This window comes from Bradyrhizobium sp. I1.14.4 (assembly GCF_050435825.1).
Classification (GTDB): domain Bacteria; phylum Pseudomonadota; class Alphaproteobacteria; order Rhizobiales; family Xanthobacteraceae; genus Bradyrhizobium.
The window spans coordinates 1-55,433 of record NZ_JBNDLA010000033.1 but is presented as its reverse complement, the minus strand read 5'-3'; the positions used below and the strand labels follow the sequence as shown (position 1 = coordinate 55,433).

Annotated in this window: 55 protein-coding genes, 1 tRNA gene and 1 pseudogene (1 of these 57 running past the window's edge); 38 read left to right on the top strand and 19 right to left on the bottom strand. The window is 64.3% G+C overall.

What is annotated here, in order from left to right:
- Positions 1-583: the 3' portion of a peptide-methionine (S)-S-oxide reductase MsrA gene (gene msrA / locus ABIB78_RS35085; RefSeq protein WP_429033264.1), read on the top strand. 77 nt of this gene lie to the left of the window's left edge; only the last 583 of its 660 coding nucleotides appear in the window; its start codon lies beyond the left edge, outside the window; its stop codon occupies positions 581-583.
- Positions 584-710: 127 nt separating this feature from the next.
- The gene (locus ABIB78_RS35080; protein ID WP_429033261.1) at positions 711-1,457 is read left to right on the top strand and encodes a polysaccharide biosynthesis/export family protein; all 747 of its coding nucleotides are present in this window, start codon (positions 711-713) and stop codon (positions 1,455-1,457) included.
- Between the two features lie 125 nt (positions 1,458-1,582).
- Here ABIB78_RS35080 and ABIB78_RS35075 read toward each other — a convergent pair whose 3' ends face one another.
- From ABIB78_RS35075 to ABIB78_RS35065, 3 genes are all read right to left on the bottom strand, one after another.
- On the bottom strand, positions 1,583-2,254 hold the full coding sequence (locus tag ABIB78_RS35075) for a dienelactone hydrolase family protein (protein ID WP_429033259.1): 672 nt from the start codon (positions 2,252-2,254) through the stop codon (positions 1,583-1,585).
- Positions 2,255-2,333: 79 nt separating this feature from the next.
- Positions 2,334-2,672 carry a hypothetical protein gene (locus ABIB78_RS35070; RefSeq protein WP_429033258.1) on the bottom strand — a complete coding sequence of 113 codons (339 nt, stop codon included), beginning with the start codon at positions 2,670-2,672 and terminating at the stop codon, positions 2,334-2,336.
- Positions 2,673-2,682: 10 nt separating this feature from the next.
- A complete protein-coding gene (locus ABIB78_RS35065) occupies positions 2,683-3,462 on the bottom strand; it encodes an alpha/beta fold hydrolase (protein WP_429033255.1) in 780 nt (259 codons plus the stop codon).
- 287 nt (positions 3,463-3,749) lie between these two features.
- On the opposite strand from ABIB78_RS35065, the gene ABIB78_RS35060 reads away from it, so the two are divergent.
- The 4 genes from ABIB78_RS35060 to ABIB78_RS35045 all read left to right on the top strand — a co-directional run bounded on the left by ABIB78_RS35060 (position 3,750) and on the right by ABIB78_RS35045 (position 9,447).
- On the top strand, positions 3,750-4,241 hold the full coding sequence (locus ABIB78_RS35060; protein WP_106321534.1) for a (2Fe-2S)-binding protein: 492 nt from the start codon (positions 3,750-3,752) through the stop codon (positions 4,239-4,241).
- Complete coding sequence (locus ABIB78_RS35055) at positions 4,238-6,523, top strand: molybdopterin cofactor-binding domain-containing protein (RefSeq protein ID WP_429033252.1); 2,286 nt, start codon at positions 4,238-4,240, stop codon at positions 6,521-6,523. Before ABIB78_RS35060 ends, ABIB78_RS35055 begins: the two co-directional genes overlap by 4 nt.
- A 293-nt stretch (positions 6,524-6,816) precedes the next feature.
- A complete protein-coding gene (locus ABIB78_RS35050; protein WP_429033249.1) occupies positions 6,817-7,914 on the top strand; it encodes an HD-GYP domain-containing protein in 1,098 nt (365 codons plus the stop codon).
- A 243-nt stretch (positions 7,915-8,157) separates the two neighbouring features.
- On the top strand, positions 8,158-9,447 hold the full coding sequence (locus tag ABIB78_RS35045) for a cytochrome P450 (protein WP_429033247.1): 1,290 nt from the start codon (positions 8,158-8,160) through the stop codon (positions 9,445-9,447).
- 167 nt (positions 9,448-9,614) lie between these two features.
- On the opposite strand, the gene ABIB78_RS35040 is transcribed toward ABIB78_RS35045, so the two are convergent.
- A complete protein-coding gene (locus ABIB78_RS35040; RefSeq protein WP_429033244.1) occupies positions 9,615-11,195 on the bottom strand; it encodes an AMP-binding protein in 1,581 nt (526 codons plus the stop codon).
- Positions 11,196-11,463: 268 nt separating this feature from the next.
- Positions 11,464-11,874 (bottom strand): VOC family protein, encoded by a 411-nt coding sequence (locus ABIB78_RS35035; protein WP_429033242.1) that lies wholly within the window; start codon positions 11,872-11,874, stop codon positions 11,464-11,466.
- Between the two features lie 272 nt (positions 11,875-12,146).
- Between ABIB78_RS35035 and ABIB78_RS35030 the strand changes: the two genes are divergently transcribed.
- The 6 genes and pseudogenes from ABIB78_RS35030 (at position 12,147) to ABIB78_RS35005 (ending at position 15,775) form a co-directional block, all read left to right on the top strand.
- Positions 12,147-13,118, top strand: coding sequence for a Bug family tripartite tricarboxylate transporter substrate binding protein (locus ABIB78_RS35030; protein WP_429033241.1), 972 nt, complete (start codon positions 12,147-12,149; stop codon positions 13,116-13,118).
- A gap of 118 nt (positions 13,119-13,236) precedes the next feature.
- Complete coding sequence (locus ABIB78_RS35025) at positions 13,237-13,569, top strand: DUF3551 domain-containing protein (RefSeq protein WP_429033239.1); 333 nt, start codon at positions 13,237-13,239, stop codon at positions 13,567-13,569.
- A 139-nt stretch (positions 13,570-13,708) separates the two neighbouring features.
- On the top strand, positions 13,709-14,164 hold the full coding sequence (locus tag ABIB78_RS35020) for an ArsR/SmtB family transcription factor (protein ID WP_429033237.1): 456 nt from the start codon (positions 13,709-13,711) through the stop codon (positions 14,162-14,164).
- Positions 14,149-14,511: pseudogene (locus ABIB78_RS35015) on the top strand (SRPBCC family protein); the annotation flags it as partial. The gene ABIB78_RS35020 and the pseudogene ABIB78_RS35015, both read left to right, overlap by 16 nt.
- 18 nt (positions 14,512-14,529) lie before the next feature.
- A complete protein-coding gene (locus ABIB78_RS35010; RefSeq protein ID WP_429033235.1) occupies positions 14,530-15,267 on the top strand; it encodes a DUF899 domain-containing protein in 738 nt (245 codons plus the stop codon).
- A 151-nt stretch (positions 15,268-15,418) separates the two neighbouring features.
- On the top strand, positions 15,419-15,775 hold the full coding sequence (locus ABIB78_RS35005) for a DUF1428 domain-containing protein (RefSeq protein ID WP_429033233.1): 357 nt from the start codon (positions 15,419-15,421) through the stop codon (positions 15,773-15,775).
- 9 nt (positions 15,776-15,784) lie between these two features.
- Here the strand turns inward: ABIB78_RS35005 and ABIB78_RS35000 are convergent, their stop codons facing one another.
- Together ABIB78_RS35000 and ABIB78_RS34995 are read right to left on the bottom strand one after the other, a co-directional pair.
- Positions 15,785-17,563 carry a patatin-like phospholipase family protein gene (locus ABIB78_RS35000; RefSeq protein WP_429033231.1) on the bottom strand — a complete coding sequence of 593 codons (1,779 nt, stop codon included), beginning with the start codon at positions 17,561-17,563 and terminating at the stop codon, positions 15,785-15,787.
- Positions 17,560-17,997, bottom strand: coding sequence for a hypothetical protein (locus tag ABIB78_RS34995; RefSeq protein WP_429033230.1), 438 nt, complete (start codon positions 17,995-17,997; stop codon positions 17,560-17,562). The genes ABIB78_RS35000 and ABIB78_RS34995 overlap by 4 nt, the downstream gene beginning before the upstream one ends.
- A gap of 226 nt (positions 17,998-18,223) precedes the next feature.
- Here ABIB78_RS34995 and ABIB78_RS34990 point away from each other — a divergent pair, with 226 nt between their 5' ends.
- From ABIB78_RS34990 to ABIB78_RS34970, 5 genes are all read left to right on the top strand, one after another.
- Entirely contained in the window at positions 18,224-18,841 is a 618-nt protein-coding gene (locus ABIB78_RS34990) for a hypothetical protein (protein ID WP_429033227.1), read from the top strand.
- Complete coding sequence (locus ABIB78_RS34985; protein WP_429033224.1) at positions 18,828-19,250, top strand: transcriptional regulator; 423 nt, start codon at positions 18,828-18,830, stop codon at positions 19,248-19,250. The genes ABIB78_RS34990 and ABIB78_RS34985 overlap by 14 nt, the downstream gene beginning before the upstream one ends.
- A 29-nt stretch (positions 19,251-19,279) precedes the next feature.
- The gene (locus ABIB78_RS34980; protein ID WP_429033221.1) at positions 19,280-20,020 is read left to right on the top strand and encodes a di-trans,poly-cis-decaprenylcistransferase; all 741 of its coding nucleotides are present in this window, start codon (positions 19,280-19,282) and stop codon (positions 20,018-20,020) included.
- Between the two features lie 154 nt (positions 20,021-20,174).
- Positions 20,175-20,330 carry a response regulator gene (locus ABIB78_RS34975; RefSeq protein ID WP_429033218.1) on the top strand — a complete coding sequence of 52 codons (156 nt, stop codon included), beginning with the start codon at positions 20,175-20,177 and terminating at the stop codon, positions 20,328-20,330.
- Between the two features lie 121 nt (positions 20,331-20,451).
- Positions 20,452-21,690, top strand: a complete 1,239-nt coding sequence (locus tag ABIB78_RS34970) for a threonine ammonia-lyase (RefSeq protein ID WP_429033216.1) — start codon at positions 20,452-20,454, stop codon at positions 21,688-21,690.
- 162 nt (positions 21,691-21,852) lie between these two features.
- Here ABIB78_RS34970 and ABIB78_RS34965 read toward each other — a convergent pair whose 3' ends face one another.
- The 3 genes from ABIB78_RS34965 to ABIB78_RS34955 all read right to left on the bottom strand — a co-directional run bounded on the left by ABIB78_RS34965 (position 21,853) and on the right by ABIB78_RS34955 (position 23,465).
- Positions 21,853-22,383, bottom strand: a complete 531-nt coding sequence (locus ABIB78_RS34965; protein ID WP_429033215.1) for a DUF1697 domain-containing protein — start codon at positions 22,381-22,383, stop codon at positions 21,853-21,855.
- A 7-nt stretch (positions 22,384-22,390) separates the two neighbouring features.
- The gene (locus ABIB78_RS34960) at positions 22,391-23,032 is read right to left on the bottom strand and encodes a glutathione S-transferase family protein (RefSeq protein WP_429033213.1); all 642 of its coding nucleotides are present in this window, start codon (positions 23,030-23,032) and stop codon (positions 22,391-22,393) included.
- Positions 23,033-23,147: 115 nt separating this feature from the next.
- Positions 23,148-23,465: a hypothetical protein gene (locus tag ABIB78_RS34955; RefSeq protein WP_429033211.1), complete on the bottom strand. Its 318-nt coding sequence runs from the start codon at positions 23,463-23,465 to the stop codon at positions 23,148-23,150.
- 268 nt (positions 23,466-23,733) lie between these two features.
- Between ABIB78_RS34955 and ABIB78_RS34950 the strand changes: the two genes are divergently transcribed.
- Complete coding sequence (locus ABIB78_RS34950; RefSeq protein ID WP_429033208.1) at positions 23,734-24,405, top strand: dienelactone hydrolase family protein; 672 nt, start codon at positions 23,734-23,736, stop codon at positions 24,403-24,405.
- Positions 24,406-24,469: 64 nt separating this feature from the next.
- Here ABIB78_RS34950 and ABIB78_RS34945 read toward each other — a convergent pair whose 3' ends face one another.
- Positions 24,470-25,582, bottom strand: coding sequence for a helix-turn-helix transcriptional regulator (locus ABIB78_RS34945; protein WP_429033206.1), 1,113 nt, complete (start codon positions 25,580-25,582; stop codon positions 24,470-24,472).
- 496 nt (positions 25,583-26,078) lie between these two features.
- Here ABIB78_RS34945 and ABIB78_RS34940 point away from each other — a divergent pair, with 496 nt between their 5' ends.
- From ABIB78_RS34940 to greA, 4 genes are all read left to right on the top strand, one after another.
- A complete protein-coding gene (locus tag ABIB78_RS34940) occupies positions 26,079-27,212 on the top strand; it encodes a hypothetical protein (protein WP_429033204.1) in 1,134 nt (377 codons plus the stop codon).
- Between the two features lie 482 nt (positions 27,213-27,694).
- Positions 27,695-28,813: an efflux RND transporter periplasmic adaptor subunit gene (locus ABIB78_RS34935; RefSeq protein ID WP_429033203.1), complete on the top strand. Its 1,119-nt coding sequence runs from the start codon at positions 27,695-27,697 to the stop codon at positions 28,811-28,813.
- Positions 28,810-31,956 carry an efflux RND transporter permease subunit gene (locus ABIB78_RS34930; RefSeq protein WP_429033201.1) on the top strand — a complete coding sequence of 1,049 codons (3,147 nt, stop codon included), beginning with the start codon at positions 28,810-28,812 and terminating at the stop codon, positions 31,954-31,956. Before ABIB78_RS34935 ends, ABIB78_RS34930 begins: the two co-directional genes overlap by 4 nt.
- Positions 31,957-32,008: 52 nt before the next feature.
- A complete protein-coding gene (gene greA, locus ABIB78_RS34925) occupies positions 32,009-32,491 on the top strand; it encodes a transcription elongation factor GreA (protein ID WP_429033199.1) in 483 nt (160 codons plus the stop codon).
- 16 nt (positions 32,492-32,507) lie between these two features.
- Here the strand turns inward: greA and ABIB78_RS34920 are convergent, their stop codons facing one another.
- Entirely contained in the window at positions 32,508-33,146 is a 639-nt protein-coding gene (locus ABIB78_RS34920) for a GntR family transcriptional regulator (RefSeq protein WP_429033197.1), read from the bottom strand.
- A 122-nt stretch (positions 33,147-33,268) separates the two neighbouring features.
- Between ABIB78_RS34920 and bioB the strand changes: the two genes are divergently transcribed.
- The 4 genes from bioB (at position 33,269) to ABIB78_RS34900 (ending at position 37,370) form a co-directional block, all read left to right on the top strand.
- Positions 33,269-34,264, top strand: coding sequence for a biotin synthase BioB (gene bioB / locus ABIB78_RS34915; RefSeq protein ID WP_429033195.1), 996 nt, complete (start codon positions 33,269-33,271; stop codon positions 34,262-34,264).
- Positions 34,265-34,327: 63 nt separating this feature from the next.
- Positions 34,328-35,482: an 8-amino-7-oxononanoate synthase gene (locus ABIB78_RS34910; protein ID WP_429033193.1), complete on the top strand. Its 1,155-nt coding sequence runs from the start codon at positions 34,328-34,330 to the stop codon at positions 35,480-35,482.
- On the top strand, positions 35,479-36,111 hold the full coding sequence (bioD, locus tag ABIB78_RS34905) for a dethiobiotin synthase (RefSeq protein ID WP_429033191.1): 633 nt from the start codon (positions 35,479-35,481) through the stop codon (positions 36,109-36,111). The genes ABIB78_RS34910 and bioD overlap by 4 nt, the downstream gene beginning before the upstream one ends.
- Positions 36,108-37,370, top strand: a complete 1,263-nt coding sequence (locus ABIB78_RS34900) for an adenosylmethionine--8-amino-7-oxononanoate transaminase (RefSeq protein WP_429033188.1) — start codon at positions 36,108-36,110, stop codon at positions 37,368-37,370. The genes bioD and ABIB78_RS34900 overlap by 4 nt, the downstream gene beginning before the upstream one ends.
- A gap of 80 nt (positions 37,371-37,450) precedes the next feature.
- On the opposite strand, the gene ABIB78_RS34895 is transcribed toward ABIB78_RS34900, so the two are convergent.
- Complete coding sequence (locus tag ABIB78_RS34895) at positions 37,451-38,668, bottom strand: hypothetical protein (protein WP_429033186.1); 1,218 nt, start codon at positions 38,666-38,668, stop codon at positions 37,451-37,453.
- 299 nt (positions 38,669-38,967) lie between these two features.
- On the opposite strand from ABIB78_RS34895, the gene ABIB78_RS34890 reads away from it, so the two are divergent.
- Positions 38,968-40,377, top strand: coding sequence for an MFS transporter (locus ABIB78_RS34890; protein ID WP_429033183.1), 1,410 nt, complete (start codon positions 38,968-38,970; stop codon positions 40,375-40,377).
- On the opposite strand, the gene ABIB78_RS34885 is transcribed toward ABIB78_RS34890, so the two are convergent.
- Positions 40,374-41,276: a LysR family transcriptional regulator gene (locus ABIB78_RS34885; protein WP_429033180.1), complete on the bottom strand. Its 903-nt coding sequence runs from the start codon at positions 41,274-41,276 to the stop codon at positions 40,374-40,376. The genes ABIB78_RS34890 and ABIB78_RS34885 overlap by 4 nt on opposite strands.
- A gap of 97 nt (positions 41,277-41,373) precedes the next feature.
- Between ABIB78_RS34885 and ABIB78_RS34880 the strand changes: the two genes are divergently transcribed.
- The 5 genes from ABIB78_RS34880 (at position 41,374) to ABIB78_RS34860 (ending at position 44,804) form a co-directional block, all read left to right on the top strand.
- Entirely contained in the window at positions 41,374-42,075 is a 702-nt protein-coding gene (locus tag ABIB78_RS34880) for a haloacid dehalogenase type II (protein WP_429033177.1), read from the top strand.
- Positions 42,062-43,300: a CaiB/BaiF CoA transferase family protein gene (locus tag ABIB78_RS34875; RefSeq protein WP_429033174.1), complete on the top strand. Its 1,239-nt coding sequence runs from the start codon at positions 42,062-42,064 to the stop codon at positions 43,298-43,300. The genes ABIB78_RS34880 and ABIB78_RS34875 overlap by 14 nt, the downstream gene beginning before the upstream one ends.
- A 141-nt stretch (positions 43,301-43,441) precedes the next feature.
- A complete protein-coding gene (locus ABIB78_RS34870) occupies positions 43,442-43,714 on the top strand; it encodes a pentapeptide repeat-containing protein (RefSeq protein ID WP_429033171.1) in 273 nt (90 codons plus the stop codon).
- A 75-nt stretch (positions 43,715-43,789) separates the two neighbouring features.
- Positions 43,790-44,260, top strand: a complete 471-nt coding sequence (locus ABIB78_RS34865; protein WP_429033168.1) for an aminoacyl-tRNA deacylase — start codon at positions 43,790-43,792, stop codon at positions 44,258-44,260.
- A 124-nt stretch (positions 44,261-44,384) separates the two neighbouring features.
- The gene (locus ABIB78_RS34860) at positions 44,385-44,804 is read left to right on the top strand and encodes a CBS domain-containing protein (RefSeq protein ID WP_429033165.1); all 420 of its coding nucleotides are present in this window, start codon (positions 44,385-44,387) and stop codon (positions 44,802-44,804) included.
- A gap of 77 nt (positions 44,805-44,881) precedes the next feature.
- Here the strand turns inward: ABIB78_RS34860 and ABIB78_RS34855 are convergent.
- Positions 44,882-44,958 (bottom strand) — tRNA-Arg (locus ABIB78_RS34855).
- A gap of 235 nt (positions 44,959-45,193) precedes the next feature.
- Here ABIB78_RS34855 and ABIB78_RS34850 point away from each other — a divergent pair.
- From ABIB78_RS34850 to ABIB78_RS34840, 3 genes are all read left to right on the top strand, one after another.
- Positions 45,194-45,541 carry a hypothetical protein gene (locus ABIB78_RS34850; RefSeq protein ID WP_429033162.1) on the top strand — a complete coding sequence of 116 codons (348 nt, stop codon included), beginning with the start codon at positions 45,194-45,196 and terminating at the stop codon, positions 45,539-45,541.
- Positions 45,542-45,722: 181 nt separating this feature from the next.
- On the top strand, positions 45,723-46,760 hold the full coding sequence (locus ABIB78_RS34845) for an alpha/beta hydrolase (RefSeq protein WP_429033159.1): 1,038 nt from the start codon (positions 45,723-45,725) through the stop codon (positions 46,758-46,760).
- A 109-nt stretch (positions 46,761-46,869) separates the two neighbouring features.
- Positions 46,870-47,127, top strand: a complete 258-nt coding sequence (locus ABIB78_RS34840) for a GCG_CRPN prefix-to-repeats domain-containing protein (protein ID WP_429033298.1) — start codon at positions 46,870-46,872, stop codon at positions 47,125-47,127.
- Between the two features lie 20 nt (positions 47,128-47,147).
- On the opposite strand, the gene ABIB78_RS34835 is transcribed toward ABIB78_RS34840, so the two are convergent.
- Complete coding sequence (locus tag ABIB78_RS34835) at positions 47,148-47,552, bottom strand: YccF domain-containing protein (protein ID WP_429033157.1); 405 nt, start codon at positions 47,550-47,552, stop codon at positions 47,148-47,150.
- A gap of 202 nt (positions 47,553-47,754) precedes the next feature.
- Between ABIB78_RS34835 and ABIB78_RS34830 the strand changes: the two genes are divergently transcribed.
- Positions 47,755-48,366: a carboxymuconolactone decarboxylase family protein gene (locus tag ABIB78_RS34830; RefSeq protein ID WP_429033154.1), complete on the top strand. Its 612-nt coding sequence runs from the start codon at positions 47,755-47,757 to the stop codon at positions 48,364-48,366.
- Positions 48,367-48,595: 229 nt separating this feature from the next.
- On the opposite strand, the gene ABIB78_RS34825 is transcribed toward ABIB78_RS34830, so the two are convergent.
- Together ABIB78_RS34825 and ABIB78_RS34820 are read right to left on the bottom strand one after the other, a co-directional pair.
- The gene (locus ABIB78_RS34825; RefSeq protein ID WP_429033152.1) at positions 48,596-50,368 is read right to left on the bottom strand and encodes a putative bifunctional diguanylate cyclase/phosphodiesterase; all 1,773 of its coding nucleotides are present in this window, start codon (positions 50,366-50,368) and stop codon (positions 48,596-48,598) included.
- Positions 50,369-50,572: 204 nt separating this feature from the next.
- Positions 50,573-51,535 (bottom strand): sensor histidine kinase, encoded by a 963-nt coding sequence (locus tag ABIB78_RS34820; RefSeq protein WP_429033149.1) that lies wholly within the window; start codon positions 51,533-51,535, stop codon positions 50,573-50,575.
- Between the two features lie 178 nt (positions 51,536-51,713).
- On the opposite strand from ABIB78_RS34820, the gene ABIB78_RS34815 reads away from it, so the two are divergent.
- Both ABIB78_RS34815 and ABIB78_RS34810 read left to right on the top strand, forming a co-directional pair.
- On the top strand, positions 51,714-52,556 hold the full coding sequence (locus tag ABIB78_RS34815; protein WP_429033146.1) for an SDR family NAD(P)-dependent oxidoreductase: 843 nt from the start codon (positions 51,714-51,716) through the stop codon (positions 52,554-52,556).
- A gap of 25 nt (positions 52,557-52,581) precedes the next feature.
- On the top strand, positions 52,582-53,601 hold the full coding sequence (locus ABIB78_RS34810) for an adenylate/guanylate cyclase domain-containing protein (protein ID WP_429033143.1): 1,020 nt from the start codon (positions 52,582-52,584) through the stop codon (positions 53,599-53,601).
- Between the two features lie 220 nt (positions 53,602-53,821).
- Here ABIB78_RS34810 and ABIB78_RS34805 read toward each other — a convergent pair whose 3' ends face one another.
- Positions 53,822-54,757: a c-type cytochrome gene (locus ABIB78_RS34805; protein ID WP_429033141.1), complete on the bottom strand. Its 936-nt coding sequence runs from the start codon at positions 54,755-54,757 to the stop codon at positions 53,822-53,824.
- Between the last annotated feature and the right edge of the window lie 676 nt (positions 54,758-55,433).

Below are 55,433 nucleotides of genomic sequence, written 5' to 3'. Positions count from 1 at the left end.
GGCGACCACCCATTTCGTCAACGGCAGCAAGTTGACGCCGCCTTATCCGCAAGGTCTCGAGCAGGCGGTGTTCGGGCTCGGCTGCTTCTGGGGCGCGGAGCGCAAGTTCTGGGAACTCGGCGACGGGATCTACACCACCGCGGTCGGCTACGCTGGCGGCCACACGCCGAACCCGACCTATGAGGAGGTGTGCTCGGGACGCACCGGCCACACCGAAGTGGTGTTGGTCGTGTTCGACCCGAAGAAGATCTCCTACGAGAAACTCCTGAAGACGTTCTGGGAGAACCACAACCCGACGCAGGGCATGCGCCAGGGCAACGACATCGGTACGCAGTATCGCTCAGCGATCTACACCTTCAGCGACGCGCAGCGCAAAGCCGCGGACGAGTCGCAGGCGATGTATCAAAAGGCGCTTGCCGCCAAGGGCCTCGGCGCGATCACGACGGAGATCGCATCGGCCGGCGAATTCTACTTCGCCGAGGACTACCACCAGCAGTATCTCGCCAAGAATCCGGCGGGCTATTGCGGGCTCGGCGGCACCGGCGTGTCCTGCCCGATCGGCGTCGGCGCCAGCGCCGCCTGATCGTCCCGTCATGCTCTGAATCGAGGGGGAGGCGGGCTTTCCGGCTCCCCGCTCGGTCCTCGAAAACCCTTTGTTAACCATAAGTGGTGCAAGACTGGGCCTGTCTCGCCGTTGAGGGATAAGTCCGGTGCCGGTTGCACGCGCGTTACGATTGCCGATCACTGCCGTTGTGGCCGCGCTCGCGCTGTCTGGCTGCATGAGCACGTCCGGTCCGGTTGCCGTCGGCCCGCAAGGTGTCGATGCCGTCACCTACGGCCCGGCCTACGCAGCCGCTCCGGTTGCCGATGCAGGCGGCGGTGCGATCAGCGCATTGCGCTCCGCCTTCGCCAGCGCTCCCCCTACCTATGGTTATGCCGCGCCGGCCGCCGCCCCGGTCGTCTATGCCGCTGCGCCGGGTGGACCCGCCGGTTACGACAATGGCTATCATCTCGGCCCGGGCGACAAGCTCCGCGTCGTGGTCTATGGCCAGGAAGGCCTGACCAACTCCTATGCGATCGACGCCGCGGGCGCGATCACCATGCCGCTGATCGGTTCGGTGCCGGCACGCGGCCGCACGCCGGCCGGGCTGGCCGGAGAAATCTCGGCGCGGCTGCGCAACGGCTTCATCCGCGACCCTTCGGTGGCGGTTGAGATCGAATCCTACCGTCCGTTCTTCATCCTCGGTGAAGTCGCCGCCCCCGGCCAATATCCCTACGTGCCGAACATGACCGTCGAAAGCGCGGTTGCGATTGCCGGCGGCTTCTCGCCGCGCGCTCGCCGCGACAGCGTCACGCTGACCCATACGGACGCGTCCGGCTCCGGCCGCTTCGTGGTGCCGCTCGGCACACCGATGAGCCCGGGCGATACGGTGTTCATCGGCGAGCGCTGGTTCTGACCACCACTCGTCGCGCGCGGGCTTGACCCGCGCATCCATCCTCAAAGAAATTCGCTTGATGGATTGCCGGCATAGGCGAGCGGAAGCGACGCCGTCCTTCGGACGGCTATGCCCGGCAATGACCGTCAGCGCAGATGCTTTCCAAAAAATTCCATGCTGCGCGGCCAGGCGATGTCAGCGCTTGTTTTGTCGTAGCTTGCGCGCTCATCGCAATGGAAGCCGTGCTGCGCGCCGGGGTAGATGAAGACCTCGACCTCGGGCCGCTTCGACTTGATGGTCTCGACATCGCCCAAGGGAATGCCGGCATCCTTCTCGCCGAAATGCAGTTGCGTCGGGACGGCCGGCTTGTCGTCGGCGAAGCGAACCACGGCGCCGCCGTAATAGCAGATCGCGGCCGAGAGCCCGGTCAGCTTGGTGGCGGCCGCATAGGCGACGCTGCCGCCGAGGCAGAAGCCGATGATGCCGACCGGTCCGACCGACTTCACCGCGTCGATCGCCGCCTCGCTGTCGCGCAGCATCGCGGCGAAGTCCGGATTGGCGACGAACTTCCGCGCTTCGGCGACTTCGTCGGGGGAGTAGCCGCTCTGGAAGTTCGGCGTGATGCGGTCGAAGATCGAGGGCGCAACCGCGACATAGCCTTCCCTGGCCAACCGGTCGCAGACCGAGCGGATGTGGTGATTGACGCCGAAGATCTCCTGGATCACGACCACCGCGCCCTTCGGCGCGCCGGCAGGATCGGCACGATAGGCACCGAGTTCAAATCCGTCCGACGCCTTGAGTCTGATGTCTTGTCCCATGGTCCATCCTTGTCATGTTGGGGGTTGCATGAAGCGTCTTGATGATCCCTGCGAAAGCCGATCATGCATCGAGCATGAGCTAACGCCACATCCAGTTCTCGCCCCAGTCGGCCTTCCAGCCGGTCAGCCGGTGCTTGCGAAATTGCAGGAAGAGGCGGTCATGATGCGGGAACAGCCCGCTGCCGCCGAGGTCGCGGAAGGTCAGGAAGATCTCGTTGCCGGGCCGCCCGTTGACATAGGTGAAGGGGGTGCCGAGCGCGCGTTGCGCATCCGCGACGCCCATGCCGAACACCAGCGGGGTGCTGTTCGACAGCGTCGCGGTGAAAGCGGATGCGGGCCCGCCGAACGGTGGCCGCCTCTCGGCGCTCGCTTCTGTCGCCGCCACGGTCAGCAACAGGACGACGGCAATCGTCTTCATGGCTTGTCCTTCACTTTCCCGGCGCGCCGGCTTCAAGGCCATCCAGGAACGGCAGCACGGCGGCGATGAAGGCCTGCGGCTGGTCGATGTTGACGGCGTGCCCGGCGTTCGGGATCACCGCCTTCTGTGCGCCCGGGATCTTCGCCGCCATGTAGTCGGACGCCGCCAGGAACGGCGTGTCGTCGGCGCCAACCACAACCAGCGCTGGCACATTGATCTCGGGTAGTGACTCGATCACCCGCGCATCGCGCTGGGCGAGCATGCCGCGCGCGGCAAGCGCGAGGCCCCTGGCGTTGCGATGCGCGACCGACGCGCGCTCGGCGCTCAGGGATTTCAGCACCTCGAGCCCTTCACGATCGAAGCGGTCGCCGGTGTCGCGCGCGCGCCTGTTCCAGGCCTCGCGGGCGTCGTCCTTCTTGAAACCCGGGCCGGTGTCGATGATCAGCAGCGCGCGCACCCGCTCCGGATGCGCGCGATGAAAGGCCAGCGACATGTAGCCGCCGAGCGACAGGCCGCCGACGATCGCCTTGTCGGCGCCGGCGGCGTCGAGCAGGGCGGCGATGTCGCCGACCGTCAGGGCTTCGCTGTAGGCATCCGGATTGTCGGGGTAGTCGGACTGGCCGTGTCCGCGCATGTCCCAGAGAACAAGCTTGTGTTGTTTCGACAGCGCCTCGATCTGCCCCTGCCACATCGCCGAGGTCGACGAATAGCCGTGGGTGAGGATCAAAGGCGGGCCGCTGCCGTGAATCTCATAATAGATATCGACGCCGCTGCGGTTGAGCTTGGCCATTGACGGGCTCCTTCTGTTGTCGCTGTCAGGTCCGGCAGCGCACCCGACCTTGGTAGGAGCTATCGATACGGCATCAATACTGGCATTTCAAAAGCTTCATGCCGTTGCCGCATCGCACAACCAACAGTCTCCGAAATTTATTCTCTTCGAGCAATTCCAAATTGGATTGCCTCCAGCCGGGAACCGGATCATTGTTTCGGCAACTGTCGCTTACCCGGTGGGCGTCAGGCGTGACCCAACAGTGAGTTGCCGCCGTAAGCGGCTTCCGACACCGGAAGGGGAGAGAGATGCCAAATCTCAATATCAACGGACGGAATATGTCCGTCGAGGCGGCCAATGACACGCCGCTGCTTTGGGTCATCCGCGAGCAATTGCAGATGACGGGCACCAAATTCGGTTGCGGCGCCGGTCTCTGTGGCGCCTGCACGGTTCACCTCAACGGCGAAGCGGTGCGGTCCTGCCAGACCTCGGTCGCCGACGCCGTCGGCAAGAAGATCACCACCATCGAAGGCCTCTCCGCCAAGGGCGATCATCCCCTGCAGAAGGCCTGGGTCGCCGAGCAGGTGCCGCAATGCGGCTACTGCCAGTCAGGCCAGATCATGCAGGCTGCGGCGCTGCTGTCGAAGAACACCAATCCGACGAAAGAGGAAGTCGTTGCGCATATGGACGGCAATCTCTGCCGTTGCATGACTTATTCACGAATCCAGAAGGCGATCATGCGCGCTGCGTCCGACATGCGCACCGCATCGGCCACCGGATCCGAGCGGAGGGCAACATGAACAAGCACGTGAAAAGCCTCGCTCTTGATACGACCGACCTCAGCCGCCGTTCCTTCCTGGTCGGCACCGCTGCAACCGGCCTCGTGCTCGGCTACGCCGGGTCCGGCATCGATCAGGCGCTGGCGGCGCCCGCGCCCGCCAGTTTCGAGCCGAGCGTCTGGTATTCGATCGCGCCCGATGGTCTCGTCACCGTGACCTGCGGCAAGGCCGACATGGGCCAGCACGTCGCCTCGACCATGGCGCAGATCGTGGCCGAAGAGCTCGGCGCGAACTGGAAGGACATGCGGGTCCAGCTCGCCTCCAACGATCCGAAGTTCAACGATCCCGTGCTGGGAGCGCAGATCACCGGCGGCAGCTGGTCGACGATGATGAACTTCGATGCCATGAGCCGCGCCGGCGCTGCCGGCCGCATCGCATTGACCGAGGCGGCGGCGGCCTCCATGGGTGTGCCGGCCGGCGAGCTGGTGGTGCGCGCGTCCACGATCAGCCATCCGAAGTCGAAGAAGTCGATGTCGTTCGCCGAGGTGGTGAAGAGCGGCAAGGCGACCAAGACCTTCACGGCGGACGATCTGAAGGCGATCAAGCTGAAGTCGCCCGAGCAGTACACCATGATCGGCGTCTCGGTGCCGCAGCTCGACATTCCGTTGAAGGTCAACGGCACGGCCAAGTACGGCATCGACGTGATGCTGCCGGGCATGGTCTACGGCGCGCTGGTGACCCCGCCGGTGCGCTACGGCGCCACCGTGAAGTCGGTCGACGATAGCGCAGCCAGGAAGGTGCCGGGCTTTATCAAGGGCGTCACCCTGGACGACAAGACCACAACCACGACCGGCTGGGTCGTCGCGGTCGCCAACACCTACGCCAACGCCAAGAAGGCGGCGGCGGCGTTGAAGGTCGACTATGACGGCGGTCCGAACGCGAAGGCGTCGAGCGAATCGCTGCTCGCCGAGGCCAAGCGGCTTCAGGGACTGAGCGATTCCGGCCAGTTCTTCGTCAAGGATGGCGATCCGAATGCGGCCTTCGGCGCGGCGGCAAAGGTGCTGGAGGCGGAATACACCACCAACATCAACATCCACGCGCCGATGGAGCCGATGAACGCCACCGCGGAGTTCAAGGGCGATATCCTGCACATCTATTCCGGCAACCAGTTCGCGACGCGCTCCGGCGCGATCGCAGCCGGCGCCGCCGGGATCGACCCCAAGTTCGTGGTGATGCACCAGATGTGGCTGGGCGGCGGCTTCGGTCGGCGTCTCGACGCCGACATGATGGTGCCCGCAGTGCAGGCGGCGAAGGCCGTCGGCAAGCCGGTCAAGGTCATCTACACGCGCGAGAACGACATGACGATGGATTTCTCGCGTCCGCTGACCTACCAGAAGGTGAAGGCCGGCATGGATGGCGACGGCAAGATCGTCGCGATGAGCCACGACGTGGTCTCGGCCTGGCCGACCCAGCGCTGGGGAATCCCTGATTTCTTGACGCCGTCGGTCGACAAGAAAGGTCCGCTCGACTCCTTCACCGTGAACGGAGCGGACTTCTTCTACACCGTGCCCAACCACTATGTGCGGGCGATCAAGAACGAGATGGCGCACAACGCCACCCCGTCGGGTCAGCTCCGTTCGGTGGCGCCGGGCTGGACGTTCTGGGCGGTCGAAAGCATGATCGACGAGATCGCGCATGCGACCGGCAAGGACCCGGCGCAGCTGCGCATCTCATTGCTCGACGGCAAGGGCAAAAATGACGGCGGCGCGCAGCGCCTCCGTAACACCCTGCTCGCGGCGATGGGTCTCGCCGGCTACGGCACCAAGCAACTGCCCAAGGGCGAAGGCATGGGCGTCGCCTGCGTATCGTCGCAGGAGCGCGCCACGGCGAGCTGGTCCGCCTGCGTCGCCCATGTCGCGGTCGCTCCGTCGGGCGAGGTGACGGTGAAGAAGCTGACGGTTGCGACCGATGTTGGTACGCAAGTGAATCCCGATGGCATCCGGGCCCAGGTCGAGGGCGCGGCGCTGTGGGGCATGTCACTGGCTCTGTTCGAGAAGGCGACGTTGAAGGACGGCGGCATCGAGCAGACCAACTTCGACAGCTACACGCCGCTTCGGATGAGCCAGCTGCCGGAGGTCGCGGTCAACGTCATCGCCAATGGCGAGAAGGCGACCGGCGTCGGCGAGCCCGCCGTGACGGTGGTGGCGCCGGCGATCGGCAACGCCGTCTTCAACGCGGTCGGCGCTCGAGTCCGTGGCCTGCCGATCACCGCGGAGGCGGTGAAGGCGTCGATGAAGGCGTAACTGCCTGAACGAATGAAGACGCCGGGGAGCACAAAGCTCTCCGGCGCTTTTCTTTGCTCCGCGCGTCGGTCGGTGGTGATGGCATCACCATCTTTGACGCCGCAAAATTCATGATCAGCCCGCGATGCTTCCGGCGGCGTTCAATTCTGGCCGGCCTGATTTTGCTGGCGGATTTGGCAGTCCCTCAAATTGTATCCATTGCGCTTGCCAGCCGTTCAGCATCCCCATTAAGCCGGAGGGAACGCATCGTCAGGTAGCGTCCCGGCGTCGGTCGTTACCGCGACGGGGATGTCATGACTGCCTTAGCCAACAACCAGACTTCGAAACGCCGCCTGCTGCTGGCGTCAGATCGAAGCGATCAAAGCAACGAACTCGCCAGCATCCTGCGCTCGGTGGGCGAGGTCGACACCGTTCCGACGTCTGATATCCCCGAGCAGCCGGCCGGCGATCTCTCCGGTATCGTCGTCGACATCAACCTGCGCTCGCCCGAAGCCGTGCAACTGGTCCGCGCCAAGCTGCAGGCGGACGCCTATCGCGAGATGCCGCGGCTGTTCGTGCTGGCGGATGCGCTGCACCACGCCTCGATGCAGGCCTGGGCGCTCGGCGCCACCGACACGATCTCGCGGCCGTTCGATGCGCGCGGCATCCTGCAGCGCATCCGCGCCGCATTTCCCGACAACAGCGGCTATGACGAGACCGACCGCGGCAAGGCGCTCAACCGCGGCGTCGAGGCCGCGCATGGCGTGATGGTCAAGATGTTCGAGCGGATGCGCGCCGGCGAACCGCTCAAGTTCGAGGACATCGTTGCCGCCGAAAACAAGATCCTCAAGGCGATCAAGCACAATTCGCTGCGCGAATGGCTGACCACCGTCGGCTGCCATCACCAGGAGACCTATCGTCACTGCCTGTTCGTGACCGGTTTTGCGGTCGCGTTCGCACAGCATCTCGGCATGCGCGACGACGATCAGCGCCGGCTCACCCGCGCCGCGCTGCTGCACGATGTCGGCAAGGCGTTCGTTCCGGTCGCGCTGCTCGACAAGCCCGGCGCATTGACGGTCGAGGAAATGGCCGAGATGCGCGAACATCCGCGCCGCGGCTACGAGGCGCTGTCCGCGCAGGGCGGTTTCCCGCCGGAAATGCTCGACGTGATCCTGCATCATCACGAATTCCTCGACGGCACCGGCTATCCGAACGGCCTCAGCGGCAACCAGATCAGCGACATCGTCCGCGTCACCACGATCGTCGATGTCTATTCCGCCCTGGTCGAGAAGCGTGCCTACCGGCTGCAGTTCACCCACGCCAAGGCGTTCTCCATGATGGAGGAGATGAGCGGCAAGCTCGATCAGCAATTGCTGCAGGCGTTCCGCCCGGTGGCGTTCGGGCATTATTGAGCGGTCACGGCCTTTGCCGTCATTGCGAGCCAACGGGTCGCGCGAACGCGCGCCCGATGACAGGCTCAGCGAAGCAATCCATGGCTCTGCACCCGCGGATCGATGGATTGCTTCGTCGCTTCGCTCCTTGCAATGACGTCTCCGGCGAGGCATTTAGCCAATCAACGCAAGTCGTCCTCCTTACCTCCGCCTAGATTTCGGCGATCATCGGCGCGACCGATGCTGGGGCGGGTGAGGACGATCATGGACACGACAACGACCGGGGATCTCGATATCCCCGCCAACATCGCGGAAACCCTCGTCGATCCGGTCGCCTATGCCGACGACCGCATCCATGACAGCTATCGCTGGCTGCGCGCCAACAATCCGCTCGGGATCGCGCGGCCTGACCGGTTCGACCCGTTCTGGGTGGTGACCAAGCACGCGCATATCCAGGCGATCAGCCGGCAGAACGAGCTGTTCCACAATGCCGACCGTCCGACCACGCTGACGACACAGGCGCTCGAGGAGCGCGTTCGCAAGATCACCGGCGGGCCCAATCTGGTGCGCTCGCTGGTGCAGATGGATGCGCCCGACCATCCGAAATACCGCGCGCTGACGCAGGGCTGGTTCATGCCGGCCAATCTCGGCAAGTTTGAGGGCCGGGTCCGCGAGATCGCGCGCGCCACGGTGCAGCGCATGCTCGACCGGGGCGGCGCCTGCGATTTCGTCGAGGACGTGGCGCTCGGCTATCCGCTGCACGTCATCATGGAGATCCTCGGCGTGCCCGAGGCGGACGAGCCGCGCATGCTCAAGCTGACGCAGGAGCTGTTCGGTCCGCAGGATCCCGACACCGCGCGCGTCCGCGAGGCGCTGAGCGCGGAGCAGGTCTCGGCGATGTTGCAGGCGATCATCGCCGACTTCTCCGCGTACTTCCGCAAGATCACCGAGGATCGCCGCCGGAACCCGCGCGATGATCTCGCGACCGTCATCGCCAATGCGAAGATCGGCGGCGACTACATGCCGGAGCACGATCAGACCAGCTACTACATGATTGTCGCGACCGCGGGCCACGACACCACCTCATCCTCGACCGCGGGCGCGATCTGGGCGCTGGCCAGGGACCCTGCGGAGTTCGCCAAGGTGAAGGCCAATCCGGAATTGATCCCGGGCCTAGTCGACGAGTCGATCCGCTGGATGACGCCGGTCAAGCATTTCATGCGCTCGGCCACCGCCGATACCGAGCTCGGCGGCCGCAGAATTGCGAAAGGCGACTGGCTGATGCTGTGCTACGCCTCGGGCAATCGCGACGAGGAGGTGTTCGAGGAACCCGATCGCTTCCGCAGCGACCGCAAGCCCAATCGCCATGTCGCGTTCGGCTATGGCGCGCATCTCTGCCTCGGCCAGTATCTGGCCAAGCTCGAGATGCGCATCCTGTTCGAGGAGCTGCTGCCGCACCTGAAATCGCTGTCGCTCGACGGCGAGGTGAAGATGACACAGGCCTATTTTGTCAACGGCCCGAAGAAGCTGCCGATCCGATTCGAGGTGAATTGAAATTTCCCGTCATTGCGAGGAGCTCGCGACAAAATTGCAAAGCAATTTTGCGCTGAAGCGACGAAGCAATCCGTGTCTCCACGACTGCCGAGCTATGGATTGCTTCGCGGAGCCTGTCATCGGGCGCGCGTTCACGCGACCCGTTGGCTCGCAATGACGAAGAGCGCCTACTCCAGTATCTTCCTTAGCTCCGCCTTCGCGACCTTCTCCAGCGTCGAGCGCGGCATCTCGTCGACGAAGCGGATCTCCCGCGGCACCTTGAAGTCGGCGAGCGCGGAGCGGCAGGCGGTCATGACCTTGTCGTGCAGGTCGGCCGGCAAGGCCGCGACGCCGGCTTGCGGGATGATGAAGACGACCGGCACCTCGTCCAGCATCGGATGCTTCTTCGCCACCACGGCGGCCTCGCGTACGCCCGGCACCACCGCGATCACCTGCTCGATCTCGGAGGCCGCGACATTCTCGCCGCCGACCTTGAGCATGTCCTTGGAGCGGTCGCCGAACTTGATATAGCCGCGTTCGAGCATCGTGACGCGGTCGCCGGTGATGAAGTAGCCGTACTCGTCAAAACTCTCGCGCGTGGCCTTCTCGTTGTGCAGATATTCGGCGAACAGCGACAGGCCGGGAATGCCTTTAATCAGGAGATTTCCGGTCTCGCCGACGCCGGTCGCCGTGCCGTCATCGTTGGTGATGCGGATTTCGTATTCCGGCGCGGCGCGGCCGATCGACATCGGCGGGTTGGGCTGATCGACTTCGCCGATAATGCCGTGGGTGATGGTCTCGGTCATGCCCCACCAGCCGATAATCTTGATGCCGAACACCGCGAACGGCGGCGGTTCGTTCACCGCGGTGCCCCAGAGCCGGAACTTGTGATGCTTCGGGACCTCGTGCTCCAGCAGCGCCTTCATGCAGAACGGGATCGTCGAGGTCCAGGTGGAGCCGTGCTCGAGCGCCACCGGCCAGAATCGGCTCGCCGAGAAGCGCGGCTGGATCACGCAGGTCGCCCCGACCCACAGGCTCGCCAGCATGGAATAGGCCAGCGCGTTGGTGTGAAACAGCGGCAGATAAGTCTGGTGCACGTCAAAAGCGTGCAGGTCCTGATGTGCGGCATTGATCTTGGCGCCCCACAGCGCGTTGGCATGCGTCCACAGCACCGCCTTCGGCCGCGATGTGGTGCCGGAGGTGTATTGCACGCTGCAGGATGCGAGCGGGTCGATCGCACGCTGCGGCCGGTCGGCGCTGTCGCCAAATAGCGCTTCGAAGCTGTCGCCCTGCGCGGGCACCTGTGCCGGCGCCTGCCCCGCATCGTGCGAGGTCACTGCGATCCAGCGCAGGCCCTTGCAGTTGGCGGCGATTAGCTCGGCATAGGCCGGCTGGGTGATCGCGGCGACTGCGCCACAATGGCCGGCGAAATATTCGATCTCGGCCGCGGCCGAGCGGGTGTTGGTGGTGACGGCGATGGCGCCGAGCTCGACACAGGCGAACCACGACATGACCGCCTCGATGCAGTTATCGAGATGGATCAGGATATGGTCGCCCTGCCTGATGCCGCGCCTGGCGAGGCCCGCGGCCAGCGCGCCGACGCGCTGATGGAATTCGCCGTAGCTCCAGCGCCGTGCCGGCGCGTCGAACGGCGCCCAGATCAGGAACGGATGATCGCGGCGCACCTCAGCGCGCATTGCGAGCAGCCATGGCACGTCGAGCCCCGCAAACGGTCCCACGATGCCCGGCACTGCTTTTGAATTGCTCATACGTCCTCCCGCGCAGCTTCAGCGGCTGCTTGCTTGTTCTTGTCGAGTATCCTTGTGCCACCGGATTGCGCGATGGGCAAATCCGTATTGGCGTGGCCTATCCACGTTATTGCAAGCCAACGGGTCGCGCGAACGCGCGCCCGATGACAGGTTCCGCGAAGCAATCCATGGGGCCGCCCGCCGAGGCGTGGATTGCTTCGTCGCTTCAGCGCAAAATTGCTTCGCAATTTTGTCGCGAGCTCCTCGCAATGACGGTACTTAGGAGCCGTTAGTTCTCATACGACGAGATCTCGATCAGACTGCCGTCAGGGTCGCGGCAATAGACTGAGCGCAGCGTGCCGCGCGCGCCCTGCTTGGCCACCGGGCCTTCCTCGATCCTGACGCCGTTGGCCTTCAGATGCGCGACCACTTCCTCGGGTGAGCTCGATGTCAGGAAGCAGAGATCGTCGCTGCCGGCCGCTGCATGATCGGCGGTGAACCAATCTACCTTGTCGGCATCGCCCGGCCGCACATTGATCTTCTGGTTGCCGAACACCAGCGAGGTGCGCGGTGTCTTGCCCTTGCCCGGGTCGAACACCTTCACCTCCATGCCGAGGATCCTGCTGTACCAGGCAACCGAGCGCACGACATCGGTGACGTTGATCACGAGATGGTCGAGCCCATTCACCTTGACGGACATGATCGATCCTTTTCGGTCCAGAGCGTTTTCGAACGAAGCCTGTCCCCGCACTTGATGCGGATGGACACCGGTTCGCGCGAAGAAAACGCGTCAAAACAAGAATTCGAAGCTCCGGCTTCTGTTGCAATCAGAGCCGAAGCTTAGTCTTTCGTCGCGGTCGGTGTCGCACGTGTCGCACTGGCCGCATCAGACATTGTTTGTTAAAACTGTGCCGCACGTAACGCAACAGAAACGGGCAGGGGGCCAAACCCTGCTGGATTGGGAGAGACTTCATGATTTCACGCCGCACAGCGCTGGGTCTGATCGGGTCGGGGATTTCGACATTCGCGATCGGCCGGGCTTCCGCAGCCGACTATCCGGCGCGGCCGGTGCGCTGGATCGTGGGTTATCCGCCGGGCGGCGCCACCGACATCATCGCGCGCCTGATCGGGCAGCGGCTGTCGGAGAGGCTCGGGCAGCAATTCGTGATCGAGAACAAGCCGGGTGCCGGCAACAATATCGGCACCGAGGCCGCGATCAATGCTGAGCCGGACGGTTACACCGTGCTGCTGGTCAATCCGGCGAACTACATCAACGCCTCGCTCTACGCCAATCTGAAGTTCAACTTCGTGCGCGACGTCGCGCCGGTCGCCTCCTTCAACCGCGTGCCGAACGTGATGACTGTCAACAAGGATGTGCCGGCAAAGAACGTCGCCGAGTTCATCGAGTATGTGAAGACCAATCCCGGCAAGGTGAACATGGCCTCGTCCGGCAACGGCACCTCGGTGCATCTGTCCGGGGAGATGTTCATGTCGATGACCGGCTGCAAGATGCAGCATGTGCCGTACCGCGGCGCCGCGCCGGCGATCACCGACATGCTCGGCGGCCAGGTGCAGGTGATCTTCGATAACATGCCCTCGATCATCCAGCACATCCGTTCCGGTTCGCTGCGCGCGCTCGGCGTGACGACGACGGATCGCTCCTCGCAACTGCCCGACGTGCCGGCGATCGCCGATACCGTGAAGGGCTATGAGGCGAGTGCTCTGTTCGGCATGGGCGCGCCGAAAAACACCCCGAAGGAGCTGATCGCCAGGCTCAACGCCGAGATCAACGCCGTTCTCGCCGAACCCGACATGAAGAAGCGCCTGGTCGAGCTCGGCGGCGAGCCGCTGATCCAGACACCGGATGCCTTCGGCAACGACATCAAGGCCGAGACCGACAAGTGGAAGAAGGTAGTCGAGTTCGCCGGGCTCAAGGTCGAATAGGCTTCGGGCTGAACATGCGGGACAAGTCCGGCTGCAAGCGGACTTGTCCCGCACCCGGGCTCTTAAAATTGACCGGCCTTGACGTCGAATAGGATGGCGTTCAGGAGCCTAGCCCGATATGCCGCGCTTGATTGACTGCGGCGTCTTGAGAGTCGGAACAGGTTGGATCATGCGCACATCGCGATTGGCAGTGCTTGTCTTGGCAACGATGACGCTTGCCGGTACGGCGGGCATCAAGCCAGCGTCCGCCGACCCTTATGACTATCCGTGGTGCGCGCAGGGGCCCAGCCTGGGCTATCCCGGCGAATGCGCCTATCAAACCTACGAGCAGTGCCTCGCGAGCGTATCGGGGCGCTATCTCGCTTGCGGAGAAAATCCGCGCTTCCTGTTTCGCGAGCCACCGCCGCCGCGCCGCCATCAACGCCGGCACCGGACCGTCTACCCGGATTAGCAGCCGCGCTTTGCAACTGGCTTTGCCGCAAGGTGCCTGTTGCCGACATCCCGGTGTTCGTCCTGACACTGCGCTCGTCCTGACGCGATCGTGAAGGGTCGCGCTTGACGCCGCGCCGTTTGCGTCTATACTAAACCACATGGTTAAGTATAAGGACGAGACGCTGGACCGCACCTTTGCGGCGCTTTCCGACCCTACCCGCCGCGCGCTGCTGGCGCGGCTCGGCGAGCGGGAAAGCCTGTCGGTGAGCGAGCTGGCGCAGCCATTCACGATGTCGTTGCCGGCGATCATGAAGCATCTCGACGTGCTCACCGATGCGGGCCTCGTCGGGCGCGAAAAGACCGGCCGCACCGTGGCGTGCCGGCTCACCGCGAGGCCGATGGAGCAGGCGATGAACTGGCTCAATCGCTACGCGCAATTCTGGTCCGACAATCTCGATCGCCTCGCCGCTTTTGTGGAGGAAGACCCATGGCAAACAAATCCGCAGTCGCAGCCGACGCCGGCCTTGCCGCGCGCCCAAGCCTCACCCTCACGCGGCGCCTCCGCGCCCGGCCGGAAAAGGTCTACGCCGCGTGGACCGAGCCGGAAAACCTAGCGCGGTGGTTCGGGCCGGGTCAGGTCAAACCCGGCACGACGCAGGCCGAGCTCGATGTCCGCGTCGGCGGGCGCTACCGGATCAAGTTCACCGGTTCGAACGGCGAATATCACGAGGTTGGCGGCATCTATCGCGAGGTGGTGCCGAACGAGAAGCTCGTGTTCAGCTGGGCCTGGCATTCGACGCCGGAGCGCGAGTCCGAGGTGACAGTATCGATCAAGCCCGACGCCGGCGGCACATTGCTCACCTTCCATCACGCGCAGTTCGTCGACGAGACCGCGCGCGACAACCACCAGCGCGGCTGGACCGAATTCCTTGGCAATCTGGCACAGTACGTCGACGCCTGAACCGCAAAGGAGCATCTCATGCAACAGCACAAGATCGTTTCACGCGAAGAATGGATCGCAGCCCGCAAGGCGCTGATGGCCCGCGAGAAGGAACTCACCCAGGCCCGCGAGGCGCTGAGCCGGCAGCGCCGCGAGCTGCCGTGGGTGAAGGTCGACAAGGACTATGTGTTCGGCGGGCCGAACGGCAAGGCGACGCTCGGCGATCTTTTCAAGGGCAGACCGCAGCTCGTGGTGCAGCACGTGATGTTTGCGCCGGAGTGGGACGCAGCATGCAAGAGCTGCTCGTTCTGGGTCGACGGCTTCGAGCGCATGGTTCCGCATCTGGCCGCGCGCGACACCACGATGGTCGCAATCTCGCTGGCGCCACTTGCCAAGCTCGAGGCGTTCAAAAAGCGGATGGGTTGGAACTTCGACTGGGTGTCGTCCGGCGACAATGATTTCAACTATGACTATGGCGTGTCGTTTACGCCCCTGCAGATCGACGCAGGGGACGCGCAGTACAATTATGGTACGACCCCGCTCTACGGGCCCGAACTGCCCGGAATCAGCGTCTTCTTTCGCGACGAGGCCGGCACCGTTTTCCACACCTACTCGACCTTCGCGCGCGGCCTCGACATGATGAATGCCGCCTATCACTATCTCGACCTGACGCCGCTCGGCCGCCACGAGGAGGGATTGCCCTATCCGATGGACTGGGTGCGGCTACGTGACCAATACCAACCGGCGCCGGTTCAGGCATCCTGCTGTCACAGCTGACGCGCAACGCGTCACGCGCCCGTCATTGCGAGCGCCGCGAAGCAATCCATAACGCCACAGGCATTGAGATGGATTGCTTCCGCCTTCGTCAAGTCTTCGGCGGACAAGTCGTCGCCTCGCGTCGGGCAATGACAGCAAAAAGGAAACCCCAATGCCATACGTCGATGGTTTCATCGTCGCCGTGCCGAAGAAGAAACTCAAAGCCTATGCGCGTCTCTCGAAGACGGCCGGCAAGGTCTGGCGGGAGTATGGCGCGCTGGATTATCGCGAATGGGTCGCCGATGACGTCAAGCCGGGCAAGCTGACCTCGTTTCCGCAGAGCGTGAAGCTGAAGGCCGGCGAAACCGTCGTGTTCGCCTGGATCACCTACAAGTCGCGCGCCCAGCGCGACAGGATCAACGCCAAGGTGATGGCCGATCCCCGCCTGGCGTCGATGGGCAGTGGCGACGTGCCGTTCGATGCCAAGCGAATGATCTATGGCGGCTTTGCGAGCCTCGTGAAGGTGTGACGATCCTCGTCACTTTCGCTTCTGCGCGGTCATGCTCTCCAGCATTGGCGGCTTGATATCCGTGTTCAGGCTCTTGAGCACGTCGTCGAGCTGGCGGCGATTCTCCGCGGCGCGACCGATGACCGCGCGAAGATCAGCGGCCATCGTCTCGGCCATGCCCGGCGTGTAGTGGCGGCTCGCGAGAAAATTGTCGATCTGCCCTTCGTCGAAATTGAAGGTCACATCCATCGCATCGAGCGTGCCGAGCGAGAGCACCCAGCTCATGGCGGTGTAGGCGTTGTCGCCGAGGGGCTTGAGATCGAACGAGTGAAACTCGGCATTCTCCAATCCGGACGCCCTTGTGTCGGAGACCCGCTTGGCGCCGAGGACGCCGCGCGCACCGCGCGTATGATAGAGACCGCCGATGATTGACGTGACCTCGATTAGGAAGGGCGAGCGCGGCTCGGCCGTCGCCGGCTCGACCTTGACCGGCTTGCCGCCGGTATGCCGTGCGAGATCCTCCTGGCTCATGGTGTCGTCGTTCAGGATCTCGATGATGACGATCTTGCGGGTGCGTCCGGTTCGCTTTAGATAGCGCGCGAGGTCATAGACGGTCTCCATGCCGCCATTCTCGAAGTAGCCGCCATCGATGATACGCCCGTTCGTTGTCTCGCCGTTGACCATGCGTCCCGGCGGACTGACGATCGTGAAGCGCGCGGAATTGAGCACCGCGGTCGACGCGCGGATCGGCGCCGGCGCCAGATCGTAGAAATCGTAGGTGTCCTCGAACGCGTCCGTTTCGACGCGGATCGGCGCCGTGATGATCCGCTTGCCGGTCTCGACATACGTGCCGTTGGCGAGCACGATCGGCACCCATCGGCCGTCGTCGCGCCGCAGCCGGGACTTGCCCCAGATGTCGGTGTACTCGCCGGCAAAGCGTCCCTTCGTCGGGCACGGCGGCTGCTTGCAGGCCGCGGTGAACTGATCCCATCCGATCTCGAATGCCTCCTCCAGGGAAATGGCGCGGTCGGGCAAGGCCGGTGCCGGCAGGAAGCGCTGCAGCAGGTCGGTGAACAGCAGCCCGCCGATGGCGGGCGACAGATAGTCTTTGCCGAAGAAGGTCTGCACGAAATCGCGCCGGGCCTCCTTGGCGGATGCTTCCGAATCCATCGGACGATCGGCGAGCCATGCCGCATAGCCGATCGCGCCGAGGGAGCCGCCCGAGACGCTGCTGACGGCGAATACATGATCGGAGAATTTGCCGTTGCTGCGCTCATCCAGCGCACGCAGGACGGTGCCGGTCCAATATGCGGCGCGTGAGGCCCCGCCGGCCGCCGCGACGAGGACCATCGGCTCGTTGGGCGCGCGACCGGCCTCCCATCGCGCCAGGGCCTGCTCGAGCGAGGGGCGGGCCGACATGTCGGCGGTGGCCGGGAGGCCGCGGACGAGATGATTGTCGTTGAACAGGCTGAACACCACGAAGGCGATGCCTCCCAGCAGGACGATCGGTATCCTCTGCTGCCGCACCAGAAAGATCAGCAGGCTAGTGATCGGGATGATGCACCCGATCGCGCCATAGGCGAGGGCCGCGGGCCCCAAGGCCCAGGCGAATTGGGTGCGGACGACCGAAATCCAAAGCAACACAAAGATCGCCAACGAGATCACGACGGTCGCGGCGATGAAAGCCCAATCGCCGCGCACAAGCCGGATTGCGGCGAAGGGCTGTACGCCCGGCTGCGCACCGAATCGTGCCGTGCGGTAGACGAAGAAGCCCAGGAGAAGAGCGGCGGCTATCGAGAAGAAGGTCAACCGACCCAGGCATCCTGGAAGCCGTGCCGCGCACTGAGCGGCATCGCGACGATTGCGCCCAGCAGAGGTGCAATCCCGAAGCCGCGGCGGAGATAGCGAAACCAAAGCGGCTGCGGCTGCATCTGCCGCGTCTTGTAGAGCAGGTTCGACCAGTACCACGCGTTGACGCCGGACCATACGCAGGCCAGCAGGAATGCAGCCCATCGGCCTATGGTCGGCCATGCATCCTTCGGTATCGTCCAGCTACTCATCGTGGCGTTGGCGCTGTCGACGAGCGCCCGAACAACGTCTCGGCCCTGATCCAGGTACAGCAGTGCGACGCCACCGATGGCGAGGCAGATGACGATGATGCGGAGATCCTCGACCGTGCGATAAAGCCTTCGCAGGCTTCGAAAAAACTGGCCGATGCGATTGAGATGCTGGGCGAGGTTCATGAAAATCTCCCGGCAAAAACCCGTGCGGACCGGCCGCGGAGTGCTCCGGTCAGAGAAATGGTCGCCGCTCTGAAATTGTGCCGAATGCTATCGCAACCAAAGCGTGAATGGCAATCCGGTGTTTACCGTGTTTGAACCGGGCCCGGTCGGCTTTCCGCCCCCGGCGGTCGGCCTTGCGTTTACTTGGCAATCCCGTATACTTTGCGTTACAAAGTGCGGGCGAATCATGCGCGACCTCGACAAGGCGTTGGCCGATATTCTCGCGATCCGCAGCCAGATTGCGGCAGGAACTGCTTTTCGCGGCTACGGTCCCGCGACGGTGGCAGCCACCAGCGGCATCGCCCTCGTCACGGCCCTTGCGCAATATCTCTGGCTCGATGATCCGACCAATCATCCGATCGTGTTCCTGACGGGCTGGGCCGCAGCCGCGTTGCTGTCAGCGTTGCTGATCTGGATCGAGATGCAGGCGCGTTCGCGGCGGCATCATTCGGGCCTCGCCGACGCGATGGTGCAGCAGGCGATCGAGCAGTTCGCTCCCGCGGCGATCGCCGGCGTGCTGCTCGCGATCCTGCAATGGAAATTCGCGCCCGAGACGCTGTGGATGCTGCCCGGCCTGTGGCAGGTTCTGGTCAGCCTCGGTGTGTTTGCGTCGGTCCGCCTGCTGCCGCGCACGATCGCGCTCGGCGGCGCCTGGTACTTCGTGTCGGGCTTCACGGTGCTGCTGATCGCAAGCCAGAGTCACGCGCTGTCGCCCTGGACCATGGGACTGCCCTTTGCGATCGGCCAGTTGCTGCTCGCAGCACTGCTGTATTTCGCTTCCGGAGGCAATGATGCCGAAGACTGACCTGACCACCGCGCCATTCGCCTATGATGGCCTCGACCGCGTCATCCACGAGAAGGCACGGCTCGGATTGCTGACGTCGCTGATGGCGCATCCGAAAGGGCTCGCCTTTGCCGATCTCAAGCAGTTCTGCGGCCTGACCGACGGCAATCTCAGCCGGCATCTCCAAGTGCTGCAGGAGGCCGGCCTCGTCGACGTCATCAAGGGCTATGAAGGCAATCGCCCGCACACCACCTGCCGTCTGACCAAGAGCGGACGCCGCCGATTCCTCGATTATCTCGCGGTGCTCGAGCAGCTTGTGCGCGACGCGGCCAAGGCCGCCGGCAAGCCTGAAAAGGCCGCCGGCAAGGTTGAAAGGGCGGCCGGCAAGGACGAAGGCGCATCTGGCCGCCTTGGTATCCAGCCGGTTTGATCATCCCATTTTTGCCCGGAGACTTTGTGATGCAAAGTAACGTCGCGCTCAAGCCGATGGCCATCGCCCGGTTGCATGTCGGCATCATCATGGACGGCAACGGCCGCTGGGCGACGCGGCGCGGCCTGTCGCGCCTGCGCGGACACGAAGCGGGCGTCGAGGCGATCCGTCGCATCGTCGAGGCCGCGCCGGACCAGGGCGTCGGCACGCTGACACTCTACGCGTTCTCGAGCGACAATTGGCGCCGTCCGAAGGCCGAAGTCACGGCGCTGATGGGGCTATTGCGGTTCTATCTCGCCAACGAGGTCGCCGCCCTCGTGCGCAACGGGGTCCGCCTCACCGTGATCGGCCGCCGCGACCGGCTGCCCGAGGGTATCGCTGCCGCGATCGCGCGCGCCGAGACCGCGACGGCCGGCGGCACCACGCTGCATCTGCGCATCGCAATCGATTATTCGGCCCGCGACGCCATCCTGAACGCCGCGGCGCGCGCGGCCGGCATCGGCGAGCTGAGTCGCGAGACCTTCGCCGATCTCATCACCGGCGAAGCCGGGCTTCGCGACGTCGATCTGATCATCCGCACTTCGGGCGAGAAGCGGTTGTCGGATTTCCTGCTCTGGGAAGGCGCCTATGCCGAGCTGCATTTCACCGAGCGGATGTGGCCTGAATTCGATTCCGACGATCTCGCCGACGCACTCGCCTCCTTCCATGGCCGCGAGCGCCGCTTCGGCGGGCTGACTGCGATCGCGCCGGCGGAGGTGCCCAACCTCTAGCGCGAGCGGTTGCGCCGTATGGTCGGTCACCGCTTCGAATCGGATGAAGGTGCAGCGCGGCCCATCGGCGCGCCGCCGGCCGTTCCGCGAGCCGCGTTGAACCTCGCAGCGTTGCGCGCGACCTAACTTCGGGGCGTGGCTCTGGAGGTCGCAAATGACTGCTTTGGCTCGATCGATCGCACGCGCGTTTCCAGCCAATTCGCTTCGCAGCAGCATCGCCCGGCATGTTGCACTGTTCGCCCTTGCGGTGCTGTTCGTCGCGGCGCTCGGGGCAAGCTACGGCCTCGATCTCAGCGCGGGTTTCTTCTAGCAATGCGCTGGCCGGCCCGTCCAAGCCGGCGGAACAGGTGTTGACCGCACGATAGCGCGGTCGTTTTCGGCGCCGAAACCCGCTAGGTTCCGTTTGACGAAACGGTCCAAAGCGAAACCCGATGCCGCATCCTTCCGATACACAAGCTGCGACCCATGCCGCTGTAACTCTTGCCGACGTGCGCCGTGCCGCCGAGGTCATTCGGGACTCGGTCACGGTCACGGCGTGCAACGAGAGCCGCACGCTGGGCGAGATCTGCGGCTGCCGCCTGTTCCTCAAATTCGAGAACCTCCAGTTCACGGCGACCTTCAAGGAGCGCGGCGCGCTGAATCGCCTGCAGGCGCTGTCCGCCGAGGAGCGCAAGCGCGGGGTGATCGCGATGTCGGCCGGCAATCATGCCCAGGGCGTGGCCTATCACGCGAAGCGGCTCGGCATCCCCGCCACCATCGTGATGCCGATCGGCACGCCGATGGTGAAGATCGAAAACACCAGGCGGCACGGCGCCGAGGTCATCATCACCGGGCAGACGCTGGAGGAATGCTTCGCGTTCGTCGGCGCGTATGCCGCGCAGAAGGGCCTGATCCTGATCCATCCCTATGACGATCCGCTGATCATTGCTGGCCAGGGCACGATCGGGCTCGAAATGCTCGAAGCCGTGCCCGAGCTCGATATTCTGGTGGTGCCGATCGGCGGCGGCGGGCTGATCTCGGGCATCGCCACGGCCGCGAAGGCGCTGAAGCCGTCGGTGCAGATCGTCGGCGTGCAGGCCCAGCTCTATCCATCGATGTACAACGCCATCCGCGGTGAGCAGTTGCCAATGCGCGGCGACACGCTTGCCGAGGGCATCGCGGTCAAGGCGCCCGGTCAAATCACCACCAAAATCGTCCGCGACCTCGTCGACGACATCGTCCTGGTCAGCGAGGACCAGATCGAGCGCGCGGTCGCGACCCTGATCTCGATCGAGAAGACGGTGGTCGAGGGCGCCGGCGCTGCCGGTCTCGCGGCGGTGCTCGCGGCGCCGGAGCGCTTTGCCGGCAGCTCAGTCGGCCTCGTATTGACCGGCGGCAATATCGACACGCGGCTGATCGCTTCGGTCCTGACCCGCGAGCTCGCGCGCGAGGGCCGGCTGACGCAACTGGCGCTCGACATCGTCGACCGGCCCGGACAGCTTGCGGCGGTGTCGATCCTGCTTGCGGATGCCGGCGCCAACATCATCGAGGTCTCGCACCAGCGGACCTTCTCCGATCTGCCGGCGAAGGCGACGCTGCTCGAGCTGGTGATCGAGACCCGCGACCGCGCCCATCTGGAGGACGTGCTGGCCAGGCTCGGCGCCGAAGGATTCGTGGTGCGGGAGAGCTAGCAATGCGATCCGCGCCGAACCGTCATCCTGAGGAGGCCGCAACGCGGCCGTCTCGAAGGATCGACGGCCACCGGCCGGGCCGTGCATCCTTCGAGACGCGCGGAGCCCGTCATCGGGCCGCGCTTCGCGCGGGCCCGTTGGCGCTCCTCGGGACGACGGGTGTTAGGTTCCTGGACTGGGCTTAGTCGCCGCCGCCAGCTCGGCGAGCTTCGCGACCGTGTTGAGGTTGCGCGCGGTGCCCTTGGCGGCGGCGGGGATCTTCAGCTTCGAGTGGCCCATGCCGCTGCCATAGGCGACATAGATTTCGCGCTTGCCGAGCCGCACCTGCTCGTCCTGCTGGCCCTTGATGTCTTCCAGCGCGTTCTTGGGCGGTGGCTCGTCGAGGAAGATCGCAACAGTAGAGTTCGGCGGCGCTTTCGGAAACGGATTGGCCTTCAGCACAGCGGCGATCTCGTCCGCGCTGCGGACCGCGACGCCGACCGGCTTGCCGCCATAGGCGTACAGCCGGTTCTCCAGCGCGGCCTTGACGCTCGCTGCGCCGAGCTTCGAGGAGAACACGACATTGCCGCTGGCGATGTAGGTCTGCACGTTGGCAAATCCCTCGTCGACGCACATCGCCTTCAACTCGGTCATCGGCAACTTGCCGGTGCCGCCGACATTGACCGCGCGCAGCAGAGCGACATAACGCGGCATTACGACCTCACGTCAGCAGCAGCGCCATGCCCGGATCGCCCTTCTGCATCGCGCGCTGATAGGCCGGGCGTGCGGCGATGCGGCCGAGATAATTCCTGATGTCGGGGCAGCGGCCGAGGTCGTAGGGCAGAAAATAACGCATCGTCGTCAGCGAGAAGCCGATCATGATGTCGGCCGTCGTGAACGCATCGCCCGCGAGATAATTGGCGCCGCGCACCCGCGCCTCGATCAGATCGAACGAACGGTCGACCCGCGCTTTGGTTGCCACCAGGATCGGATTGTCGGGTGCGAGGTTGAGGCGGTGCAAGATCATGCTGCGGCCCATCTGTGCCTGCAGTGTGCCGTTGGCGAAGTGAAACCAGTACAGGAACTGCGCAAAGTCAGGATGGTCAGGCTTCAGCGTCAGCCGTCCGTTGCCGTATTTGGCGACGATGTACTCGACGACCGCGCCGGATTCGGCCAGCACCAGCTCGCCGTCGGTGATGACAGGGGCGGTGCCGATCGGGTGCAGCGCCTTGTAGTCGGCCGGCGCGAGCACCGTGACGGGATCTCGCGCGTAGCGCTTCAGCTCATATGGAATCTCCAGCTCCTCGCACAGCCAGACGATGCGCTCCGATTGCGACTTGCCGAGATGGTGAACGGTGAGCATGAGCACTCCCTGGAGCAATTCGAGCGAAGTGGATACCGGTTCGCGTGAAGAAAATGCGCCAAAACAAGAATCTAGCGCCCCGTTCTGATTCAAGCGGAACGGAAAAAGGCTCTTGTCAGGCGTCCTCTTTCTTCTTCGCAGGCTTCTTCTCAGATTTCTTGGCCGGCGGCGGCTCCTCCATCGCCTTCTTCATGGCGCGGGCGTAGGCATCGGCGGCGTTCTCCGCCGAATTCTGCAGCCGCTTGGCGGTCGCGGTCGCGTTCAGCATGGTGCTCTTGGCCAGGAAGCGGAAGCGCGCCTTGATCTCCTTGTCCTTCGCCTTGGCCGCGCGCGCGATCCAGACGGCCTGGCGCTTCTTGGCAGCCGCCATCACGGCCTTGGTTTGCGCTTTTGCGGTTTGCCGGATGACGGCGTCGAGGTCGGCTTCGGCCATTCAGATGCACTCATTGACTGGACGTGCGCCGGGCGGCGCACGGAGGAAGGGGAGCTATCACTAGCGTAACCGGTGCCGTTTGAACACCGGTCAGGCGCTCTATCGGGCGCGCCGCTCGGCATGATATAGCAGCGCGCCGGGCCAGGGCTACGCAGTCCAATCGAGGTTTCGATGCCAGCAATCTGCCGACGGAGCCTGCTTGGCGGGCTTGCCCTGCTGGCGGCATCGCCTTCGCTTGCGGCCGCAACCGCCGAGACGCTGAGTGTGGATGCCGGCGAAGGCCGGGTCACTCTCAACCGTTTTTGCCGCCGGGCGCACCGGCAAGCGGCCGGCCGTGCTTGTCCTGCACGGTTCGCGTGGCTTCGATCTCAGGCCGCAGGCCTATGAGCGTTATGCCAATGCGCTGACGGCAGATGGCATCGACGCCTATTTCGTCCGCTACTACACGCCGGCCGACGAGCAGGCGTTCGAGGTAATGCACACGCGCGAGCGCCGCGAGACCTACGAGGCCGGGCGGTTCGATGCCTGGGCCGCGCGCGTCTCCTCCGTGCTGACCTCGGTGCTGGCAGGCGCGGACAGTTCCGGCCGGATCGGACTGCTCGGCTTTTCGCTCGGCGGCTACGTTGCCGCGGCTGCAGCGGCCCGTGACGAGCGGGTGTCTGCGCTGGCCGTGCTGTATGGCGGCATGCCCGACAAGATTGCGCCCGAGGTCAAGCATCTGCCGCCGATGATCGAGCTGCACGGCGACGCGGACCGCAACGTGCCGCTTGCCAGCGGTGAAAGGCTTGTCAGGCTCGGCAAGTCGGTCGGCGCCGCGGCGGAGATCGTCCGATATCCGGGCAAGGCGCACGGTTTCGACTTCGCGGACAATGACCCAATGACCGCCGACGCGGTCAGCCGTATTGCCGGCTTCTTCCAGGCTCGCCTGAGCACGGCCTAAGCGCCGCGCCTTGTTTGAGCATGATCCTCTCGGAAAACCGCCTCGCACTTTTCCGGATCATGCTTTACTTCGCCGACGAACCGGGCGGCACCTTCGCGCCGGCGAGCAATCCGGCCAGCTCCACCTGTCGGCCCAACCCGGTCTTCGCCAGCACGGCCTTGAACTGGTTGCGCACCGTTTCGCGGGAGATGCCGAATGCGACGGCGATTGCCTCGACGGTTCGGCCTTCGCCGATGCCGCGCGCGACGCGCGCTTCCGCCGGCGTGAGGTCGAACAGACCCTGCAGCACTTCCGCGTTCGGAACCTCGGCCGGCACCACCGGCGTCACGATCACGATCGCCAGCGCGCGATCGAACAGGTCACGTGCAGCACCTTGGACCGGGACCAGATGCACGATCAGCGGCGGCTGATCTTCCTGCGCGGCGATCGGCACTGAGCGGACCTCCAGGCTGATCAGTCCCTGATCGAGCGCCGCCAGCGCCTGTGCGAACAGCGCATCGGCAGTGGTCGCCGCCAGCGTCAGGCGGTCGGCGCGATCCTGCATCACGTCGGGCACCAGGCGGTCGAACAGCGTGTTGGCCGCCATCAGACGGCCGCCGCGCCGGAGCACCGCCGCGGGCAGTCCAAGCATCGCCAGCGACTCGGTAGCCGCCCTGGCGCGCTCCATTCCGAGCCGCGCCGACAGCAGCGCCGCACGCGCCAGATGCGGGCGCAGCGCGTCGAGCTGCTCGATCGCCTCCCGCTCGATCGGTCCGTGCTGGTATTCGCGCTCGACGCTATAGATCAGCACGTCGCCGCTCGGCACCGGGATCGCGGTGCCGGCACCCCATCCGAGCCCGCGCGGGCGGAAGAATTCGCGGATCTGGAAATCCTGCTGCACCTCCTCGGGCGTATCGAACACGTCGATGTCGCGCAGGAAGCCGGCATGGTTGGCCGCGAGCAGGCGCGGCAGCCGTCCGTTGCGCTCGTGCCAGCCGCCTTCGAGATAGGCAACGGTATCGTCGTGCATATCGGGGGATGCGACCCAGCGGACGTCGTGTGGGGCTGCCGTCAACAGCACGATACCGCGCGCACGCGTGATCCCGCCGACCTGATGCAGCACATTCGGCCAAAGCTCGGGGACGACCGCCGCCTCATAGGCCAGTTCAATCAGATGCTCGTGCAGGTCGTTCGCCATCGGCCATCCCGGAAAATTCGTTGCCCAATAGATAAACCCATCGACCGCGGAAATATTGCGTAGAGCAATTCGGCCCGGCCCACGAGTCCGGGCTATTCCGGGGCACTCAAGGCATCGCGAGGCATTCCGGCGTTTGCCGGCTTTTGCGCGCGGGCGCGCGAGCTGCGCCTCGCTTGGCGGCCGCGGCCAAGGTCGCCGGAGGTCAAGCCCAAGACGTAGCAGTCAATATCTGGCGATAGCGTCCCCGCCGCCACGCGCCGCATCGCTGCGTCCCGCGAAATTGAAGTCGCGCGGCGATCGGAAATATTCTGAAGCGTTTCGAAATGCTTTCGGCACGAACGAGGGGGATCTTCAGCCTGCCAGCGTCACACGTTTGCAACGCTGCTCGCGATCGTTCGACCATGAACATCCTTTAATTTGTATCCGTGCAATCCATAGCGCCAGCTAGGCGGTCATCTCTCATTCATTCGAGCCATCGTCGGCTCAGCGAGGGCCGATGATCAGTCGCAGGGCGCTTTCCGGATTGTTGATGACGCTGGTCGGACCCTCGTCCGTCACCGGCAACACGCTGGCGCTGAGCCATTGCCACGGATCGTGCGCGAATATCGACCTGCCGGCCCTTGGCTACGACGAGTTCTGCCGGTCGTTCTTCGATATCGCGGCAAGCGGAAAGCTGCGCGCGGTCGCAACCGGTCCGGACATTCGCACGGAGATGCGGTCTTTGTTCCGGGAGCGGCGGCTTTATCGGCCATCCCGCGACGAGCTCCGGATTCTCCGGCGCGACACGGCGGATGGATTTTCCGTCGTGAAGGTCGAGTTCGATCTGGAATGCGGCGTGCCGGTGCGCGGATGCCTTGGGATTCCCGACGGAGAATTCAAGGGATTGATCCTGCTCGGCCACGGAATGGCGAGCACGCCGGAGCGATGCTTCGATGATGCCGACAAGGATTACATGAATGCGCTCGGCAAGCATCTCTGCCAGGACGGTTACGTCGTCTGGTGTCCTTACATCGTCCAGATCGGAAATCAGGAAAGCCAGAATAATATTGCCGCGATGCTGGCATCCCATGCCGTCTCGGCGCACAATTTGTCGTGCGCCTCGCTCGACGCGGGCGAAATCGTCTGCAGGAAGGTGACCGGAGCATCCGGTCTGAATGTCGGTGTCTACGGGGTGTCCTGGGGTGCGTTTCTCGCGTTGCATCTGGAAGCCGCGACGGGGCGGATGCAGCCGACCGTCGTCTCTGGATATATGCGCGACGAGAAGAAGTTCCTGATGTCATCCGTCATCAGCAAGAACCTCGGCATCGAACTCGCGGCCTACATTCATTTCAGCAACGGCCGCGCCAAATACACCGGCGCAGAGCTGGCGTACCTGCTCTGCCCATGCCCGCTGTTCGTCGAGATCGGCAGCCGCGACGGTGCAAATGCCATGAAACTTGGGCGGGATGAGAAGTTTTCGGAAATGCGGTCCGTCTACGCATCGTCAGGCCATCCGCATCTGATCGACATCGATGTCTTCGATGGCGTGCACGAGGTCGGAGGCAAGCGCGCAAGGCCATGGCTGTACGACCACCTGGCGTCGCCGACCTATCAAGCGACGTCTCGGTTGAAGAACGCCATCGCGTTGTGAGCGGCATGGGCCGCTGCCTCGGCTTTCCGATACGCAGTCAAACACGCGTCATCTTGCAGGCACCACGTCTGACCTCGACCTTACCGAGGTAGCGCTGGCGTGCATCACATTGATGGGAGCCTTCGGTGTGCGCGACATGCTCCGAGCCGGACGGCGCGGTTGCAATCGCCGTACTATCGCAGCGCCGCGACGTTTCTCAAAGCTATCCGTCACCCGGATCACCGGAGCGACGCAACGGGATTGTCGGATTGGGCGCGTTATGATTTCCTGCAAGGCGCCTTGCCCATCCTGACCTTTCCGGTCTGAGGGAACTCGACGTCATATCCGTCTCGTAGAGCTTGTTGGTAGCCGAAGGGTTGGACCGCATGAGTGGTACGGAACGAATGCTCGGTGGATTGGCAGGGCTTCTCGTATCGGCGGGATTGGCGGCGATCGGGATTTCGGCGGCTCACGCTCAGGCGGGCCCGCCCGGGCCTCCTGCCGTGGGCGTGTTCGAGGCGGTGAAGCGGCCGATCACCGAATCCAGCGAATTTCTGGGACGCATCGAGGCCACCAACCGCGTCAACGTGGTGGCGCGCGTCACGGCGTTCCTGGAGAAGCGGAACTTCGTCGAGGGTGCCGAGGTCAAGGCCGGCGACCTGCTCTATCAACTCGAGCGCGGCCCGTTCGAGGCCGATCTTGCATCGAAGAAGGCGCAGGTTGCCCAATTGCAGGCGACGCTGGTCAACGCCAAGCTGACTACCGATCGCGCCAAGGCCCTGATGGGCGGTCCGGCCGGCCAGCAATCCAACGTCGACGCGGCGGTCGCCAACCAGCAGAGCCTCGAGGCGCAGGTGCAGGCCGCGCAGGCGCAGGTCGACCTGTCGCAGATCAATCTCGACTACACCGAGATCCATTCGCCGATCGACGGCAAGATCGGGCGCACCGCGGTCACTGAGGGCAACGTCGTGACGCCGAGCTCGGGAACCCTGACGACGATCGTCAGCCAGGATCCGATGTACGTCACGTTCCCCGTGCCGGTGCGCGAGGCGCTCGATTTGCGCGACCGCTATGCGACGCGCGGCGGCTTCAAGGCTGTCGTCATTCGCGTGCGGCTGCCGGACGGCCGACTCTATGAGAAGGCAGGTGAGCTGAATTTCGTCAACAACACGATCGCGCAGAACACCGATACTATTTCGTTGCGCGGCACGATTCCGAATCCGTCGGCGTACACTTCCGTCGCAGCCGGCGGCGACATCCGCGAGCTCACCGACAATGAGTTCGTGACCGTTCTGCTGGAAGGCGTGCAGCCGGTCGAGGTATTGGCGATCCCTCGCTCGGCGGTGCTGTCGGACCAGCAGGGCGAATATGTCTACGTCGTCGGCGCGGATAACAAGGCCGAACAACGGCGGGTCCAGCTTGGGCAATCGACGTCGACGATTGCGGCGGTGACGAGCGGCATCTCGCTTGGCGACAAGGTCGTCGTCGAGGGATTGCAGAAGGTCAAGCCGGGTGAGGTGGTCGCGCCGGGACCTGCCAGCGCGCTGATCCAGTCGAGCATGAAGGTTTCGGCGGACGGTGGCGCCAGCAGCACGCCGAAATCGACGGGCAACAACCCATGATTTCAGCTGTCTTCGTCGATCGTCCGCGGCTTGCGATCGTCATCGCGTTCGTGATCACGATCGCGGGCGCGCTGGCGCTGATGCAGATTCCGGTCGCCCAGTTCCCCGACATCGTGCCGCCGCAGGTCACGGTCTCGGCCGTGTTCCCCGGCGCGTCGGCTGAAGTGGTCGAATCGAGCGTCGCCCAGCCGCTGGAAGCGCAGGTCGTGGGCGTCGACAAGATGCTCTACATGAAGTCGACCAGCGGCAATGACGGCAGCTACACGCTGACGGTCTCGTTCGCACTCGGCACCGACCCCGACATCAACACCGTCAACGTCAACAACCGGGTGCAGAGCGCGCTCGCGCAATTGCCGACCGAGGTGCAGGCGCAGGGCCTGACCGTGCAGAAGAAATCCTCGGCGGTGCTGCAGTTCATCGTGCTGTATAGCAAGAGTAGCGAGCAGGATCCGCTATTCATCACCAACTACGCCATCATCAACGTGCTGGACGCGATCTCACGCACGCCCGGCGTCGGACAGGCGTCGCTGTTCGCGAAGCTGAACTATTCGATGCGGATCTGGTTCGACACCCAGCGTCTCACCAGCCTCAATCTGGCGCCGTCGGACGTGATCGCCGCGATCCGCGCCCAAAGCGTGCAGGCGCCGGTCGGCCGCATCGGCGCGCGACCGATCAGCAATGACCAGCAGTTCCAGTTCAACGTGCAGACCCAGGGCCGCCTGACCACGTCGGCGCAGTTCGGCAACATCGTGCTGCGGGCCAATCCGGACGGATCGGTGCTGCGGATCAAGGATGTCGCCCGCGTCGAGATCGGCGCGCAGAACATGGACTCGGAGTCGCGGATCGACGGCAATCCCGGCGTGCCGATGGGAATCTATCTCGCGCCCGGAGCCAATGCCGTGACCACGGCCAAGGCGGTGCAGGCCACGCTCGCGCGGCTGTCGGAGCGGTTTCCGCCGGGGCTGACCTACCTCGTGCAGTACGACTCCACGACCTTCGTCTCCGATACGATCAAGGAAGTGATGAAGACGCTCGGCGAGGCCTTCGTGCTCGTCGTGATCGTGGTGTTCCTGTTCCTCGGCAACCTGCGCGCCACGGTGATCCCGGCGGTGGCGGTTCCGGTCAGCCTGATTGGCGCCTTCGCGGTGCTGCTGGCGCTCGGCTATTCCGCCAACACGGTCTCGCTGCTGGCGATGGTGCTCGCGATCGGCATCGTGGTCGACGACGCCATCGTGGTGGTCGAGAACGTCGAACGTGTCATGGAGGAGGAGCCGGATCTGTCGCCGGCCGACGCCACCAAGAAGGCGATGGCGCAGATCACGGCCCCGATCATCGCGATCTCGCTGGTGCTGCTCTCTGTGTTCGTGCCGATCGCGTTCATCCCCGGTATATCCGGCACGCTGTTCCGCCAGTTCGCGGTGACGATCAGCGCCGCAATGGTGATCTCGGCGCTCAATGCGCTGACATTGTCGCCGGCGCTGTGCGCCGTGTTCCTGCGCCATGGCGGGCCGCGTCGCGGCATCATGGGACGGGTGCTAGGCGGCATCGACTGGGTGCGCGACCGCTACGCCGGCGTGGTGCAGCGGCTGGTCCGCGTCGCGGTGTTGTCACTGGTCGCGGTGCTTGTGTTTGCCGGCGCGGTGTTCGGCGTGTCGAAGATCACGCCGACCGGCTTCCTGCCCGAGGAAGACCAGGGCGCCTTCTTCATCGCGGTGCAATTGCCTGACGGCGCGTCGGTGGCGCGCACCAGCGAGGTCACCAAGCAGGTCGAGGCGCTCTTGAAGAAAAATCCGGCGATCGACCATGTGCTGTCGATCATCGGCTTCTCGCTGCTCGACGGTGCCAGCGAGCCCAATTCGGCATTCATGGTGTCGCGCATGAAGGCGTTCACCGATCGCAAGGCCGTCACCGACTCGGTGCAGGCCGCGATCGGGCAGACCTTCGTGGGGGGATCGCAGATTCGCCAGGCGTCGGTGCTGCCGTTCAACCTGCCGCCGATCATCGGGCTTTCGACCTCCGGTGGCTTCGAATATCAGCTTGAGGCGTTGGAAGGGCAGGATCCGGCTTCGCTCAGCAGCGTGATGGGCGGGCTGATCGGTGCTGCGAACCGCAATCCTAGTCTGGCCCGCGTGTTCTCGACCTTCACCGCGACCAACCCATCGGTCTATCTCGATATCGATCGCGCCAAGGCGCAGGCGCTCGGCCTCAACATGGCCGACGTCTTCACCGCGCTGCAGGCCACGCTCGGCGGCATCTACGTCAACAATTTCAACCTGTTTGGCCGCACCTGGCAGGTCAACGTGCAGGGCGATGCGGCCGACCGCCGCGACATCCCTGACATCTGGCAGATCTATGTACGCAACACCGGCGGCGAGATGGTGCCGATCCGCTCGATCGCAAGCCTGCGGATCGTGACCGGACCGCAGGTGATCACGCGCTACAACAATTATCGTTCGGTCACGGTGAACGGCAGCCCGGCGGCGGGCGTGTCGTCGGGCACCGCGATCTCGACGATGGCCGACCTCTCCAAACCAACGCTGCCGGCCGGTTATTCCTATGAATGGACCGGCACCGCCTATCAGGAGCAGGCGGCTTCCGGGCAGACCGGCATCATCCTCGGGCTCGCGGTGCTGTTTGCCTATCTGTTCCTGGTGGCACTGTATGAGAGCTGGACGATCCCGATTCCCGTGCTGCTGTCGGTCACGGTCGGCGTGTTCGGTTCCTATCTTGCGATCAAGCTCGCGGGCCTGAATCTCGATCTCTACGGCCAGATCGGCCTCGTGGTGCTGATCGCGCTCGCCGCCAAGAACGGCATTCTGATCGTCGAATTCGCCAAGGAGCAGCGCGAGGCCGGCAAGCCGATTACGGAGGCCGCGACGATGGGCGCGCAAATGCGCTTCCGCGCCGTCATGATGACATCAATTGCTTTCATCCTCGGCCTGGTTCCGCTGGTGGTCGCGACCGGCGCCGCCGAAATCAGCCGTCGTGCCGTGGGCACCGCGGTGTTCGGCGGCATGCTCGCCGCAAGCTCGATCGGCATTTTCCTGGTGCCGATGCTCTTCGTCACCTTCCAGGGCTGGCGCGAGGGTGCCAAGAGCCGCTTTGGTCGTCGCAGCAAGGCGGAACAGCCAGCGTCGCATTAGCGACGCGAGTGAGAAGCGGCTATACTGGCTTTCTCATCGATGGAGTTCCGGATTGAGCGTTGCCTTCACCAAGGAAGAAAGTGCCGAGACTGCGTCCGAAACGCTGTTGCCGGACCGTCCCATTTCGCCGCATCCCAATCTGGTGACCGAAGCAGGACGCAAGGCGTTGGAGCGACAGCTGCAGGAGGCGCGCGAGGCCTACGAGGCCGCGCAGCAACTGGACGACGTCAACGAGCGGCGACGGCAGTCGGCGGTTCCGTTGCGCGACGCACGCTATCTCACGGAACGGCTCCGCACGGCGCAGCTCGTCCCCGATCCTGCGTCGACCGAAGCCGTTGCGTTCGGAAGCACCGTGACCTTCAGCCGCGCCGACGGCCGCGTGCAGACCTATCGCATTGTCGGCGAGGACGAAGCCGATCCAAAGGCAGGCTCGATCTCCTTTATTTCGCCGGTGGCGCGATCGCTGATGGGGAAGGCCTTGGGCGACGTCGTAGGTGCGGGCGATCAGGAGCTGGAGATCGTCGCGATCGCTTAGCGGATCGCAGCTCCGATCACGCCGCCGGCAGCGCCAGCCGCTCGATCGTCTGAATATGCCGCGCGAGCAGGCTGCAGGCCTGCTCGATGTTGCGTGCGCGCAGGGCCTGCAGAATCACGCGGTGGTCCTGGCTGGGCCGCGGCCGCCAGCCGGCGTTGCGGGCCATCGCGAACACCAATCGCGAATTTGCGAGTTGCAGGCCGTCGAGGCTGGCGAGCAGTCGCGGCATCGCGCAAGGTGCCACCAGCGCGTGATGAAAGGCGCGATTGGCCATCTCGAAATCCTGAATCGTCTCTGCATTGTCGCCTTCGATCAATGCGAGTTCGATCCGTGCCAGATGGGCCGATGTGAATTTGGAAGCGGCATTGCGTAACGCGACCACCTCGAGCGCGGCGCGCATCTCGGCGATCTCTCTCACCGATTTGGTGTCGAGCGGAGCAACCCGCACGCCGCGACGGGGTACCGCAACGACGAGATGCTGAGCCTCCAATTGCCTGAAGGCCTCGCGCACTGGAACGTGGCTGGAATGAAATTCCCGCGCCACATGATCCTGCCGGAGCGGAGCATCCGGCGGCAATGCACCGCTGATGATGCGCTCGCCGATCGAGGCGGCAATGCGCCCGGCGGTCGTCGTATTCTCGCCGTCGTCGGTCATAGATTATCTATCATAAAAACGGGTGCGCTCTCACTCGGCCTCGGCTAGCATCGTTCTAAGGTATCGATCATAGATAATGTTCCAGATTATCTATGATCGATCACAAACAAGAAGGCAAGCCTATGGTTGATGTGGTGGAAATCGAACGGATCGAGAGCCGCGCCTGCGCAGCGCCTCGCAAGACCTGGGAACGGGCCGAGGCTGAGGCGCTCTATAACCGGCCGTTCGCCGACCTGATGTTTCAGGCGCAGGGCGTTCATCGCGCCAACTTCGATCCGAACCACGTCGAAACCGCAAGTCTGCTCAGCATCAAGACCGGCGGCTGTCCGGAAGACTGCGGATACTGCTCCCAGAGCGCGCATTACGACACCGGCCTGAAGGCCACCCGCCTGATGGCGCAGGACGACGTGGTCGCGGTCGCGCAGCGCGCCAAGGATGCCGGCGCAACCCGCTTCTGCATGGCCGCGGCCTGGCGCAGTCCCAAGGACCGCGATCTCGATCAGGTCTGCGACATGGTCAGCGCCGTGAAAGGGCTGGGCATGGAAACCTGCGTCACGCTCGGCATGCTGACGCCTGACCAGGCCGAACGGCTCTCCGAAGCCGGGCTCGATTTCTACAACCACAACGTCGATACCTCGCCGGAATTCTACGACAAGATCATCACCACCCGCACCTTGCAGGACCGCATCGATACGCTCGCGCATGTGCGCGACGCCGGCATCAAGGTCTGCTGCGGTGGCATTATCGGCATGGGTGAGCAGGTCGAAGACCGGCTCGGCATGCTGATGCTGCTTGCCAATCTACCCAGCCATCCGGAGAGCGTGCCGATCAATCTGTGGAACGAGGTCAAGGGCGTGCCGGTCAACGACACCGCCGAGCGTCCCGATCCGATCGCGCTGGCGCGGCTGGTCGCGACCGCGCGGATCATGATGCCGAAGAGCGTGGTGCGGCTGTCGGCCGGACGGCAGTACATGACCGATGAACTGCAGGCGCTGTGCTTCCTCGCCGGCGCGAATTCGATCTTCATCGGCGACGTGCTATTGACCACCAGGAACCCGCAGCGCGATCGCGACGCCAACCTGCTGGACCGGCTCGGCATCAACTCCGCCCTCGCCTGACCGTAACCTTCGGCGCGCGCGGCGCGGTTCGCGCGCGACTAACCGCCTTCCTGAGAGTGAAGCATGAGCGCAATCCATGCGGCCAACGCCGCTGATTACGCCGCGGCCTTGCGCGCCCTGAGCAAGGACGATCGGCTGCGCGGCCTCACGCCGCGCGCAGGCGTCGATTTCGCATCGAACGACTATCTGGCGCTTGCGAGCGCGCCACGCATCAAGAACGCCGTCTCGGCCGCGCTCGCGGCCGGCACGCCGATCGGCGCCGGCGGATCGCGCTTGTTGCGCGGCAATTGCGAGGAGCACGAACGGCTCGAAGCCGATGCAGCCACGTTCTTTCGCGCCGAGACCGCGCTGTTCTTTGGCGGCGGCTACGTCGCCAATTTCGCCGTGCTGACGACGTTGCCGCAACGCGGCGACCTGGTTGTTCTCGATTCCCTGGTGCACGCCAGCATCCACGAAGGCGCGCGGGCCGGCCGGGCCGAGTTCCGGATCAGCGCGCACAATGATCCCCAATCGGTCGAAGACACCATTCGCAGCTGGCGCGCCCAGGGCGGAACCGGCCGGGTCTGGATCGTGGTCGAAAGCGTCTACAGCATGGATGGCGACGTCGCCCCGCTCGACGATCTCGTCGCCATCGCGGAGCGGCACGAGGCATTCCTGATGGTGGACGAGGCGCACGGCACCGGTGTCTATGGCGAGCAGGGGCGAGGGCTGACGGCGCCCTATGAAGGGCGCGAGAATCTGGTGATCGTTCATACCTGCGGCAAGGCGCTGGGCGCCGCGGGCGCGCTGGTCACGGCCTCGACCGTGCTGCGCGACTTCATGGTCAATCGCTGCCGCCCGTTCATCTTCGCCACTGCGCCGTCACCCCTGACGGCGGTTGCCGTGCGTGAGGCACTTCTGATCCTGCAGGAGGAGCCCGAGCATCAGCAGCGACTCGCGAGCCTGGTCGCCTTCACGCATCGCGAGCTCGATCTGCGCGGTTGGCGCAGTCCGTCGCGCTCGCAGATCGTGCCCTATGTCGTCGGCGACAATGCGCGCGCGATGCAGCTAGCATCGGCGCTGCAGGCGCGGGGTTTCGACATTCGCGGCATCAGGCCGCCGACCGTGCCGGCGGGGACAGCGCGCTTGCGCATTGCACTGACCCTCAATGTCGACGAGGACGGCGTGCGCGCGCTGCTCGATGCGCTCGTCGAGGAGACGAAGGGCTGGTCGCGATGAGCTGCCGGATCGTGGTGACCGGCACCGATACCGGAATCGGGAAGTCGATCTTCTCCGCAGGCCTCGCCGGCTTCCTTGGCGCGAGCTACTGGAAGCCGGTTCAGTCCGGCCTCGAGGACGAGACCGATGCGCAACTGGTGGCGCGGCTTGCGGGTCTCGCGGCCGATCGCATCGTGCCTGAGCGTTACCGCCTTCGCACGCCGGCTTCGCCGCATCAGTCCGCCGCGATCGACGGCGTGCGCATCGACCCCGCCGCACTAGACGTGCCCGACAGCGGGGGGCGGCCGCTCGTGATCGAGGGCGCCGGTGGGCTGATGGTGCCGCTGAATGACGACACGCTCTTTATCGACATGTTCGCGCGATGGCGGCTTCCGGTGGTGCTCTGCGCCCGCACGGCGCTCGGCACCATCAATCACTCGCTGTTGTCGATCGAGGCGCTGAGCCAGCGCCGGATCGACATTCTCGGGATCGCATTCATCGGCGACAGCAATCCCGAGAGCGAGCGGGCAATTTGCGAGATCGGGCAAGTGCGTCGGTTGGGCCGGTTGCCCTGGCTCTCTCCGCTTGCGGCAGACTCGCTGCGAGCCGCGTTCAAGGCTTCGTTCCAGCGCGACGACTTCAATCCATGACGTCCCCGCAGAAGTCGCCGATCTGGCACCCGTTCACCCAGCACGCGCTGTACGACAGGATGACGAAGATCGTGCGCGGCGAGGGCGCCTATCTCTACACCGCCGATGACCGCCGGATTATCGATGCGATTGCATCCTGGTGGGTCGTGACCCACGGCCATTGCCATCCGCATATCGTGAGCGCGATCCAGAAGCAGGCGGAACAGCTCAACCAGATCATCTTTGCCGGTCATACCCACGAACCGGCCGAAGCGGTTGCCGCAGAGCTCCTGAAGCTTGCGCCCCGTGGCCTCGACTACGTGTTCTTTTCCGACTCCGGCTCGACCAGCGTGGAAGTGGCGCTGAAAATGGCGCTCGGCTATTGGCACAATATCGGCGTGCCGCGCACGCGCGTCATCGTCATGGAGCACTCCTACCATGGCGACACCGTGGGGACGATGTCGGTCGGCGCGCGAGGCGTCTTCAATGCGGCCTACGAGCCGCTGCTGTTCGACGTCGTGTCAATCCCGTTTCCCGCCGCCGGTCATGAGCAGGCGACGCTCGATGCGCTCGAAGCCGCGTGCCAGAGGGAGAACCCGGCAGCGTTCATCGTCGAGCCGCTGATCCTGGGTGCGGGCGGGATGCTGATGTATCCGCCCTGGGTGCTAACCGAGATGAAGCGCATCTGCGAAGCCTTTAGCGTGCTGTTCATTGCCGACGAGGTCATGACCGGCTGGGGCCGGACCGGCACCTTGTTCGCGTGCGAGCAGGCGGCCATCACGCCGGACATCGCCTGCTATTCGAAGGGTCTCACCGGCGGATCGCTGCCGCTCGCGGTGACGCTTTGCCGTGCCGACATCTACGACGCGCATTATTCCAGCGATCGTTCGCGAACGTTCTTCCATTCGAGCTCGTACACGGCGAATCCGGTCGCCTGCGCCGCCGCAGGGGCGAACCTCGAACTCTGGCAACACGGCGCACACGAGCGCGTTGCCTCGGTCGCCGCGATGCAGGAGCGCCTGATCGCACCATTCCACGCCGATGCACGGTTCGAGAACGTCCGCCGCACCGGGACCATCACCGCGCTTGACCTGAAGGTAAGCGATGCCGGCTATCTCGCGGGCATCGGCCAGCGGCTTCAGGCCTTCTTTGCAGGCCGAAATCTGCTGCTGCGACCGCTCGGCAACACGATCTATGTCATGCCGCCGTACTGCGTCACCGAGTCGGACCTCGGGGAAATCTACGCCGGGATCAGGGCTGCGGCCGACGAACTGGCCTGACGTGGCGCTCTGCGCGCCAGGACCTCCAACGGCTATGATACGACATCGACGTGCCCTTGCAGGCACGCCGATGAGCTGGATCATTGGTGCTTATGCGGCGCCGGATGTGGCCTCGCGGCCGGATGCGGCCGTGGCGCAGGATGGGGCCGCGGTGCTGGCCGCGACACGTGCGGCGGAGGAGGAGGACGGCGTGCAGCCAGTTGCGCGACGTGCGGCGTCGGCGGATGCGCGGCCGCGCGTGGCGGAGGTGGTGCGTGCTGTGCGAGCTGCGGCCTGGGTGCATGCACGGCTGGCGCGGCGACGTGCGGCGCCGGTGCGGGATGTTGGCCAGCGCCGGGCAGGGCGTGCCCTGTCGGCAGCGCGTGTGCCGCCGGGAGAGCGTGTCCCGCAGGCAGGGCATGTCCTGTTGGTGGTGTGTGCGCTGGCGGCAGAGCGTTTCCGCTCGGCAGAGCGTGTGCGGCCGGCAAAGCGTTTCCTGTTGGCAGCGCGTGTCCGGGCGGCAGGGCGTTTCCCGTCGGCAAAGCGTGACCGGTCGTTGGTTGTGCATGCCGGGGCGGCGGCGCCGCGATCGGCTTGCCCGGGCGTGCGGCGATCACGCCCGCGCCGCTGAATCGTGCTGCGTGGGCGGTCGCGGCGATTGCCGGATGACCATGGTTGTTGGCGAGCGTCAGCGCCGGATCCTTCCTTGCCGCTTCCGCATGCCGCGTCTGCTCGCCGGTCGCAGGCACATGGTGCTCGTTCTGGGCAGCGAGCTGCTGCGACGTCGGCCGCACCATGGTGCCACCGGTGCCGCCGTTGTAGCTGACGTTGGTCGTGTTATTGATGACGGTCTTGTTGTAGACGTTGGTGACCGACACATTCGAGATGTTGTTGACGGAGCGATTGTAGAAGAAGCTGCCGCCGCGCCAGTAGCCGCCGTCATAGCCGAGGCCGGTGTAGCCGAAGCCGTAAGCGATGCCGCCGTAGAACCCAACGGTCGCTCCCCAGTATCCGGCGTGGAACGCGTAGACGCCGTCGTTCCAACCCCAGTAGCCGGGTGTCCAGAGCAATGCAGGCGCGGGCGGCAGCACCCATGTGCCGGGGACCCAGTAGTAACCGATATCGTCGCTCCACGCCCAATAGCCCGGGGTCCAGATATAGCCGTCGCCGGGAATCGGCGGCTGCTCGTAAACAGGCAATGGCGGCGGTGCTGCATCGACGCTGATGCTGATGGCGAGCTGCGCGCGCGCTGGCGCAGGCGGTGAGAGACAGCAGAGGCTGAGAGCTAAGGCGAAAGGCAGTCCGGCGATGCGGCGCATGGCGCATACTCCAATCTTTTTCCCCAGCGTTGGAGTCGAATAGTGGCGGCGACATGAACCCGTTGTGAATGTTTGTGCTGACACCGTGATTTCGACATCGCGCGACAGCGGGATCGTTAATGACGGCGTACGCAAGTCAGCTCGGTGTCAGGATGGAACGCGATCGTGCCACTCGCGTCAGCTTCATCACTGCGCCAAATAGTCGAATTTTCGTTTTGAATTGGACGACGACCCCCTGCGCGTCATCAATCGATCATTGGAACATCCGGCTCGCACAAGGCCGGGCAGGGAGGTTTGGAATGGCGCGATCCGCCGACATCGACATCAACGCGGGCGCGCGCCTCGACAGGCTGCCGATCTGCGGATTCCACTGGCGCATCCTGACCCTGATCGGCGCCGGCATGTTCCTCGATGCATTCGACATCTATCTGGCCGGCGGCGTGCTGGGCGCGGTGCTCAAGGAAGGCTGGTCGACGCTCGAGCTCAACGCCGCATTCGTCTCTGCGACCTTTGTCGGAATGACGATCGGGGCCTGGTTCTCCGGCATCCTTGGCGACCGCTTCGGCCGCCGCTTCTCCTACCAGATGAACCTCGCGATCTTCGGCCTGGCATCGATCGCCGCAGCCTTCGCGCCCAGCATGACCGTTCTGATCGGCCTGCGTTTCATCATCGGCATCGGCCTCGGCGCGGAGATCGTGGTCGGCTACGCGACCTTGACGGAGTTTGTGCCGGCCGCCTCGCGCGGTCGCTGGATCGGGCTGCTGGCCGTGATCACCAATTTCTCGCTGTTCGCGTCGTCCATGATCGGCCTGTGGGTGATCCCGACGCTCGGATGGCGCTACATGTTCGCCCTCGTCGGCATCCTGGCGATGATCGTCTGGTTCTTGCGCAAGTCGATGCCGGAATCGCCGCGCTGGCTCGCCGCCAACGGACGCGCCGATGAAGCCGAGAAAATTCTGTCGGCGATCGAAGCGGAGGCTGCGCGAAAGGGAACGCTGGCTCCCATCGCCGCCAGCGCGACGGCGCCGGAGCCTCCCGGTGCGGTTTGGCGTCTGTTCCAGCCGCCCTATCTCGCGCGCACGCTGCTCGGCAGCCTATTGCACATCGTCGTCGGCTTCAGCCTCTACGGGTTCATCGGCTGGCTGCCGACCTTCATGGTCAAGGGCGGCCACAGCGTGGTCTCGTCGCTGGGCTACACCACCGTGATGGCGCTGGGCGGGCCGGTCGGATCGCTGATCGGGCTCGTGCTGGCGGACCGGCTCGGACGCAGGCTCTCGATCGTCTGCTCGTCGATTGCGGCTGCGGTGCTCGGCATTGCCTATCCGTATATGGCGGACGGTGTTGCGCTTGCAGGCGTAGGCTTCCTGCTGGTCACCGCGATCTATGTCATGCTGGCGACCGGGTTCGCGATGCACGTCCCCGAACTGTTCCCGACGCGCTACCGGCTTCGCGGCACGGCGATCTGCGCCACGTCCGGACGGATCGCGACCGCACTGGTCCAGTACGTCGTGGTCGCAATCTTCGCCTGGCAAGGCTTGACCGGCGTGCTCACGACCCTGGCCGGCATCCTCGTCTTCCAGGCCGTGGTGTTTCTCGCGTTTGGATTCGAGACCAAGGGACGATCGCTGGAGGACGCGTCGGCGGTCACGAACGCCGAGGCAGGACATCAGTCGTCGATCGCACGGAGACCGGCGGACATCGGGGCCTAACTCAGATCGGAGCAGGCCGCCCTGAGCCCTTCGCGGAGCCAGCCATTTGCATTGCTCTGATCGTATCTACGATGCCAGTACAACATCCAGTCGAACGGCGCGGACTCGAACGGCAGTTCCTCCATTCGCAGACCGTCGTCCATCAGCACGGCGGCGAGGTGCCGCGGCATCACCGCGAGCAGGTCGGTCTGCTTGAGAACGTGAGGCACGACGAGCCAATGCGGCACATTCAGCGCGATGCGTCGCCGATGGCCGCGTTCGGCGAGCACGTCGTCGACGAAGCGAAGGTCGGTCGGGCTCATCGAGACCTTCATGTGCTCTTGCGCGATGAAGCGCTCGAAGGTCAGCCGTCCGCGCCTGACCTGGTGACCGCTCCGCATCAGGCAGACCATGCGGTCGCCAAGCAGCGTCTCCGAACGGATCGATGCGGAATGCTCGAGCCCCATGCTCACCGCCACGTCGATCTCGTCCCGCTCCAGCGCATCGATCGTCAAAGCGGGCGGCAGATGGATCGTGTTGTAGGAGATCCGCGCATCGGGCGGCCGCGCCGCGGCGAGCCGCGGCAGCAGCAGGCACGCGAGAATGTCCGACATCCTGATCGTGAAGGTGCGTTCGGTCCGGCCTGGATCGAAGCCGGCGTCGCTCGCCATCACGCGCTCGACCTGCCGCAAGACCTGGCGCAGCGGCTCCGCCAGTTCGGTGGCGCGGGGCGTGGGCTTCATCCCGGCCGTCGTCCGTACCAGGAGTTCGTCCTCGAACATCGCGCGCAGCCGGTTGAGCGCGTTGCTCATCGCCGGTTGACTGAGGCCGACGCGGTCGGCCGCCCTGGTGACATGACGCTCGGTCAGCAGTGCGTCCAACGCGACGAGCAGATTGAGGTCGATGGATCGGAGGTTCATGCCGCCATTCATATCGTGAATAGTGAGAGATCACAAATCCATTTCATCTATGGCGGCGCGGCAAGTATCCAGTCGATCTGAAACCAAGGAGGCATCAGTGAGCTTTGAAACCATCAAGCGCGACGTGAAGGTCTGCATGTTCGATCAGTACGGGACGGTCGTCGACATGCAGGGCGGCCTGACCAAAATCGCGGCACCGTTCCTTGCGAAGAAGCGCTGGAAGGGCGATCCGAATTCCTTTGTCACATGGTGGCGCCGCACGCATTTCGAGAACTCCATGATCGATGCGCTGCTGCATCGCGAGCACACGCCCTATCGCGAGATCGGGCATCGCGCGGTGTGCCATGTGATGGACCGCGCCAAGATCGACTACACGATGGACGAGGTGCGCTACCTCGTCGGCGAGATCGAGAAGCTGGTGCCGTTTCCGGAAGTGCCGGAAGCGCTTGCGCGGCTGCAACGCAAATACAAGCTCGTGGTGCTCTCGAACGGCGATCCCGACATGCTCGAGACCGCGAAGCAGTACCACAAGGTCCCGTTCGATCGCGTGATCTCGGTGGCCGAAGCCAATTCGTTCAAGCCGCATGTCGCAACCTATACGAAAGCGGCGGAGATCATGGGCGTGAAGCCCGCCGAGGTGCTGTTCGTGGCCAATCATGCCTTCGACTGCATCGGGGCCAAGTCCGCCGGCATGCGGACGGCTTTCATCGACCGGCGCAGCCGTCCGTTCGGCATCACGCCGCACCAGCCCGATATCCTGGTGCCGACCATGAAGGATCTCGCCGATGCGATCGTCTGATCGCGAGCCGCTGTCCGGCATCAGGGTCCTCGACCTCTGCCGGGTGGTCTCCGGCCCGTTTGCCACGATGCAACTCGGCGATCTCGGCGCCGACATCGTCAAGATCGAGGATCCGCAGAAAGGCGACGAAAGCCGCGGCTACGGGCCGCCCTTCGTCGGCGGCGAGAGCGCGTATTTCCTGTCGGTGAACCGCAACAAGCGCAGTTGCGCCATCGATCTGAAGTCGCCGGCCGGTCGCGACGCGGTGCTCGATCTTGCGTCCGCAGCCGACGTCGTGATCGAGAATTTTCGCCCGGGCACGCTCGACAAATGGGGGCTCGGCTTCGACGCGCTGCGCGCCCGCAGACCGGACATCATCCTGTGCAGCATCTCGGGGTTCGGCCGCACCGGTGCGGACGCCTTGCGCCCCGGCTACGATCTGATCCTTCAGGGCGAATCCGGCGTGATGGATATCACCGGCGATCCGATTGGGCCGCCGACCAAGGTCGGCACGTCGATCGCCGACCTCGTCACCGGCCTTTATGCGTCGCATTCGGTGCTCGCCGCCTTGATGCGGAAGAGCCGGACGGGCGAAGGTGGGCGAGTCGACGTCTCCATGCTCGACTCCATGGCGTCGCTCCTGACATTCAACGCCGGCATGTACTTCGCATCGGGGCAAAGCCCCGGGCGACGGGGCAACGTCCATCCGACCATCAGTCCATACGAACCGTTCGAGGCGAGTGACGGCTGGATCAATGTCGGGGTCGCGAACGACAAGTTCTGGGCGGCCTTTTGCGACGTCATCGGTCGACCGGACCTGCGCGAAGATATCAGTTTCGCAACCGCCCCGAAGCGCGCGGCGAGCCGCAACGATCTCGTCGCGATCCTCGCTCCCATCTTTGCCCGCAGGACCCGCGCCGATTGGCTGCAGGCGTTGGCTGCGGCGGGCATTCCGTGCGGGGCGATCAAGTCGGTCGGCGAAGTCTGCGAGACGCCGCAACTCACGCAGCGGGGCATGGTGCAGACCGTCCGCCATCCAGCCGCGGGGGACGTGAGGTTCATCGCCAGGCCGACGCGGTTCGGCGACGAGCCGCCGGCACCTTCCACGCCGCCGCCAATGCTCGGCGAACACACACGCGAGGTGCTTGCGGAATGGCGCGGCTGGACCGACGATCGGCTCGAGAGATTCGCCGTCGAAGGCGCGTTCGGAGATTTTGGACGGGCCTTCGTGCGGTCGCCCAAGTGAGTATCGCAATCAAGTAAGTGCCGTGATGAGAGATATCGCCGAGCAGATGATGCGTCGCGCCGTCTCTCGCCGCGGTCCGCGAAGGGCGCGTGACCTGTCACGCGACCTTCCTGAAGCGCGGCCGGATGAGCGGAGCCAATCTTGCGCGCCGATCTCGAATTCGCGCAGTTGCAGAATGCCAGTTTGGCGAACTGCAACCTCAGCAAGGCTGACCTTGCGGGAGCAGATCTATCTGGCGCCAATCTCGCCGGCGCCGATTTCACCGAGGCCGACCTTGCGTCGGTCCTCTTGCCGGGTGCGACCGCGCTGGCCGAGCCCGCAATCTGGACAAGGCCCGGAACTTGGACCTGGCGCGGCGCCCAAACTAGCGATCGAATTGCACTGTCCTGTAGCAGGACTTATATTTTATGTTGAGAACCGCGCAGCCGCTCATCGTGCGGCAGGCAGGGACCACGGTGGATGGTTGCATGTCGCACCGGAGGTGATGCCATGACCATGTCTCCCACACTGCACAAATATCTCGCTGCGGAAAACATCGCGTACGACGAGATCCCGCATGTGCTCACGTTGTCGTCAGCCCTGACCGCCCAGGCATGTCACGTCCCGGGTGATCGCCTGGCCAAGGCTGTTGTGTTGCGCCGCAATGGCGGCTACCTGCTCGCCGTGCTGCCGGCATCGCATCACCTCAAGCTGGCGGATCTGAAGGCGAGCTTCGGTGACGATATAGCCATGGCTGCTGAAAGCGAGATCGATCGGCTGTTCGCGGACTGTGCGCATGGGGCGATTCCCGCCGCCGGCATCTGCTATGGGCTCGACGTTATCGTTGATGACAGCATCCAGATGCAGCCCGAGATCTATATCGAAGCCGGCGATCATGAGACGTTGCTTCATCTCGACCGTGCGCAATTCGCGCGCTTGACCGCCGGTTCCCTGCACGGCCGCTTCAGTGCGCACGACTGAGGCGACATGATAGCCGGGCCCTCTGTCGCTGCGCCTTGACCAAGGCGCAGCACGCATGCGGTCACGCCCGATCTGTTGTATAGTTGCGAGCGAGGGGGCGGCTGCCTTGCAAGGGAGGTCCTCCATGAAGGTCAAGGATGTGATGCACAAGGGCGTCGATTGGGTCAGCCCCGATACCCCGATCACTGAAATCGCGAAATTGATGCAAGGGCACGACGTCGGCTGCATTCCGGTCGGGCAAGACGATCGTCTGATCGGGATGGTGACGGATCGCGACCTCGTCTGCAAAGGTCTTGCGAGCAAGGACTTCAACTCCACGCGCACCACAGCGCGCGACGTGATGACCGAAGGCATCCACTGCTGCCGGGAAGACGACGATCTGGCGAAAGCGGTGCATCACATGGAGACGCTGAAGATCCGCAGGCTGCCTGTCATTAACAAGAGCAAACGGATGGTCGGCATGGTCAGCCTGGGGGATATAGGCCGCTTTGCCGGTGCCGATCTGATGTCCCAATGCATGAAGAGCGTGTCGGCTCATCATTGAGGCGAAGCCGGTCTGCCGGAAACCGGCAGACCGGCCGGCACCATGGCCGGACATCGAAGCGGACAAAAAAATCGAAGTGGCGCACCCGACACGATTCGAACGTGTGACCTTTGCCTTCGGAGGGCAACGCTCTATCCAGCTGAGCTACGGGTGCGTGCAGCCACCATTTAGCTGATTGGCTCCGGGTCGGCAACGGCGTTGTCCGGCCGCTCAAGGGCTGTAAACTGCCTGCGCCAATATGACAGGCCTTGCGGAAAAGGCCGTCTTTCGAGGGAGTTTGCCCATGCGTCCGCTGGAATTCGGCTGGTATCTGCCCACGCATGGCGACACCACGGCCTATGGGCTGATGGAGGCGCAGGTCGCCTGGTTCGGCGGAACTCTGCGAGCGTGTGGTTCAGGCCGCCGAGGATGCCGGGTTTGAATATCTGCTGATCCCGGTCGGCTCGGTGTGCTGGAGGCATGGATATCCGGCGCCTTCATGGGAGCAGCTCGCGCGCGACTATGGCGACCTCCTGATGCCGCATCTGTGGATCGGAATCACCAAGGTGCGGCCCGGCGCCGGCATCGCTGTGGTCGGCAATCCCGAGCAATGCGCCGCGACCTTGCAGCGGTTCATCGATGCCGGCTGCCACTCGTTCTGCCTGTCCGTCCATCTGCATGACGAGGAGGCCGAGCGGTTCGGCCGCCTGATTCGCCCGATAGCTGCCGCGAACAATCGCGGGCGGCTCGCCGCCTGAAGTGCGATCGCGGAAGATGTGAGGCGGCTTTCCAAAATTTCATGCGTGAACCGGCGCCCACCGCGCGATGATCGAGCCGGATCGCATCGCGCCTGCTAGGGTGTTTTCGAGCGAAGTGAGTACCGGTTCGCGTCAAGAAAACGCGGTAAAACAAGAATCTCGGCACCAACGGAGTTGAACCATGCATCATCGGGGCTGGCTTGCGGCATTGACGCTGCTCGTCGCGACCGTTCACGCGCCCGTCGCGTCGGCAACGCAGGCGCAGATCGAGCGCGACCAGAAGCCAGTCAAGGAAATCGCCAGCGGCCGCATTGCCGTCGGCAGCGCGACCGTTCCGGTCTACCTCTCGGCCGACTGGTCCAATCCGCTGCCGGACGTCACCCGCGCGGTTCTCGTGCTGCACGGTGTGCTGCGCAATGCCGACGACTATTTCCGCGCCGCGCTGAGTGCGCAGGCCGCGGCCGGCGATGCCGGCAAGGCGACGCTGATGATCGCGCCGCAATTCCTGATCGAGCCCGACGTCGATGCGTTCAAGCTGCCGGCGGAGACGCTGCGCTGGAGCCTCTATGGCTGGCAGGGCGGCGAGCCCGCGATCGCGCCGAACCCGGCGAGCTCGTTCGAGGCGCTCGACGCCATCCTGGCAAAACTCGGCGACCGCAAGCTGTTTCCGAACTTGAAAGAGGTCGTCGTCTTCGGCCATTCCGGCGGAGGCCAGGTGGTGCAGCGCTATGCGATCGCGGTGAAGGGCGATCAGGTGCTGCTGCGCGAGGGGATCGGCGTGCGCTATGTCGTCGCCAATCCTTCCTCCTACACCTATTTCACCAAGGAGCGGCCGGAGCCTGCGATCGCGGCGAACTGCCATGGCTACAATAGCTGGAAGTTCGGCATGGACCACCGTCCGCCCTATCTCGCCGACCCGACCCCGGCGGCGCTGGAGCAGAGCTATGTCGCGCGCCGCGTGATCTACCTGCTCGGAACGCTCGACACCAACCCCAACCATCCCGCGCTCGACAAATCCTGCATGGCGGAAGCCGAAGGACCATATCGTTACGCGCGCGGGCATTCCTACTTCGCCGCGATGCAGGACCGCGACAACGGCACGCCGAACCACAGCGTGTGGGACGTACCCGGCGTCGGCCATGAGGGCGGCAAGATGCTCAACTCGCCCTGCGGCCTGGCCGCCGTGTTCGACATCCCCGGCTGCGGCGCGGCGCGCTGACACACACCGGAATGTGTGCGGGGGGCGGTGGCGAGCGCCAATGATCTAGCCTACGCTAATGGCGAAACGTGAATGGAGCATCACGACCGACGGCGCAATGGAGGACATCATGAGAGCATGTTTGCTCGTGGTTCTGACGGCTGGTGGGTTCCTTGGCTTGACCTCGGCCAAGGCCGCGGAGGGCTGTGGCACCGGTTGCCACAGAACCGTGAACGGCGCTTGTGTGATTGACGGCTGGGGCACCAGCGCGCGGCTGAGGAACGAATGCCCCGCCACTTCGCGCCCGCGTCCGCCCTGTGGTGGCCATGGGTTCACGTGGAGGCGCGACTACCAGGCCTGTTCTCAGACGACGAAGGATTGGCTCTAGCCGCCCGAGCCGTCGACGCGTTACGCCGGCACGATCACCTTGCCGATCGGCCACAATGCGATGCCGGCAAGCTTGAGATGCGCCCAGGCAAACGGAATACCGATGATGGTTACGGCCAGAAGGATGGCGGTGATCACATGGCCGATCGCGAGCCACCAGCCGGCCAGGATGAACCAGATCAGATTGCCGATCACGCCGAGCGGTCCGGTTCCGATATCTGAATAGCCGGTGACTTCATCGCGGCGCATCGCACGCGAGCCGAACGGCAGCAGCGTGTAGACGGCGATGTTGAAGGCGGCGCGCGCCCAGGGCAGCCCGATAATGGTGATAGCCATGATCACCGCGGCGATCAGCCAGCCGAACGCCATCCATGCGCCGCCGATCAGGATCCAGAGGATGTTGAGGAGGATAGACACAGGCTGCATGGCTGACACCTTCGCGTAAGACCGGCCTCAATATAGGCCGGCGCACGGCGCCGCGGTAGGGTGTGGGCCAGGCGCATTGCGCCTTAAAGGGAGAACGACAATGAGAAAAAGACTTGGGCCTAGTACTCTTGGGCCTAACTCTGTTGGGCCTACGACTCTTGGGCGCACGACGTTTGGGGCTGGGACTCTTGGAGTTGGGATTTTGGCGGCGTTGGCATTTTCCGTGCAGGCCGCGCGCAGCGAGGACGCCGTGCGCTTTGCCCCGCTCAAGGCCGAGGAGCTGTCGCCGCCGCAAAAGGCCTGGGCCGACATGATCAGCGCGCCTCCGCGCAATGCCAAATTCACCGCGCCGCCTTATCGCGCCTATATCCGCAATCCCGACCTGGCGCCAAAGCTGTCGAACCTGTCGGAATATCTGCGCTGGAACACCTCGCTGCCGGCGCGGCTCAGCGAGATGGCGATCCTGATCACGGCGCGGCACTGGACCGCGCAATACGAATGGTCCGCGCACTATCCGCTGGCGATGAAGGGCGGGCTCGATCCGAAGCTCGCGGACGCCATCGCCAAGGGCACGCGCCCCGAAGGCATGAAGGATGACGAGGCCGCGCTCTACGATCTCGGTATCGCCATCTATCGCGACAGGAAGGTCAGCGACGCCGTCTACAAGGCTGCGCTGGAGAAATTCGGCGAGCGCGGCATGATGGATATCATCGGCATCATGGGATACTACGACCTGGTCTCGATGACGCTGATCACGATGCAGGCCGGCTCGGCGAACGCCAGCGTGCCGCCGCTGCCGGTGCTGGAGAAGTAGGCGGGAAGTTTGGTCGAGCCTTAGCCGCAACGGGACCGCGCTCCCTCTCCCCGTTCTTACGGGGAGAGGGTTGGGGTGAGGGGCCTGCCTCCGCAAATGCGGTGAGGGTTGTCTGCGCGGAGAATCCCCCTCACCCGGAACGTATCTGACGATGCGTTCCGACCTCTCCCGCAGGCGGGGCGAGGTAAAGTGACAAATAGCCACGGCCTGTTCGATACGAAGTGGTCGGCTAACGCCGAAAACCGCTGGCGCGCGAGTAGCTCTGGCGACCCTCCTGGGCCGGGCGCGCCGCCATGCTGGCGCGGGTCTCGCTGGCGAGCGGCGTCGCCGGCTTCAGGTCCTCGAGGAAGATCGGCCTGGCAAAATAGTAGCCCTGGGCATAGCGGATCTTGGTCGCCGCCTGCAGATAGGTCAGCTCCTCGTAGGACTCGATGCCCTCGGCGATCACGGTCATGCCGAGCGCCTCGCTCAGCGATTCGATCGCGCGCAGGATGCCCTGGCTGCGCGGCCGCTGATGGATGTCGGTGATGAAGGAGCGGTCGATCTTGATCTCGTCGGCGGTGATGTCAGCGAGCGCCGACAGCGACGAATAACCGATGCCGAAATCGTCGATCGAGATGCCGACGCCGATGCCGCGCAGGATCGGCAGGATCTGGTCCTGGAAATGCGACCGGGTCACGAACGCGTCCTCGGTCACCTCGATCATGAATCGTTTCGGGAAACCGGTCTCCTCGATCGCGCGCGCGAACCGGCGCATGAACTCGATATTGGAGGCCTGCTTGGCCGCGACATTGATGCTGATGGTCGCGGTCGGGCCGAACGTGTCGTTGATCAGGTCGATCGACTTGACGATTTCCGCCAGCACCAGAAACGTCAACTCGTCGATCAGGCCGAGCTCCACCGCGAGATTGATGAAGGTGCCGGGAGCCTGGATCACGCCCTCGTCGTCGCGCAGCCGCACCAGCGCCTCGATGCCCTTGACCTCCAGGCTGCGGATATCGACTTTGGGCTGGAATGCGCAGCAGAAGCGCTTTTCCAGGATCGCCAGCCGCAACGACTGCTCGATCTTCATCCGCGCCAGCGCCTCGCGCTCCATGCTGTTGTCGAAGAAGGCGGTCGCACCCTTGCCGTTGTTCTTGACGCGATACATCGCGATGTCGGCATTCTGGCGCAGCGCCTCGTAGCTCCGGCCATGCATGGGGTAGAGGCTGACGCCGATCGAGGTCGAGGCGAAGATCTCGGACTCCTCGATGAAGAACGGCGCCTTCAGCCGGTCCTGCATGACGTGGATGAATTCGGCGACCTCGTCGTTGCTGCTGATCGGGTTCAACAGCAGCAGGAATTCGTCGCCGGAGATGCGCGACAGGATATCGGTGTTGCGCAGCGCATGGCCGAGCCGCTTGGACAGTTCCACCAGCAGCGCATCGCCGATTGCGTGGCCATAGTAGTCGTTGATGTGCTTGAAGTTGTCGACGTCGAGGAAGGCGAGCGCGAAATGGCTCTGCGAATCGTCGCGGATCAGGCCGTTGACGCGATGCTCGATCACCCGACGCGTCGGCAGGCCGGTCAGTTCGTCGTAATAGGCCGAGCGGAACAGCTGGTCCTCGAACGCCTTCTGCTCGCTGATATCGGTCGATGTCGAGATCAGGAGATTGCGACCGGCGATCTGGACCGGCCGGTGCGAGGTGAGAAACACGTATTTGGATGCGCCGCAGGAGAGCACTTCCTCGAGCACCACCGGACGGCCGCTGCGCAGCAGGTCCAGATTGGCGGCGTGGCGCTCGTCGACCGGCGATGGCTGGCTGGCGCTGGCGGCCAGCTGCAACTGGCTCGCTGCCGCTTCATTCACCAGGATGAACTGGCCCTGTTCGTCCTGGACGGTGACGCCCGCCGGCAGCAGTTGGAGAAGGTCGCGCAAGATGCGTAGTTCATTTCCGGAAATGTCGTCTTGGCCGGTCGCTGCAGCGCCCGCCTGAAAATCGTGTTTGGTGAGACTATGCATGCGCCGACCTTGGCAAAGTCCGTTGTAGTTTTGGTTAAGCGGACCTGCGAAATGCCGTGACAGAATGAGACCCGGGCTGCTTTCGCAAGCCGTCGCGGCAATCGTCATTAACAGAGTATCAATGTCGGCTTCGGCCGCCGGTGAAAGCGATTGCGGCGCGCGCGGTTGCACCAATACATGCGCCTGTGCCGGAAAGCCGACTTATCAACAGTTGGGAAGCTCGCACTGCATGGTGCAGTGAACACCGGTCTTCAGGTAGCTGATCTCGGTCTTGCCGCCGAACGGCCGGAGCGCCGACTTCAGGAGTTTGGTGCCGAAGCCGGCTTCGCCGATGACCTCGACCACCGGTCCCTCGGTTTCATCCCAGATCACGTTGAGACGTCCATCGTCCACCGACCATGACACCTGCAGAAACCCGCGTGGCGAGGAGAAGGCGCCGTATTTTCCTGCGTTGGTTGCGAGCTCGTGGAAGATCAGCGCCAGCGAGACTGCGAGCTTGGCGGGCAGGAACAGCTGCTCGCCATTGAGATTGAACCGCACGTGGCCGTAGGGGCCGAGTTCCGAGCGCAGCAAATCCTTGATATCGCAGCCATAGCCATCGACCCGCGCGATCAGATCGTCGGTTGCGGAGAGTGCGCGGATGCGATGGTCGATGCGCTGCCAGACATCGGGGCGGTCCTGCAGCGCCTGATGCAGCACGGCATGAATGGTCGAGGACTTGTTCTTCAGCCGGTGCTGCAACTCGTCGACCACGACCTTGCGGTACTGCTCCTCCTCGATCAGCCGCTTGGAGACTTCGCGCTGCTGCGCGACCAGGGAACGGTAGTGCTCCACGCCCCAGATCGCGACGCCGCACACCGCCCAGAAGATCATCAGAAGTGCAAAGCGCGCCGGATCGGCGTGCGTGCTGTTGAAATTGAGCAGGACCCCGAGCAGGCCGCTTGCCAGCGCCGTCGCGATCCCGATCCGGAAGCCGCCAAGCGCGGTCGCGAAGAATACCGCCGGGAAATAGGGCGTGAAGAACACGTCCGGCCTGATCTGGGCGAGTCCGAAGCGGGCGGCCGTGGCCAAAGCGAGACAAAGCACGGCGAAGGCGACGGCAAGCAGCAGCGAAGGCTGGGAATCGCCTCGCCAACACGCCCTGAAATCGTCGACCCACTTCGCCATCGCTCGTTCCAGTTCACGTGAACAGGCGAACCAAAATAAGGCCGCTGCGACTGAAAAACCGCAGTTGTGGCCTTCTGGCCACAGGCGGACCTCGCCGACCGGCAGCGGCGCCTGCGCTTGCGTTGGTGACAGCGGCCGGGGAATATCCGCAACATCATACGTAAGTTGGGGGACCGGCATGGGACGGCTGGATGGCAAGGTCGCGGTAATCACAGGGGCGACCAGCGGCATCGGGTTGCGCACGGCGGAGGTCTTTGTCGCGGAGGGCGCGAGGATCGTGATCGCCGGGCGCCGCGCGCCCGAGGGCGAGGCACTGGCGCAACAGCTCGGCGAGACTTGCGTGTTTCGTCAGACCGACGTCACGGTCGAGGAGCAGATGCAGGCGCTGATCGCGCTTGCGGTCGAGAAGTTCGGCCGCATCGATTGCCTGTTCAACAATGCCGGCGGCCCGGCGCAGACCGGCGGCATCGAAGGCCTCGACGTCGCGCGGTTCGACGCCGCGATGGCGACGCTGGTGCGCAGCGTGATGCTCGGCATGAAGCATGCCGCGCCGATCATGCGCAAACAGGGTTCCGGGAGCATCATCAACAATGGCAGTATCGCCGGCCGGCTCGCCGGCTTCTCCTCGTCGATGGTCTACGGCGCCGCGAAGGCCGCCGTCATTCATTTCACCAAATGCGTGGCGATGGAGCTCGGCGAGTCCGGCATCCGCGTCAACTCGATCTCGCCCGGTGCGATCGCCACCGGGATATTCGGCAAGGCGCTGGGATTGTCGACCGATGCCGCCGAGCAGAGCGCGGCGGTGATGCGCGAGGTCTATAAGGCGGCGCAGCCGATCCCGCGTGCGGGCCTGCCCGACGACATCGCGCATGCCGCTGTGTTTCTGGCGAGCGACGAATCGAGCTTCATCAACGGCCATGACCTCGTTGTCGACGGCGCCATCACCGGTGGCCGCAACTGGAGCCAGCAGCAGGCAGGCTATGTCGCGCTGCGCAAGGCGTTCGATCAGGGGGCGGGGTAGGCACCGTCGCTCGGGGGCGGAGAGCATGAACGCGAGGCTCGAGCGGAAGCTGCGCACTCTCGGCGCCGTCATTGTGGCCGGCGTTGTGGCGAGTGTCGTGATCAATCTCGCGCAAGGCCGTCATTCGCTGGCGGCGTTCCTCGCGGGATTTGCTTATGCGTTTGTATCCTGCGTGATGCTCGGCGGGATCGAATTGTTCGTCTTTCAGGGCCCGCTGTCGGAGCGACTCAATCGCCTGTCGTTTGTTGGCCTTCTGGCGGTGCGCAGCACGGCCTACGCCGCCATTATCATCGCCATACAGTTGCTCCAGGTGGGCGAACGCGTTGCCGGATTGCCGCTCCAAACCTCCATCAGCGATTTTGGGCTCAGCATCGCCTATTCAGCCGCGATCTCGCTGGTGCTGAATTTCGGTTTCAGCATCGCCACCCTGATCGGGCCACGCGTCTTCATGAATTTCATCACCGGCCGTTACCACTCCCCGGTCGAGGAGAACCGCTTCGTGCTGTTCGTCGATATCGCAGGCTCGACCGGGCTTGCCGAGCGGCTTGGCGGCATCGGTATTCACCGCTTTCTCGATCGCACGTTCCGCCTGCTCACGGAATCGGTCGTCGATTATCGCGGTGAGGTGCTGAACTATGTCGGCGACGAGATCATCGTGACCTGGCCGGAGCATCTTGGTGCGGTCGATTGCCGGCCGCTGCGTTGCTTCGTGGCGATGCGGAGCGCGCTGCAGAAGGCGGCGCCGCAGTTCGAGCGTGAGTTCGGTGCCGTGCCGCAGATACGCGGCAGCCTGCATTTCGGTCCCGTGATCGTTGGCGAGATCGGTGACGTCAAGCCGGCCATCGTGTTCAATGGCGATGTCATGAACACCGCGGCACGGCTGGAGGAATTGAGCCGCAAGGTCGATGGCGGCTTCCTCGCCTCACGCCCGGCGATGGCGCGCTTCGCTGCGCCGCCGCCATTTCCGGTGAGCGATCTCGGCCGGCTCGCGATCCGCGGCCGCGTCGACGGCATCGACGTAGTGGGGATTGGAGCGGTGGCGTAACATTTCACCTCGCCCGCAAGCGGAGAGGCGGCGCTGTCTCGATGCGCTTGTGCAGGAAACCGTATTTGTAAGTTCGTCAACTCCGCTGCGCCTCGAATAGGAGCGTGGAGACCGGCATGGGTGCATGTCGGTCCTGGGCCAGCGGACATGCCAATAAGATCGCGCCCAGGGCATGGGACAACGGGCTGGCTCACCGTGCTGGACAGCACACCAGGCTATGCTAGGGCATGAGCGACGCCGTATAGGCGGCCAGTGCGATCATGTCCTCGATGCTGAGATTTTCAACAACGGGTTTCATGAGTTCACTATTCGCGCCCTTCCGCGCGCCGATCTTGAAGTCGAGAAGCTGCCGGAACGCATACGTCGGCGAACGGGCCGCAATCCTGGGCGCCACGGCCGTCCCTTTAAGATCGGCACCGTGACAAGCGGCGCATTGGAGGCGGAGATCGCTGTTCGTCGCCAACGCCCGCCCTTTCTCAATGCTGCCTAGGGGGACATAGGCGATGAAACGAGCACGCGAGTCCCGACTGACAAAATGTTCGACGTTTTCTGGAATCTCGATGATGCGCTGGCCGATGGGCTCCTTCTCGTCGCCATCGACCCGTGCCAGAAACAAGTCCCTGACGTGTGTCTTCGGGACGGTATCGGTTTCTGTGACCGCAATATTCGGTCTTGGCTTGATCGACGCAAAATACTCCGCGGCTTCCCTGAGTTCTTGATCAGTCACTCCTTTCGACGCCTTGATCATTAGGTCGGTGGCGACCCGCGGCACTGAGTTCGTGCGCAGGCCCGTCTTGAAATCCGCCGTTTGCCCGATGATGTATTCCGCGGAAAGACCGAACAGGCTGGCATTCTCGGGGCCGCCCGGTCCGTCCACCCGGTGACAGACGCCGCAGGCGAACACGTCAGGCTTTCTCCCCGTTGCCACGATTGCCGGCATTGGCGGATGATCTTGGGGGTGCCAGTCGGGCGCGGCGAACAGATCGCGCACTTGCGTGAGCGTAAAGCCGGCGGTGCTGTCTGGCACTTGCCTGATCGTCCCATCGTCGGGTGCGCGTTGAAAATTTGGCGGGTTTACCGGATAGGCCCATGACGGTGGGCTGTCTTCGCTGCGGGCGGGCGACGCCGCCGCAAGCAATACGAATGAAACCGTCAAAAGCGCGCTGCAAATTCTCATGGCTCTCGACCCCCGTGCACGACGGTGAAGCCCAATAATTTCTGTACGGAGGCGAAGATCGGAGGCGGCGATCCTTAACGCTCACGAAGCGTCGGATACGGCGACTTCTCCGACCTCACCCCCAAAGAAGCATTCAACGCCGGGGACTCGATTCCGTCAATATCGATCAGCCGCCTCGGCCAGCCTCGGATCAAGCCCGGAGCGCACGGTGACAAAAAAGGCTAGTCTCGCCGGGGAGCACGAAGTAAGCCGTAAAACCATCGCGCAGGGAAAGCCGGGTTGCTTCCGGTTACACCTGTGGTCCTACCCCCGAGCTTTCTTCCCATTGCTCGGAGCCCATGGGTGCGATCGGCACCCGGCTTTTCCTGCGCCCTCTGATTTCAGCGAGGGCGGAACGAAGAGCAAAGCTCGGACGATTCATGTCGCGAGAACGCGGAAGTATGACTCACCGGCGGTCCAACAAATTCGGTGTCGTCCCTGCGAAAGCAGGGACCCACAGCCACGAATGTCAATTGGGTTGCAGCGCTGGGGCCGCACTCCCGCTCACCACCACGACCAGGGGTTGATGGGGTGGACGGCCCCCTACGGCATCAGTTGTGCCAGAATGAGGTTGTTGCAAATCTCAGACAAGGGAGCCGTCCGTGAGAGAGATTAT

Excerpts from the sequence above, each read along its gene's own strand:
- ABIB78_RS35075 (WP_429033259.1), bottom strand. The coding sequence starts at position 2,254 with ATGGGACAAGACATCAGACTCAAGGCGTCGGACGGATTTGAACTCGGT.
- ABIB78_RS35070 (WP_429033258.1), bottom strand. The coding sequence starts at position 2,672 with ATGAAGACGATTGCCGTCGTCCTGTTGCTGACCGTGGCGGCGACAGAA.
- ABIB78_RS35065 (WP_429033255.1), bottom strand. The coding sequence starts at position 3,462 with ATGGCCAAGCTCAACCGCAGCGGCGTCGATATCTATTATGAGATTCAC.
- ABIB78_RS35060 (WP_106321534.1), top strand. The coding sequence starts at position 3,750 with ATGCCAAATCTCAATATCAACGGACGGAATATGTCCGTCGAGGCGGCC.
- ABIB78_RS35055 (WP_429033252.1), top strand. The coding sequence starts at position 4,238 with ATGAACAAGCACGTGAAAAGCCTCGCTCTTGATACGACCGACCTCAGC.
- ABIB78_RS35050 (WP_429033249.1), top strand. The coding sequence starts at position 6,817 with ATGACTGCCTTAGCCAACAACCAGACTTCGAAACGCCGCCTGCTGCTG.
- ABIB78_RS35045 (WP_429033247.1), top strand. The coding sequence starts at position 8,158 with ATGGACACGACAACGACCGGGGATCTCGATATCCCCGCCAACATCGCG.
- ABIB78_RS35040 (WP_429033244.1), bottom strand. The coding sequence starts at position 11,195 with ATGAGCAATTCAAAAGCAGTGCCGGGCATCGTGGGACCGTTTGCGGGG.
- ABIB78_RS35035 (WP_429033242.1), bottom strand. The coding sequence starts at position 11,874 with ATGTCCGTCAAGGTGAATGGGCTCGACCATCTCGTGATCAACGTCACC.
- ABIB78_RS35030 (WP_429033241.1), top strand. The coding sequence starts at position 12,147 with ATGATTTCACGCCGCACAGCGCTGGGTCTGATCGGGTCGGGGATTTCG.
- ABIB78_RS35025 (WP_429033239.1), top strand. The coding sequence starts at position 13,237 with ATGCCGCGCTTGATTGACTGCGGCGTCTTGAGAGTCGGAACAGGTTGG.
- ABIB78_RS35020 (WP_429033237.1), top strand. The coding sequence starts at position 13,709 with ATGGTTAAGTATAAGGACGAGACGCTGGACCGCACCTTTGCGGCGCTT.
- ABIB78_RS35010 (WP_429033235.1), top strand. The coding sequence starts at position 14,530 with ATGCAACAGCACAAGATCGTTTCACGCGAAGAATGGATCGCAGCCCGC.
- ABIB78_RS35005 (WP_429033233.1), top strand. The coding sequence starts at position 15,419 with ATGCCATACGTCGATGGTTTCATCGTCGCCGTGCCGAAGAAGAAACTC.
- ABIB78_RS34995 (WP_429033230.1), bottom strand. The coding sequence starts at position 17,997 with ATGAACCTCGCCCAGCATCTCAATCGCATCGGCCAGTTTTTTCGAAGC.
- ABIB78_RS34990 (WP_429033227.1), top strand. The coding sequence starts at position 18,224 with ATGCGCGACCTCGACAAGGCGTTGGCCGATATTCTCGCGATCCGCAGC.
- ABIB78_RS34985 (WP_429033224.1), top strand. The coding sequence starts at position 18,828 with ATGCCGAAGACTGACCTGACCACCGCGCCATTCGCCTATGATGGCCTC.
- ABIB78_RS34980 (WP_429033221.1), top strand. The coding sequence starts at position 19,280 with ATGCAAAGTAACGTCGCGCTCAAGCCGATGGCCATCGCCCGGTTGCAT.
- ABIB78_RS34975 (WP_429033218.1), top strand. The coding sequence starts at position 20,175 with ATGACTGCTTTGGCTCGATCGATCGCACGCGCGTTTCCAGCCAATTCG.
- ABIB78_RS34970 (WP_429033216.1), top strand. The coding sequence starts at position 20,452 with ATGCCGCATCCTTCCGATACACAAGCTGCGACCCATGCCGCTGTAACT.
- ABIB78_RS34965 (WP_429033215.1), bottom strand. The coding sequence starts at position 22,383 with ATGCCGCGTTATGTCGCTCTGCTGCGCGCGGTCAATGTCGGCGGCACC.
- ABIB78_RS34960 (WP_429033213.1), bottom strand. The coding sequence starts at position 23,032 with ATGCTCACCGTTCACCATCTCGGCAAGTCGCAATCGGAGCGCATCGTC.
- ABIB78_RS34955 (WP_429033211.1), bottom strand. The coding sequence starts at position 23,465 with ATGGCCGAAGCCGACCTCGACGCCGTCATCCGGCAAACCGCAAAAGCG.
- ABIB78_RS34950 (WP_429033208.1), top strand. The coding sequence starts at position 23,734 with ATGCCGGCGAAGGCCGGGTCACTCTCAACCGTTTTTGCCGCCGGGCGC.
- ABIB78_RS34945 (WP_429033206.1), bottom strand. The coding sequence starts at position 25,582 with ATGGCGAACGACCTGCACGAGCATCTGATTGAACTGGCCTATGAGGCG.
- ABIB78_RS34940 (WP_429033204.1), top strand. The coding sequence starts at position 26,079 with ATGATCAGTCGCAGGGCGCTTTCCGGATTGTTGATGACGCTGGTCGGA.
- ABIB78_RS34930 (WP_429033201.1), top strand. The coding sequence starts at position 28,810 with ATGATTTCAGCTGTCTTCGTCGATCGTCCGCGGCTTGCGATCGTCATC.
- ABIB78_RS34920 (WP_429033197.1), bottom strand. The coding sequence starts at position 33,146 with ATGACCGACGACGGCGAGAATACGACGACCGCCGGGCGCATTGCCGCC.
- bioB (WP_429033195.1), top strand. The coding sequence starts at position 33,269 with ATGGTTGATGTGGTGGAAATCGAACGGATCGAGAGCCGCGCCTGCGCA.
- ABIB78_RS34910 (WP_429033193.1), top strand. The coding sequence starts at position 34,328 with ATGAGCGCAATCCATGCGGCCAACGCCGCTGATTACGCCGCGGCCTTG.
- bioD (WP_429033191.1), top strand. The coding sequence starts at position 35,479 with ATGAGCTGCCGGATCGTGGTGACCGGCACCGATACCGGAATCGGGAAG.
- ABIB78_RS34900 (WP_429033188.1), top strand. The coding sequence starts at position 36,108 with ATGACGTCCCCGCAGAAGTCGCCGATCTGGCACCCGTTCACCCAGCAC.
- ABIB78_RS34895 (WP_429033186.1), bottom strand. The coding sequence starts at position 38,668 with ATGCGCCGCATCGCCGGACTGCCTTTCGCCTTAGCTCTCAGCCTCTGC.
- ABIB78_RS34890 (WP_429033183.1), top strand. The coding sequence starts at position 38,968 with ATGGCGCGATCCGCCGACATCGACATCAACGCGGGCGCGCGCCTCGAC.
- ABIB78_RS34885 (WP_429033180.1), bottom strand. The coding sequence starts at position 41,276 with ATGAACCTCCGATCCATCGACCTCAATCTGCTCGTCGCGTTGGACGCA.
- ABIB78_RS34875 (WP_429033174.1), top strand. The coding sequence starts at position 42,062 with ATGCGATCGTCTGATCGCGAGCCGCTGTCCGGCATCAGGGTCCTCGAC.
- ABIB78_RS34865 (WP_429033168.1), top strand. The coding sequence starts at position 43,790 with ATGACCATGTCTCCCACACTGCACAAATATCTCGCTGCGGAAAACATC.
- ABIB78_RS34860 (WP_429033165.1), top strand. The coding sequence starts at position 44,385 with ATGAAGGTCAAGGATGTGATGCACAAGGGCGTCGATTGGGTCAGCCCC.
- ABIB78_RS34845 (WP_429033159.1), top strand. The coding sequence starts at position 45,723 with ATGCATCATCGGGGCTGGCTTGCGGCATTGACGCTGCTCGTCGCGACC.
- ABIB78_RS34840 (WP_429033298.1), top strand. The coding sequence starts at position 46,870 with ATGAGAGCATGTTTGCTCGTGGTTCTGACGGCTGGTGGGTTCCTTGGC.
- ABIB78_RS34835 (WP_429033157.1), bottom strand. The coding sequence starts at position 47,552 with ATGCAGCCTGTGTCTATCCTCCTCAACATCCTCTGGATCCTGATCGGC.
- ABIB78_RS34825 (WP_429033152.1), bottom strand. The coding sequence starts at position 50,368 with ATGCATAGTCTCACCAAACACGATTTTCAGGCGGGCGCTGCAGCGACC.
- ABIB78_RS34820 (WP_429033149.1), bottom strand. The coding sequence starts at position 51,535 with ATGGCGAAGTGGGTCGACGATTTCAGGGCGTGTTGGCGAGGCGATTCC.
- ABIB78_RS34815 (WP_429033146.1), top strand. The coding sequence starts at position 51,714 with ATGGGACGGCTGGATGGCAAGGTCGCGGTAATCACAGGGGCGACCAGC.
- ABIB78_RS34810 (WP_429033143.1), top strand. The coding sequence starts at position 52,582 with ATGAACGCGAGGCTCGAGCGGAAGCTGCGCACTCTCGGCGCCGTCATT.